Annotated in this window: 44 protein-coding genes (1 of these 44 only partly in view); 33 read left to right on the top strand and 11 right to left on the bottom strand. The window is 56.1% G+C overall.

Going from position 1 to position 57,671, the window contains the following annotated elements:
• Nucleotides 1-65: 65 nt before the first annotated feature.
• The 32 genes from LLY24_RS07340 (at nt 66) to cysQ (ending at nt 37,793) form a co-directional block, all read left to right on the top strand.
• On the top strand, nt 66-1,244 hold the full coding sequence (locus tag LLY24_RS07340) for a response regulator (RefSeq protein ID WP_259035632.1): 1,179 nt from the start codon (nt 66-68) through the stop codon (nt 1,242-1,244).
• Nucleotides 1,245-1,321: 77 nt separating this feature from the next.
• Nucleotides 1,322-2,122: a prolipoprotein diacylglyceryl transferase gene (lgt, locus tag LLY24_RS07345; RefSeq protein WP_259035633.1), complete on the top strand. Its 801-nt coding sequence runs from the start codon at nt 1,322-1,324 to the stop codon at nt 2,120-2,122.
• A 641-nt stretch (nt 2,123-2,763) separates the two neighbouring features.
• Entirely contained in the window at nt 2,764-3,537 is a 774-nt protein-coding gene (locus tag LLY24_RS07350; RefSeq protein WP_259035964.1) for a thymidylate synthase, read from the top strand.
• Entirely contained in the window at nt 3,534-4,070 is a 537-nt protein-coding gene (locus tag LLY24_RS07355) for a dihydrofolate reductase (RefSeq protein WP_259035634.1), read from the top strand. The genes LLY24_RS07350 and LLY24_RS07355 overlap by 4 nt, the downstream gene beginning before the upstream one ends.
• Before the next feature lie 44 nt (nt 4,071-4,114).
• Complete coding sequence (locus LLY24_RS07360) at nt 4,115-4,915, top strand: ProQ/FINO family protein (RefSeq protein WP_259035635.1); 801 nt, start codon at nt 4,115-4,117, stop codon at nt 4,913-4,915.
• Between the two features lie 295 nt (nt 4,916-5,210).
• Entirely contained in the window at nt 5,211-6,272 is a 1,062-nt protein-coding gene (locus LLY24_RS07365) for a porin (protein ID WP_259035636.1), read from the top strand.
• Between the two features lie 322 nt (nt 6,273-6,594).
• On the top strand, nt 6,595-7,002 hold the full coding sequence (locus tag LLY24_RS07370; RefSeq protein WP_259035637.1) for a DVU3141 family protein: 408 nt from the start codon (nt 6,595-6,597) through the stop codon (nt 7,000-7,002).
• The gene (locus LLY24_RS07375; protein ID WP_259035638.1) at nt 7,002-8,780 is read left to right on the top strand and encodes a polysaccharide biosynthesis/export family protein; all 1,779 of its coding nucleotides are present in this window, start codon (nt 7,002-7,004) and stop codon (nt 8,778-8,780) included. The genes LLY24_RS07370 and LLY24_RS07375 overlap by 1 nt, the downstream gene beginning before the upstream one ends.
• A 111-nt stretch (nt 8,781-8,891) precedes the next feature.
• Nucleotides 8,892-9,701 (top strand): ABC transporter permease, encoded by an 810-nt coding sequence (locus LLY24_RS07380; RefSeq protein ID WP_259035639.1) that lies wholly within the window; start codon nt 8,892-8,894, stop codon nt 9,699-9,701.
• A 3-nt stretch (nt 9,702-9,704) separates the two neighbouring features.
• Nucleotides 9,705-10,805 carry a KpsE/RkpR family capsule polysaccharide export protein gene (locus LLY24_RS07385; RefSeq protein ID WP_259035640.1) on the top strand — a complete coding sequence of 367 codons (1,101 nt, stop codon included), beginning with the start codon at nt 9,705-9,707 and terminating at the stop codon, nt 10,803-10,805.
• Between the two features lie 162 nt (nt 10,806-10,967).
• Nucleotides 10,968-11,225 carry a DUF4258 domain-containing protein gene (locus LLY24_RS07390; RefSeq protein WP_259035641.1) on the top strand — a complete coding sequence of 86 codons (258 nt, stop codon included), beginning with the start codon at nt 10,968-10,970 and terminating at the stop codon, nt 11,223-11,225.
• Nucleotides 11,225-11,416 carry a DUF2283 domain-containing protein gene (locus LLY24_RS07395; RefSeq protein WP_259035642.1) on the top strand — a complete coding sequence of 64 codons (192 nt, stop codon included), beginning with the start codon at nt 11,225-11,227 and terminating at the stop codon, nt 11,414-11,416. Before LLY24_RS07390 ends, LLY24_RS07395 begins: the two co-directional genes overlap by 1 nt.
• Before the next feature lie 526 nt (nt 11,417-11,942).
• Nucleotides 11,943-13,337 (top strand): MBL fold metallo-hydrolase RNA specificity domain-containing protein, encoded by a 1,395-nt coding sequence (locus LLY24_RS07400; protein ID WP_259035643.1) that lies wholly within the window; start codon nt 11,943-11,945, stop codon nt 13,335-13,337.
• A 42-nt stretch (nt 13,338-13,379) separates the two neighbouring features.
• A complete protein-coding gene (locus tag LLY24_RS07405; RefSeq protein ID WP_259035644.1) occupies nt 13,380-13,730 on the top strand; it encodes a four helix bundle protein in 351 nt (116 codons plus the stop codon).
• 61 nt (nt 13,731-13,791) lie between these two features.
• Complete coding sequence (locus LLY24_RS07410) at nt 13,792-14,706, top strand: ABC transporter ATP-binding protein (protein ID WP_259035645.1); 915 nt, start codon at nt 13,792-13,794, stop codon at nt 14,704-14,706.
• Nucleotides 14,707-14,726: 20 nt separating this feature from the next.
• A complete protein-coding gene (gene rfbB, locus LLY24_RS07415) occupies nt 14,727-15,860 on the top strand; it encodes a dTDP-glucose 4,6-dehydratase (RefSeq protein ID WP_259035965.1) in 1,134 nt (377 codons plus the stop codon).
• A 151-nt stretch (nt 15,861-16,011) separates the two neighbouring features.
• Nucleotides 16,012-17,052, top strand: a complete 1,041-nt coding sequence (locus tag LLY24_RS07420; protein ID WP_259035646.1) for an SDR family oxidoreductase — start codon at nt 16,012-16,014, stop codon at nt 17,050-17,052.
• 88 nt (nt 17,053-17,140) lie between these two features.
• On the top strand, nt 17,141-18,049 hold the full coding sequence (gene rfbA, locus LLY24_RS07425) for a glucose-1-phosphate thymidylyltransferase RfbA (protein ID WP_259035647.1): 909 nt from the start codon (nt 17,141-17,143) through the stop codon (nt 18,047-18,049).
• A gap of 85 nt (nt 18,050-18,134) precedes the next feature.
• A complete protein-coding gene (rfbC, locus tag LLY24_RS07430) occupies nt 18,135-18,680 on the top strand; it encodes a dTDP-4-dehydrorhamnose 3,5-epimerase (RefSeq protein ID WP_259035648.1) in 546 nt (181 codons plus the stop codon).
• A 196-nt stretch (nt 18,681-18,876) separates the two neighbouring features.
• Nucleotides 18,877-19,473: a hypothetical protein gene (locus LLY24_RS07435; protein ID WP_259035649.1), complete on the top strand. Its 597-nt coding sequence runs from the start codon at nt 18,877-18,879 to the stop codon at nt 19,471-19,473.
• Between the two features lie 32 nt (nt 19,474-19,505).
• Nucleotides 19,506-21,335, top strand: coding sequence for a glycosyltransferase family 8 protein (locus LLY24_RS07440; protein ID WP_259035650.1), 1,830 nt, complete (start codon nt 19,506-19,508; stop codon nt 21,333-21,335).
• Nucleotides 21,335-22,048, top strand: a complete 714-nt coding sequence (locus LLY24_RS07445; protein WP_259035651.1) for an acyltransferase — start codon at nt 21,335-21,337, stop codon at nt 22,046-22,048. The genes LLY24_RS07440 and LLY24_RS07445 overlap by 1 nt, the downstream gene beginning before the upstream one ends.
• 18 nt (nt 22,049-22,066) lie before the next feature.
• A complete protein-coding gene (locus LLY24_RS07450) occupies nt 22,067-22,813 on the top strand; it encodes a class I SAM-dependent methyltransferase (RefSeq protein WP_259035652.1) in 747 nt (248 codons plus the stop codon).
• Nucleotides 22,814-22,832: 19 nt separating this feature from the next.
• Complete coding sequence (locus LLY24_RS07455; RefSeq protein ID WP_259035653.1) at nt 22,833-23,999, top strand: nucleotide sugar dehydrogenase; 1,167 nt, start codon at nt 22,833-22,835, stop codon at nt 23,997-23,999.
• Between the two features lie 86 nt (nt 24,000-24,085).
• The gene (locus tag LLY24_RS07460) at nt 24,086-27,037 is read left to right on the top strand and encodes a glycosyltransferase (protein ID WP_259035654.1); all 2,952 of its coding nucleotides are present in this window, start codon (nt 24,086-24,088) and stop codon (nt 27,035-27,037) included.
• Between the two features lie 74 nt (nt 27,038-27,111).
• Nucleotides 27,112-28,512: an alginate O-acetyltransferase AlgX-related protein gene (locus LLY24_RS07465; protein ID WP_259035655.1), complete on the top strand. Its 1,401-nt coding sequence runs from the start codon at nt 27,112-27,114 to the stop codon at nt 28,510-28,512.
• A gap of 532 nt (nt 28,513-29,044) precedes the next feature.
• The gene (locus tag LLY24_RS07470) at nt 29,045-30,859 is read left to right on the top strand and encodes a glycosyltransferase family 2 protein (protein ID WP_259035656.1); all 1,815 of its coding nucleotides are present in this window, start codon (nt 29,045-29,047) and stop codon (nt 30,857-30,859) included.
• A gap of 1,013 nt (nt 30,860-31,872) precedes the next feature.
• Nucleotides 31,873-32,466: a glycosyltransferase family protein gene (locus LLY24_RS07475; protein ID WP_259035657.1), complete on the top strand. Its 594-nt coding sequence runs from the start codon at nt 31,873-31,875 to the stop codon at nt 32,464-32,466.
• Between the two features lie 33 nt (nt 32,467-32,499).
• Nucleotides 32,500-34,089: a phosphoglucomutase (alpha-D-glucose-1,6-bisphosphate-dependent) gene (gene pgm, locus LLY24_RS07480; protein WP_259035658.1), complete on the top strand. Its 1,590-nt coding sequence runs from the start codon at nt 32,500-32,502 to the stop codon at nt 34,087-34,089.
• A 153-nt stretch (nt 34,090-34,242) separates the two neighbouring features.
• The gene (gene pgi / locus LLY24_RS07485) at nt 34,243-35,940 is read left to right on the top strand and encodes a glucose-6-phosphate isomerase (protein ID WP_259035659.1); all 1,698 of its coding nucleotides are present in this window, start codon (nt 34,243-34,245) and stop codon (nt 35,938-35,940) included.
• 109 nt (nt 35,941-36,049) lie between these two features.
• Nucleotides 36,050-36,904, top strand: coding sequence for a UTP--glucose-1-phosphate uridylyltransferase GalU (gene galU, locus LLY24_RS07490; protein WP_259035660.1), 855 nt, complete (start codon nt 36,050-36,052; stop codon nt 36,902-36,904).
• A 106-nt stretch (nt 36,905-37,010) separates the two neighbouring features.
• Nucleotides 37,011-37,793 (top strand): 3'(2'),5'-bisphosphate nucleotidase CysQ, encoded by a 783-nt coding sequence (cysQ, locus tag LLY24_RS07495; protein ID WP_259035661.1) that lies wholly within the window; start codon nt 37,011-37,013, stop codon nt 37,791-37,793.
• Between the two features lie 954 nt (nt 37,794-38,747).
• On the opposite strand, the gene rnk is transcribed toward cysQ, so the two are convergent.
• The 6 genes from rnk to LLY24_RS07525 all read right to left on the bottom strand — a co-directional run bounded on the left by rnk (nt 38,748) and on the right by LLY24_RS07525 (nt 45,563).
• Nucleotides 38,748-39,161 (bottom strand): nucleoside diphosphate kinase regulator, encoded by a 414-nt coding sequence (gene rnk / locus LLY24_RS07500; RefSeq protein ID WP_259035662.1) that lies wholly within the window; start codon nt 39,159-39,161, stop codon nt 38,748-38,750.
• 150 nt (nt 39,162-39,311) lie between these two features.
• Nucleotides 39,312-40,664 (bottom strand): NADP-specific glutamate dehydrogenase, encoded by a 1,353-nt coding sequence (gdhA, locus tag LLY24_RS07505; RefSeq protein ID WP_259035663.1) that lies wholly within the window; start codon nt 40,662-40,664, stop codon nt 39,312-39,314.
• Nucleotides 40,665-40,983: 319 nt separating this feature from the next.
• Nucleotides 40,984-42,591: a gamma-glutamyltransferase family protein gene (locus LLY24_RS07510; RefSeq protein ID WP_259035664.1), complete on the bottom strand. Its 1,608-nt coding sequence runs from the start codon at nt 42,589-42,591 to the stop codon at nt 40,984-40,986.
• Nucleotides 42,592-42,600: 9 nt separating this feature from the next.
• Nucleotides 42,601-44,154: a tripartite tricarboxylate transporter permease gene (locus tag LLY24_RS07515; protein WP_259035665.1), complete on the bottom strand. Its 1,554-nt coding sequence runs from the start codon at nt 44,152-44,154 to the stop codon at nt 42,601-42,603.
• Between the two features lie 12 nt (nt 44,155-44,166).
• Nucleotides 44,167-44,664: a tripartite tricarboxylate transporter TctB family protein gene (locus LLY24_RS07520; protein ID WP_259035666.1), complete on the bottom strand. Its 498-nt coding sequence runs from the start codon at nt 44,662-44,664 to the stop codon at nt 44,167-44,169.
• A 32-nt stretch (nt 44,665-44,696) separates the two neighbouring features.
• The gene (locus tag LLY24_RS07525) at nt 44,697-45,563 is read right to left on the bottom strand and encodes a tripartite tricarboxylate transporter substrate binding protein (protein ID WP_259035667.1); all 867 of its coding nucleotides are present in this window, start codon (nt 45,561-45,563) and stop codon (nt 44,697-44,699) included.
• 335 nt (nt 45,564-45,898) lie between these two features.
• Between LLY24_RS07525 and LLY24_RS07530 the strand changes: the two genes are divergently transcribed.
• Nucleotides 45,899-46,954 carry a phytanoyl-CoA dioxygenase family protein gene (locus LLY24_RS07530; RefSeq protein WP_259035668.1) on the top strand — a complete coding sequence of 352 codons (1,056 nt, stop codon included), beginning with the start codon at nt 45,899-45,901 and terminating at the stop codon, nt 46,952-46,954.
• Between the two features lie 555 nt (nt 46,955-47,509).
• Here the strand turns inward: LLY24_RS07530 and LLY24_RS18350 are convergent.
• From LLY24_RS18350 to LLY24_RS07550, 5 genes are all read right to left on the bottom strand, one after another.
• Nucleotides 47,510-48,022, bottom strand: coding sequence for an REP-associated tyrosine transposase (locus tag LLY24_RS18350; protein ID WP_427854545.1), 513 nt, complete (start codon nt 48,020-48,022; stop codon nt 47,510-47,512).
• A 253-nt stretch (nt 48,023-48,275) separates the two neighbouring features.
• The gene (rfaH, locus tag LLY24_RS07535; protein WP_259035669.1) at nt 48,276-48,833 is read right to left on the bottom strand and encodes a transcription/translation regulatory transformer protein RfaH; all 558 of its coding nucleotides are present in this window, start codon (nt 48,831-48,833) and stop codon (nt 48,276-48,278) included.
• On the bottom strand, nt 48,830-50,167 hold the full coding sequence (locus LLY24_RS07540; RefSeq protein WP_259035670.1) for an aminotransferase class I/II-fold pyridoxal phosphate-dependent enzyme: 1,338 nt from the start codon (nt 50,165-50,167) through the stop codon (nt 48,830-48,832). The genes rfaH and LLY24_RS07540 overlap by 4 nt, the downstream gene beginning before the upstream one ends.
• A complete protein-coding gene (locus LLY24_RS07545; RefSeq protein WP_259035671.1) occupies nt 50,164-57,564 on the bottom strand; it encodes a type I polyketide synthase in 7,401 nt (2,466 codons plus the stop codon). Before LLY24_RS07545 ends, LLY24_RS07540 begins: the two co-directional genes overlap by 4 nt.
• Nucleotides 57,561-57,671, bottom strand: partial view of an LTA synthase family protein gene (locus LLY24_RS07550; RefSeq protein WP_259035672.1) — the end only. 1,611 nt of this gene lie beyond the right edge of the window; 111 of the gene's 1,722 nt are visible here — the last part of the coding sequence; its start codon lies off the right edge, out of view; it ends in the stop codon at nt 57,561-57,563. Before LLY24_RS07550 ends, LLY24_RS07545 begins: the two co-directional genes overlap by 4 nt.

Here is a 57,671-nt window from a genome sequence, read left to right on the forward strand (position 1 = left end):
TGGAGCCGGGCATCGAGGTCCGGCGCGCTCTGCGCTGAGTTAACGAGATTCAGGGAAGCCCGCTCATGCCGCTGCAGAAAAAGGAGCATTTCTGGAATGCTGTCGTCTGGCCGATTCTTTGGCCGCTTTTGCTGCTTCAACTGGCGCTGATTACGCTGGTGCTGGCGGTGGGCTGGGCGCTGTGGTGGCTCTCGCCCGATGCTCTGGCCTGGGGCAGCGCCGTATGGTTGACTCTGGCGCTGATGGTGGGCAGCGGGATGAACGTAGGTGTCTTTCTCATGCTGGTGAAAGGCAAGGCGCGCTATAAAGACACGCTCTTCGTCATGGAGCTGACCGAGCTCGAGCGGCATATCACGGCGCTCAGTACGGCGACCTCACTCTCTGGCGTTTCCTATAGCCTCAAGACCGATGAGACCCGTCATCCGTTGGATCATCTGCATGCGCTGAACGTACTGCTGGCGAAGCTCGTTCAGCGCATGCAGGGCAGCCGCGCAGGGGCGGAGCGCTTCGATGAGCACGCCAGCGCCGAAAGCGAGCAGGCACTGCTCGATGGCTTGCACCACCAGCAACAACAGCTCAAACATTTGATGGCCGGGCGTGATCGTGCACGCGAGGAGTCACGCTTGAAGTCGGGCTATCTCACCGTGTTGCAAAACGAGATCGATAGCCTGAGTGGCCACCTAGACGATCTGGCGAACGGCGAAGGCGCCAATACATACTGCCGTGAGCGCGTCTCCGGCGTGCAGGGGCGCATTAGCGATATCCGTACTTTGCTTGCGCAGGTGGTGCAAGAAAGTGGCCTAGCGAGTGATGATGCCACCATCGAGTCGCGCGCGCTCAAGGTGCTCATTGTCGACGATGGTCCGGTCAACCTCATGCTGGCGCGGCAGATGCTGGAAGGGTACGGCTTCGATGTCGATGGTGCCAGCAGCGGCGAACAGGCGCTCGAAAGGCAGCAGGCCAGCCACTACGATTTAGTCCTGATGGACATCTTCATGTCGCAGCTCGATGGCTTACAGACGAGCCAGCGCTGGCGTGAGTTCGAGACGCTTAGTGGCAGTCCGCCAAGCGTCATGGTGGCGCTTACCGCCAATATCGATAACGCCGGGCGCGACGCCTGCATCGCTGCCGGTATGAACGATCTGCTGGAAAAACCCTATCAGCCCGAAACCCTCGCGCGCATGGTCAATACTTGGTTCCCCAATACGATCAAACCCACGGTGACTAAGCCTGGGGCACGTTGAGTCGTGGCCGCTTTGCCGTTTACGTGTACGGTTTATACGTGCGATTTTTTAATAGTCCTGCCCCATAGAGAATCGGAATGATCAATTATCCCACCATAGACCCTATCGCCATCTCCCTAGGGCCGCTGCAAGTGCATTGGTACGGCTTGATGTACGTCGTCGGTTTTGTTGCCGCTTGGTGGCTGGGGTGCCGTCGCGCCTGGCGGATCGGCCTCACCAAAGATGATATAAGCGACCTGCTGTTCTACTGCGCTGTGGGCGTGGTGGCCGGTGGAAGGCTCGGGTATGCGCTGTTTTATGGATTGGGACAGTGGTCCCAGGACATTCTATGGATCTTCCGTGTGTGGGATGGCGGCATGAGCTTCCACGGTGGCCTGATCGGCGTGCTCTTGGCCGCCCTCTGGTTCGCTCGGCGCAAGCAGCTAGCGTTTTTCACCCTCACCGATTTCATCGCGCCGCTGGTGCCGATCGGCTTGGGAGCAGGGCGTATTGGTAACTTCATCAATCACGAACTGCCAGGGCGAATCACCTCTGCCCCCTGGGGCATGCCGTTTCCCGGTATGGGCCCCGAGCCGCGCCACCCTTCGGCCCTTTATGAAGCGCTGCTCGAAGGTGTCGTGCTTTTTGCCATTCTGTGGTGGGTTTCCAGCAAGCCACGTCAACGTGGATTGGTCTCCGGGTTTTTCCTGCTGGGTTACGGCGCCTTCCGCTTCTTGGTCGAGTTCGTCCGCCTGCCGGATGCCCACATCGGCTTCATCGCCCTCGGCTGGGTCACTATGGGCATGCTCCTCACCCTACCCATGATCGCCTTCGGCCTGCTGCTCATGGCCTGGTCTCGTAGCCAGCCAGTGGATGCCCGTACGAAAAGCACCGCGTAGCGGTGCCAGTGTTTATTACCGTGGCTTGATGGGGCGGCCTACCGGCCGCTTCGCGGGTGCCTCGCTGCGCTCGTTACGCCACGCTACGGTTGGGACTGGGTTTGTAGCGTGGGTAAGCGACAGCGCACCCGCGAAAGCACCGCGACTGCGGTGCCGGTGTTTATTACCGTGGCTTGATGGGGCGGCCTGTCGGCCGCTTCGCGGGTGCCTCGCTGCGCTCGTTACGCCACCCTACAGGGAGCGGTAGTGCATATCGTAGCGTGGGTAAGCGACAGCGCACCCGCGAAAGCACCGCGACAGCGGTGCCAGTGTTTATTACCGTGGCTTGATGGGGTGGCCTACCGGCCGCTTCGCGGGTGCCTCGCTGCGCTCGTTACGCCACGCTACGGTTGGGACTGGGTTTGTAGCGTGGGTAAGCGATAGCGCACCCGCGAAAGCGCCGCGCAGCGGTGCCGGTATCTGCACCGGTGGTTTGATAGGAGGCCGGCGCAAAAAATACCGCGTAGCGGTGCTAGTCGGCACTAAGCTAGACCCGCTCCACATGGCGCCCTAAAATACAGGCTTACTTTACACGTGACTCTGGAAAATCTGTGACTGCACCCACGACCGCGCCTGCGTTGGAACAGCCCTATCTCGATCTCATGCGCACCGTGCTGGAGCAGGGTGTCGACCGGGGGGACCGCACCGGCGTTGGCACTCGCTCCATTTTTGGCCATCAGATGCGCTTCGATCTCTCTCGGGGCTTTCCGCTGCTGACGACCAAAAAGCTCCACCTGCGCTCGATCATTCATGAATTGCTGTGGTTTTTGAAAGGCGATACTAATATCGCCTATCTCAAAGAGAACGGCGTGCGCATTTGGGACGAATGGGCGGACGAAAACGGCGACCTTGGCCCGGTCTACGGCTACCAATGGCGCAGCTGGCCTAATCCCAAGGGCGGAAGCGTCGACCAAGTCGCCAACGTGTTGGAGCAAATTCGCCATAATCCCCAATCGCGGCGGCTGATCGTGTCGGCGTGGAACCCGGCGCAGGTCGATGAGATGAAGCTGCCTCCCTGTCACTGTCTGTTCCAGTTCTACGTTGCTAACGGTAAGCTCTCTTGCCAGCTCTACCAGCGCAGCGCGGATATCTTTCTCGGGGTACCATTCAATATCGCAAGCTACGCCTTGCTGCTTGCGATGGTGGCGCAAGTAACCGGGCTCGAGCCTGGTGAGTTCGTCCATACGCTGGGCGATGCGCACCTTTATAGTAACCACTTCGACCAAGCTCAGGAGCAGTTGACGCGGACGCCGCTTGCGCCGCCCACTCTTGCGTTGAACCCCGAAGTGACCTCGCTGTTCGATTTTAGCTTCGAGGATATCGCCATCGAAGCCTATGACTCTCATCCGCATATCAAAGCGGAGGTCGCCGTATGAGCTCGTCTCCCGTGCGTGAACCGCTAGTGCCCGTGGCGATGATCGTTGCTATGGCGCGTAATGGCGTTATCGGTGTGGAAGGGAGGCTGCCTTGGTATCTGCCCGAGGATCTCAAGTTCTTCAAGCGTATGACCCAGGCAAAGCCGTTGGTCATGGGGCGTAAGACCTTTGCCTCCATTGGCAAGCCGCTGCCCAATCGCTTGAATATCGTGATCACGCGAGACGAGAGCTTCGATGCTCCCGGTACTCGCGTCTGCTTCGATCTCGAATCTGCGCTGGCGCTGGCCGATCAGCATGCCACCATCGAAGCCGCCGAAGAGATCATGGTCATGGGCGGCGGCGAGATCTACCGCCAGGCGATGCCAGTAGCGCAGCGTCTTTACGTCACCGAAGTCGATGTCGACGTCGAAGGCGATACCACCTTCCCGGAAATCGACAAGGCGCAGTGGCAAGAGACGCAGCGCGTTCCTGGCAAGCCTTCTGCGGGGCAGCCGGACTACGACTTCGTCGTCTACGAGCGCCGCGACGATTGATCACGCAAAACAATACCGATCTACAAGTATAAGGACGAGCAACGATGGCGATGGCTGCTGACATGCTGCACTTACTCGACGACCTCGAAGCCCAATTGGCGCGCTCCCAAGCCGAGCTCAAAACGCTACGCGAAGAAAATCAACGCTTAGAGCGGGCACTTGACGAGGTTCGAAAAACCGCTGGAGCGGTCAAGAGCGAGCAGGTGAATAAGCCGACAGTGGCGCCGATGACAGCAGTCACGTTGCCTATAGAAGAAGAGAGTTGGTCCCAAGCCGAGGCCGGTGATGCAACAGACGCCGGTTCTGTTGACTCCTTAACGCCGCACGCCTTGTTAGAGTCCTGGTATGAGCGCTACCCCAATGCCTTTTTCAAGGGGCATACCAAGCCCCTAAAAGTTGGGATACACCAAGATTTGATTCAGCGCGAGCAATGTTCAAGCAAACTGATTCGGCGGGCACTGGCTAACTACATCAATCTACCGCGCTACGCCAAAGCGGTTCGCTCGGGTGCCGAACGTGTCGATCTCGATGGTAATTTAGCCGGGGTGGTAGACGCAGAAGCAGCGCGGCATGCAGCCGAAAAGCGCAAAACGCTGAAAAATAGCCAAGCTCAGAGAGCCGGTAAGGGAGTGCACGAAGGTGGCGCTGCACCTTCCGAGTCCAAGCCCGAAAAAAAACGCGATTCTAAGCGAACCTGCCAAGCTGAAAACAGCTCGTCGACTGCCCGCAAAGCCACGCCAGCCAAGAAGGGCGCTCCATTGAAAGAGCAAGCGGCCAAGCCGTCAGCGCCTTTGAGCTTTGAAGAAAAGCTCAAAGGGCTTCAAGCAAAATACAAAGCGCACTGAGACCTGTTGGGCGCTCAAGGGTTCCAAAAAAACGACCAAATAGTAAAAAAACACTGTTTTTTTCTATTGCGTTCCCTAGAATCCCGGTATAGAGTTTGTCGTGCGAGCATTGGACTATAACAAGGCTTGATCGAGGACATGCCGCGAACTGCTACAAGCTGCCGAGAGGGTTAGCTTAAGTATGGCAGGGGAAGAAAAGAGCATGGCCCGTAAGCCAACTGCTTAGACCTAACGTCTTTAGGCCTAACGTCAAGCAGAAACGATCGAAACAGTAAGCTAGTTAAGGAACCTCATCATGAAAAAGACACTGTTAGCGACTGCTATCGCTGCTGCACTGGGCGCCTCTGCTGCCCAAGCCGCTACTGTTTATGACCAGGACGGTACTCGTCTTGATGTTTACGGCCGTATCGGCGTTGGTATCGCTGGTGGCGGTCCTGAGTACGACAGCCAAGAGCGTGAGATCAACAACGACGCAGACGTTGTTAACGTTGGTTCACGTCTGGGGCTGCGTATGAGCCACGACGTAACTTCCGACCTGACCGCTTTCGGTCGTCTGGAATGGCGTTTCAATGGCGCTAGCCGTGAAGACGCTGGCAATGGTTTCAACGAGCTGCGTCAGAGCTACCTCGGTCTGCAAAGCCAGCAGTACGGTACTTTCCAAGCCGGTAACTTCGACAGCTTCTACCTGCAGTTCGTTTCTCTGCCGTTCGATGTATACATCGACCAGGGCCTGCAGTTCGTCGGTAACGCCAAGCAGTCTCGTGGTGACTCCATCGGTTACTACACGCCTGACCTGAACGGCTTCACTGCCTTCTTGCAGGCTAAGCAGTACAGCGAGCGTGGAGAGCTGGAAGGCGTTGGTACTACTGACGAAGGTAGTGTGACTGCCGCGCAAGGTGGTGTTCGTTACGCACAAGGCCCGGTCACCGTTGGTCTCGGTTTCGTAGACGACGTAGTTCGTGGCGGCGGTAACGGCGAAATGCTGTACGGTTTGGTCGGTTCTTACGACTTCACCGATCAGTTCTCTGCACGTCTGGGTTACGAAGGTCGTGACAACAGCGGCGATGTCGTTGGTCCGGCTAACGAAACTCGCGGCGGCGGCTACGACTCCGTAGGTATCGGTGGTACTTTCACTACTGGTCCTTGGGCATTCAACGTCGATTACTACAACATCGAGCGTGACGATGCCGAAACTAGCCGCTCTTGGGCAGCTGGTGGCTACTACAAAGTCTCTAACAACTTCGACGTTTTCGTTGAAGTGGCTGACGCTGACGCACCGCGTGTAGATCGCGACACCAGCCTGGGCGACCTGACCGATGACGTATACTGGCTGACAGGCGCTCGTTACCACTTCTAAGCTTGGTATTTGCCAACGCTTGAGTGAAACAGCCTAGTAAGCTCAAAGAACCGACCTCTTCTTGAGGTCGGTTTTTTTGTACCCATTGAAAAATGGGCGGTCAAATTCGATTTTGCCACGTGTGGTTTTTTTAAGTCATTGTTTTGTAAGTTTTTGAAAGTGGTTTGTGCCAGTGGAGCATTGGCTCCAAATCCCCTACAATGACATGCTGATTTTACACTTGATAATTCGCCATACTTTCTACATCGCCAAAAGGATAGGGCAAGGGAAAGCGCCCGAAGGGATCCCGGGGCGGTAGCGTGCCTTTTTTTCGGAAAATTCTATGTCATATTCTCCTCGTATCAACAGGATGTCGGTGCGCTGCTTGCTGACTGCCCTGAGTTTCACCGTTATCAGTGGCTGTGCCACGCATTACCCTTCCGGCAGCGCATCTCAGCAGCCACGCTACTCGCTCAGCAACGATGGCGCCAAACCCATTCAAGACGAAAGCATCAATGGCTTTTTAGACCAGTCGCCTACCGGCGGAGTAGTGAGCGCTGCCAAAAGCCCCTGGGGTGACAACGTCGAAGTCATCACCGATGAGTCATACCTCGCCGCCAGCGGCCGCGAATGCCGCCGACTGCAAATCATTGGCACTGGCGGGGATGCGCGTCGGGCGCTGGTCTGCAAAACGGATAACGGTTGGGTCAATCAACGCGTGGTAACGCAAACGGCAGAAGGGCGCCTGTAATGACTGGTTTTTTCTTATGCACGCGCTTAACCAAGGCGCTGGTGCTTAAAAGCGCTGCTAAAAAAAAGGTGCTTGTTGCAGCGCTTGCGAGCCTCATTGGATTCACTACGGCTGCTCAAGCGCAGCTGCTTAGTTTGCCCGATGATCCGCTTGCATCGCAGAGCTCGTCGTCAGCGCAGGGTCAATCTCAAAACCAAGTCCAGCAGCAGGGCGGTCTAGTCGATGACACCCCTCGTGCGGATTGGCGCAGTGGCACCTATGGCCCCATTGCCACGCCGCCACGTAACCCGGACATGCTGCCACCGTTTGGCTATAACCTCTTTACCGGTGGTTTTCGTGGCGCAATTGGCGATGGTTTGAATGCCGACTATCGTATCAAGCCTGGGGATCAGGTCACCGTGCGCGCCTGGGGCGCATTCGAATTAGATCGCACCCTACCCGTCGATGCGCAAGGTAATATCTTCATCCCTGGCTCCGGCCCGCTGAATGTAGAAGGCCAAAGCAGCCAGCAGGTGGATAACAGCGTCCGTAACGCCATTACCTCAGTCTATCCAGATAACGTCGAGGTCTACACTAACCTTCAAGGCGTGCAGCCGGTCGCCATCTACGTTACCGGCTACGTTGAAAACCCCGGCCGCTATGCGGGCACGCCTGATGACTCACTGCTTTATTTTCTCGATCAAGCAGGCGGTATCGACCAAGACCTGGGTAGCTACCGCCAGGTACGTGTCATGCGCGATGGTCAGAACATCGCCACTGTCGATCTCTATGATTTCCTCATCAACGGCACCATCGCTCGCCCGCAGTTTCAAGATGGCGACACTATCGTCGTAGAAGAGCGCGGCCCTGCCATTGCGGTAGTGGGCGACGTACACCGCGAACTGCGTTATGAGCTGACCAGCAATACCTTGAGCGGCGCCGAGCTCGTCAACTTGGCGCGTTTGAGAAGCGGCGTTTCCCATGTGTTGCTACGCGGCGACCGGCCGGACGGCCCCATCGCCCAGTACTTCCCCTTGGCAGTGTTCTCCGGGCAAACCATTCGCAGCGGAGACGAAGTTACCTTCAGTGCGGATTCGCGCAGCGAAACCATCGTGGTTCAAGTGGAAGGCAGCTACTACGGCCCATCACGCTACGCCTTGCCGCGCAATGCGCGTTTAAGCGAGCTGCTCGATGCCATTGCCGTGCCGGAAAACCTTACCGCCGTGGAAAGCGTTTCGCTGCGCCGTGAAAGCGTGCGCCGCCAACAAGAGCAAGCGCTCGAAGATAGCCTGCGCCGACTGGAAACCACTTACTTCGGCGCCACCTCGCGCACCGATGAAGAGGCCCAGATCCGCCTGCGTGAAGCCGAGCTCATCGAACGCTTCATCGAACGTGCCCGCGAGCTGGAGCCCAGCGGTACTCTAGTGGTCGCGCAAAACGGCCAAATCTCCGATATCCGTCTGCAAGATGGTGATGTGGTGACTATCCCCGAAATCAGTGACTCCGTTCTGATTAGCGGCGAAGTGCTCGTGCCCCAAGCGGTGGTTTATCGCCCGGGTATGAGCGTCATCGATTACATCAACGGCGCAGGCGGGTTCACCGTGCGTGCCAACGAAGATCAGATATTGCTGGTTCGCCAAAATGGTGCCGTTGAACACGCCAGCAGCTCACCGCTGCGCCCGGGCGACGAAATTCTCGTACTGCCTAAGGTGCCGACTCATAATCTCCAATTCGCCTCCACCATCATGCAGATGCTGTTCCAGATCGCGGTTACCACACGAGTCGTGCTGGATCTATGATTTGTCTGTGATGCGTGCGTGATATATCGAGCGTAGCGTGGGTAAGCGCAGCGCACCCGCGAAAGGCGGCGAAAGCCGCCCAACACAAGCGGCGCGAAAAGGAATATTCGAATGGCAAATGACTCGACCGCCCCTCGGGGCGCTCGTACCCCGTGGCAAGTCACCCGCAGCGTGTGGTACGCCATGTTCATGCGTGAGGCCATCTCGCGCACCATGGCCGACCGCATGGGCTGGTTTTGGATGATTTTCGAGCCGGTTGCATTTGTTGCCATCATGATCGGAGTACGCAGTTTCGTACGGGGTGATCGGCTTATCATGAATGCCGAGTTCATCCCCTGGCTCATTGCGGGGCTAATGGGCTTCACGCTGGTACGCGAGGGAATGATGCGCGGCATGGGGGCAGTGGATTCCAACAAGGCGCTGTTTGCCTATCGTCAGGTACAGCCGGTAGACCCGGTCTTGGTGCGTAACTTTCTCGAAGGCATGCTGCGAAGCTTGGTATTTTTGATCTTGATTGTCGGCGCGCTGATGCTGGGCCAGGATATGTACCCAGACAATGCCCTCCGCGTTTTCGCTGCATGGTTTTCACTTTGGAGCCTGGGGCTCGGCCTAGGGCTTTTTACTTCCGTAGCTGCTTCGTTGGTGCCGGAGGTGGGTAAAGTCATCCGTATGCTGTCGTTGCCTCTCATGCTGTTATCAGGGGTCATTCTTCCGCTCAATAGCTTGCCGCATTGGTTGCTCGAGTACCTGATGCTCAACCCCATTCCCCATGGCTTGGAAACCCTGCGTTTAGGTTTCTTCGAGAACTACCACGTCGTGCCAGGTACTAGCATGCTCTACTTCTGGTTGTTTACGTTCACGCTAATTGTTCTGGGGCTTTTGATGCACCTGCGCTTTATCGATCGTTTGAAGGCAAGTTAATCCATGCAAAAGTCTGTTCGTTCTTTCGTGAAGCAATCCCCTCATTGGGCAGTGGCGATACTGGCAATCTTACTGGTCTCGTTCTATTGGTTCATATGGGCTCAAGACCGTTATGTCTCGCGTGCAACGGTAGTGCTGGAAACACCTCAAGTCGCCACCCCCGAAATTAGCTTCGCATCGCTCATGGGGAGCGGGGGTGGTGGCAATACACATGATCTGCTTCTGTTACGCGAGCATCTGCTCTCCGTAGACATGCTTCGGCGTATCGATGAAGCACTGGATTTTAGAAGCCACTTCACACAGCACGGTGATATCTTCGCACGCCTAAGTAGCCAAGATGCCCCTATCGAAGACCTACACAAGTACTACTTGCGTCGCGTCGAAATAGAGATGGACGATTACGCGGGCGTATTGAACATAAGCGTGCAGGCCTATACGCCCGAATTTGCCCAGCAAGTGACACAAATGCTGCTCGACGCAGGCGAAGAGCACATGAATCAAATGGGCCACCGCTTGGCTCAAGAGCAGGTGCGCTTTCTGGAAGAGCAAATGGTGCGCCTGAATGAGCGCTTCGAAGAAGCACGCTCTGCCTTGTTAGAATTTCAGAATGAGAACGGCCTCGTATCGCCTACTGCAACGGTGGAAAGCCTCAATCAGGTCGTGTCTACGCTTGAAGGCGACCTGGCGCGCATGCAGGCACGTCGTACCGCCCTAGCCAGTTACCAAAGCGAACAATCTGCCGAGCTTCGTCAGGTAGAGCGTGAAATCGCCGCACTTCGGGATCAAATCGCGCAGCAAAGCGAACGTCTCGCTCAGGCTACGGGAGATTCTCTCAACCGCGTTTCAGCGGAATACCAAATCCTCGAACTTCAGGCACAATTTGCGCAGGAAACGTACTCAAGCGCTCTGGCCGCACTAGAAAATACCCGTCTCGAGGCCGCCCGCCAGCTCAAGCAAGTAAGCGTATTGCAAAGCCCGTTACTACCTGAATACCCTGTAGAACCCAATCGCCTTTATAACACCACGGTATTTGCCATCATCACCATCTTCCTCACCTTCATCCTCAGCATGCTGATCATGATCGTGAAAGACCACCGGGATTAGGATAGTGAAGGGTGAGGGGTGAGGGGTGAGGGGTGAGGGGTGAAGAGAGCCGCCACCCCGTAGCGAGGCACCCGCGAAGGCGGGCGTCAGCCGCCCTGGTTCGTATCATCACACAGCATAGTTTCGTTAGGCACGCCTAGTTAGCTGAGCGCTCGATTCAAAATGTATAGCCCCCGCTTCGAAAAATATATTCATGTGACACGTCATGCTAGAGAGCGGATGGCGAGTAGGAATGTTTCTGAAGATGAGCTGGCAATTCTCATCGAAAAAGGAGCATTGAAGTACAAAGATGCTACCAGGCTCTGGGCAGCTCACCATTTTGGCAATAGGAGCGATAACTTGGTATCGGTAGCAGCCATTATAGAAGACAAGCTAGTGGTCAAAACAGTTATGCATTATTTTCACTGGGAGGGCGAGTAATGCGCACAACCTATGATGAAGCCGATGATATTCTAGTATTGCATCTCTCTGAAAAAAAAGCGGTAAAAGAGCTTTCTCAAGATTGGAATACTCACATCAGCTATGCAGAAGACGGAACGATCACTGAAATCGTCATACTCGAGGCATCAAAACAAGGCGCATGGCCACTACTAAAAAGTCATGTGGCGTAAGCAAGGCGGCGACAGCTGCCCTGAGTTAAGTCTCCGCACCTATCGCCGCGCTACGCACGGCATTCGCGGGTGCGCCTATCGGCTTACCCACGCTACAAACCCAGGTGATGCGCCCCGTAGCGTGGCGTAACGAGCGCAGCGAGGCACCCGCGGCGGCGGCGCCAGCCGCCCTGAGTTAAGCCTCTGCACGGTATGGCCGCGCTACGCACGGCATTCGCGGGTGCGCCTATCGGCTTACCCACGCTACAAAACCCCAGGCGATGATGCGCCCGTAGCGTGGCGTAACGAGCGCAGCGAGGCACCCGCGGCGGCGGCGTCAGCCGCCCTGAGTTAAGCCTCTGCACGGTATGGCCGCGCTAAGCACGGCATTCGCGGGTGCGCCTATCGGCTTACCCACGCTACAAACCCAGGTTGATGATATGCCCGTAGCGTGGCGTAACGAGCGCAGCGAGGCACCCGCGGCGGCGGCGTCAGCCGCCCAGCAGTATGTACCATCACCTGGAATAACCACTGAACCCGAGCCACTATGCTCAACATTCTCCACCACGGCGGTGCTACGGGCGTTACCGGCAGCTGCCATCAGCTACTGCTAAATAGCGAGAATTCGCTACTTATCGACTGCGGCCTGTTTCAAGGTGAGGATGCCCATGAAGATAGCTTCGAGCAGCTACAAATTGAATTCGACATTAGCACCGTAAAGGCCCTGGTCATTACGCACGTACACATCGACCACGTGGGCCGCTTACCGTACTTATTGGCAGCGGGCTTCAAAGGCCCCATTTTGTGTTCGGAGCCTTCGGCCAAGTTACTGCCGCTGGTAATCGAAGACGCCCTCAAGATTGGCTTCACGCGAAATGCAGAGCTCATCGAACGCTTTCAAGCGCAGCTAACCTCACAGATTACTGCCGCCCCCTACGGAAAGCGGCACACCGTGGTGAGCAATAGTGATGTCACCACCCGTATCAAGCTAAAACGGGCGGGGCACATTCTAGGTTCGTGTTACATCGAGGTAAGCCATCAAGACCATGCGACCCAGCAAAAGGAGCGCATAATATTTTCCGGCGACTTGGGCGCTTCGCACGCGCCTTTGCTACCAGCGCCGAAATCGCCTCACGGCTGTGATCAGCTAGTATTAGAAAGCACTTACGGCAATCGCACACATCCCGACCGCAAGAACCGCAGGGCAGTGCTTAAGAACGCCATTGAAAATGCGCTAACCAACGGTGGCACGGTCATGGTGCCAGCCTTCAGCATCGGCAGAACCCAAGAGCTTCTTTACGAGCTTGAAGGCATCATCTTCGAGGCCAAAAATGCATCTTGGAAATCCCTGGAGGTTATTGTCGATTCACCTCTAGCTGCGCGCTTCACGCGCGTCTACCGTGAGCTAAAACCCTACTGGGATGACGAAGCCCAAAAGCGTCTGAAAAGTGGCCGCCACCCGCTAAACTTCGCCAATCTCTACACGGTGGATTCCCACCAGGAGCACGAGCAGACGGTCGAATATCTCGCCAAAACCGGCAGGCCCGCCGTTGTCATTGCTGCCAGTGGTATGTGCGCCGGTGGGCGCATCATGAATTACTTAAAAGCGATGCTGGGGGATGTGCGGCACCAAGTGCTGTTCGTGGGTTACCAGGGTGCAGGCACCCCAGGCCGCGCCATTCAGCAATACGGCCCGCAAGGCGGCTGGGTCGAGATAGACGGTGAGCGTATCGATATCAAAGCCGGTATCACCTCCATCAGTGGCTACTCCGCTCACGCTGATCAGCAGAACCTGCTCGATTTCGTCAAGCGCATGCGCCGCTGGCCAAGCACCATTCATCTAGTACACGGTGAACGAGCAGCCCGGCAAGTGCTAAAGACAAAGCTCGAAGCGATGTATGGGCGGAAGGGAAAGGACGTGAGGGTGGTGAATGGTGAGTAGTTATTGGTGAGTGGTGAATGGTGAGCGGAGTTGGGAGGGGTGATGAGGAAGCATCAAGAGTTAAGGGTTTGGCAGCAGACGATGGACCTTGTCGAACATGTATACACACTCATCAAAACCTTCCCAGATGATGAAAAATACGGCCTCACCAGCCAAATGCGAAGATGTGCTGTCTCAGTTCCGAGCAATATTGCAGAAGGGGCTGCAAGAGGAAGCACCCAAGAATTCATTCGCTTTTTGTATATATCTCAAGGTTCTTTAAGCGAACTGGAGACCCAAGTGCTTATTTTCCAGCGTCTTAAATATTTACAAGATATATCAGCCACCATAGCATCCATTACCCAAGCATCTGCCCAGCTAGGTGGACTCATTAAACATTTAAAGAATCGGTGAAATCAATGTCGCCCACGAACGCCCCATTCACCATTCACTTCTCACATTTCACCAACCCAAAATGATCGAAATCAAGAACCTCTACAAGCGCTACCACAACCATCACGGCAGTGATTGGGTGCTGAAAGACATCAACGTCACCATTCCTGCTGGCGTGAGCGTAGGCTTGATCGGCGCCAATGGAGCGGGTAAATCGACGCTGCTTCGTCTCATCGCTGGTATGGACAAGCCTGAGCGTGGCGAAGTAGTACGGCATAGCCGTGTCTCTTGGCCAGTAGGGCTTGCAGGTGGCATGGCGGGGAGTATGACGGGACGGCAAAACGCCAAGTTCGTCGCGCGTGTACAAGGCAGTAGCCCCGAAGAAGTGCAACGCGTCATCGATTTCGTCGAGGACTTTGCTGAGATCGGCGGTGCTTTCGATGAGCCCATTCGCACCTACTCCTCTGGTATGCGCTCGCGTATCTCCTTCGGCCTTTCACTCGCGTTCGATTTCGATGTGTACATCTCGGATGAAGCCACGGCGGTGGGGGATAGAGCCTTTAAAGCAAAAGCCAAGGCGCTATTCGAATCCAAAGTGGGTAAAGCGTCGCTCATCATGGTGTCGCATTCCGAGGGCATTCTCAAAGATCTCTGCCAAGCGGGGCTGTACCTCAAACGTGGTCAGGCACATTGGTACGATGATATTAACGAGGCCATTGCGGCTTACCATGCCGATGTGGATGCCAAGAAAGCCGTGGGCGAAAATGACTTGCCGCAAGACGTGCCGGGGGCACGCCGTTATCTGGCCGATTGCCATCAGGTTCTAAAAGGCGCTCAGGAAACCCTTAAAGACCTGGAAGAAGACGACGCGGCCGCAGAGCAAATCAAGGCCGCTAAGCAAGAAGTCAATGCGGCAGGCAAAGCAGCCCGTGAAGCACGCCTACATTTGGAAGCGGTAGAAGAAAAGCAGCGCAATGCCAAAAAGAAATCGGCATGATGACGACTCTACAAAGTGATATGAACGCAAAAACATTCCTCATTACTGGCGGGGCAGGGTTCATTGGCTCGGCTGTTGTGCGTGAACTCATCCGCAATACATCGCACCGCGTCATCAATGTCGATAAGCTCACCTATGCTGGCAATCTCGAATCACTGGCAAGCGTCGATGCTTCCGAGCGCTATACGTTCGAGAAAGCCGATATATGCGACAGCGCAGCGTTGCAGCGTATATTTACTGCGCACCAGCCGGATGTAGTGATGCATTTGGCAGCAGAAAGCCACGTGGACCGCTCCATCGATGGCCCCGCTGATTTCATCCAGACGAATATCGTCGGCACGGCGGTTTTATTGGAAGCTGCACGAAGCTACTGGAAAGCACTTCAAGCGCAAAATGCCACTAAGGCAAAGGCGTTTCGGTTTCACCATATCTCTACAGATGAAGTCTACGGAGATCTAGAAGGTACTAGTGATCTCTTCACGGAAGAGACGCCCTATGCACCGAGCTCGCCCTATTCGGCCAGTAAAGCGAGTTCGGATCACCTAGTGCGCGCTTGGCAGCGTACCTACGCGCTGCCCACACTGGTTACAAACTGCTCCAATAACTACGGCCCGTATCATTTCCCCGAGAAGCTGATTCCGCTGATGATTCTCAACGCTCTGGCAGGCAAACCCCTGCCGGTATACGGCGATGGTCAGCAAATCCGTGATTGGCTTTATGTAGAAGACCACGCCCGTGCACTGATCAAGGTCGCCACCGAAGGTAGCGTAGGGGAAACCTACAACATCGGCGGGCATAACGAGCAAACGAATTTACACGTGGTAGAAGCCATCTGTGAAATCCTGGATGAACTGGTGCCAAGTGAGACGTTAGGAGTGAGGGGTGAGGGGAACACCTCTAACCCCTCACAAGCGCAGCGCTCACCACTCACTACTTACAAAGATTTAATTACCTTCGTCACCGACCGCCCCGGCCACGATGTACGCTATGCGATCGACGCCAGTAAGATCGAGCGCGAACTAGGTTGGGTACCACAAGAAACGTTCGAGACCGGCCTACGTAAAACCATTCAGTGGTATCTCGACAACGAAACCTGGTGGAAACGCGTACAAGACGGAAGCTACCAGGGCGAGCGCCTAGGCGTTCATGTATAAGTCGGGCACTCCTGTTGCCACCTCGTAGCGTGGGTAAGCCGCTAGGCGCACCCGCAGCGGCGGCCCGGCGCGAAAGCCGAGCGTAGCGCGGCTATGAGCCAACGAAAGCTAACCAGGCTCTAGCATGGCAGCCCGCAAGAAAAGGATTTCCATGAGTATTCTCGTTACAGGCGGCAATGGCCAAGTAGGCTTCGAGCTGCGTCGCCAATTCGCACTCTTCGGTAGCGTCCTTGCCCCTACGCGCCAAGAGCTCGATCTGGCAGATATCCACGCCGTTGAGGCTTATCTTGCCAAGCACAAGCCTGCGCTTATTCTGAACGCCGCCGCCTACACCGCCGTAGATAAAGCAGAATGCGAGCCAGAACAGGCAAAACGCTTGAACGCCGATCTACCTGCGCAACTCGCCCGCTACGCCGCGCAAAATGGTATTACCCTGGTGCATTACTCGAGCGATTACGTTTACCCCGGTAAGGGTGTTGAACCCTGGCGAGAAGATAGCCCCACCAATCCACTGAGCACGTATGGCCAAACCAAGTTAGAAGGCGATGAAGCAATTCTTCGAAGCGGTTGTGATCACCTTATCTTTCGTACTAGCTGGGTATACGCCGCACGGGGCAATAACTTCATGAAAACCATGCTACGTCTGGGCCGCGAGCGCGAAGCGCTAAGCATCGTCAACGACCAGATAGGCGCGCCCACCCCCGCACGCCTAATCGCCCAGATAAGCGCTTTAGCATTTACGCCTCACGATTCACCATCTACGATGCACCACTCACGGTTCACACCTCACGATTCACCATCTACGATGCACCACTCACGGTTCACACCTCACGATTCACCATCTACGATGCACCACTCACGGTTCACACCTCACGATTCACCATCTACGATTCACCACTCACGATTCACCCCTCATATTCCCTTAGGCGTTTACCATCTGGCCCCACGCGGCAACACTAGCTGGCACGGCTTTGCTTGCGAAATCTTCCACCAAGCCAAAGCGCTGGGAAAAACACTGGCAATAGACGCGTCAGGCCTGAAGGCGATACCCACTGCGGCCTACCCAACACAGGCAGTGCGTCCTAGTAATTCGCGTATGGCACTCGATAAGCTAGAAGCGGTCATAGGTTTGCACATGCCAGAATGGCAAGATCAGCTAGCGCTCACGTTGCAAGAATATTGTGAAAGGTAAGGCATGCGCGAAGTAAGTGGTTTCTGCGCTTAGGCCATTTTCAGCCGTGCCATAGCCCGGCATGGTATACGACTCACGGACGATTTGAATGCTCACCTCAGCACTTCCCACAAACCCTTCGCAAAGAAAGGGCATCATCCTAGCCGGTGGGTCAGGCTCGCGGCTGCACCCTATCACCCGCGGTGTCTCCAAGCAGCTCCTACCCATCTACGATAAACCGATGATCTACTATCCAATCTCGGTGCTCATGTTGGCGGGTATTCGCAATATTCTGATCATCTCCACGCCAGAAGATTTACCGCAATACCAGAACCTATTAGGCAATGGCGAAGACTTCGGCTTGCACTTCGATTACGCCGAGCAGCCAAATCCAGATGGCTTGGCCCAGGCATTCATCATCGGTGAACGCTTCATCGGCGACAGCCCCGTTTGCCTGGTTCTGGGCGACAACATCTTCCACGGCCAGCACTTTTCCGACCAGCTCAAGCGCGCGAGTAGCCAGGTAAACGGCGCTACCGTATTCGGTTATTTGGTGAAAGACCCCGAGCGTTTCGGTGTAGTAGAGTTCGACGAGACGGGTAAGGCCATTTCCATTGAAGAAAAACCTAAAAAGCCCAAATCGGCCTATGCCGTTACCGGTCTTTATTTTTTCGATAACGACGTCGTCAGCATCGCAAAGGCGGTACAACCCTCCGAACGCGGTGAGCTCGAGATCACCAGCGTCAACAATGCGTATCTCGAACGTGGCGATTTGAACGTAGAGCGCCTGGGAAGGGGCTTTGCCTGGCTGGACACCGGCACCCATGACAGCCTGCTAGAAGCCAGTCAATACGTACAAACCATCGAGCACCGGCAAGGCCTAAAAATTGCCTGCCTGGAAGAGATCGCCTGGCAAAATGGCTGGATCAGTGATGAACGACTGGCAGAACTCGCCAAACCGCTTTCCAAAACCCAATACGGCCAATACTTACAGCGCCTGTTGAAAGGTAAACAGTAAGTGGTGAAGAGAGTGGTAAGCCAATGGCTATCATCACTCGACTCCCACAATTCACCACTCACTATTCACCACTGACGGTTTAATCATGCACTACGAAAAGCTCTCCATCCCCGATGTAGTACTGTTAACCCCCAATGTTTTCGGTGATGAGCGGGGGTTCTTCATGGAAACCTTTCGACAGAGCGAATTCGAAAACCACTGTGGTCCTTATCAGTTTGTGCAAGATAACCACAGTAAGTCCAAACAAGGCATTTTGCGAGGATTGCACTATCAGCATCAACATCCACAAGGCAAGTTGGTACGCGTCACCCGTGGAGAAGTATTCGATGTCGCTGTAGACATGCGCCAACACTCACCCACCTTCAAACAGTGGGTCGGCGTGCGACTAAGTGAAAAAAATCAACATATGCTGTGGGTGCCGCCAGGATTTGCTCATGGCTTCTATGTGACTGGCAAAGAGGCCGAATTCCAGTATAAATGCACCGATTACTATGCACCAGCCGATGAGGTGTGCCTGCGTTGGAACGATCTCACCATCGGTATCGAATGGCCCTTGAAGGATGGAGCCCAACCGCAGGTTTCCGCAAAGGATGCCAAAGGGCTAACGTTCGAGCGCGCGCCAACATTTTGATCTGAGGTTGCGAAGTGGAGACTACTTTAAGATAGTTTAATATTTTAGCGATGAGGAGTAGGCGGCGGGAAGTGGCTTAACCTATTCTAATTGAAAGATGGCACTACGCATTTTTCTTTTTTATGCATTGTTTTATTGAGCGAAAGAATTAAATTATTATCAATGGCTAAATATTTTACAAAAGAGGAGATGTCAGTTGAAGATTAATGATGTTGAGAAAAGTGAGATAAATAAGAAAATAATAGAAAATAAAGATCTAAGAGAGAAGCTGGATAAGCTTCAAATAGAGCTTAATAGAGAAAAGAGAGAGAGAGAAAAAGTATTAGGTTTCCTTTTTTTATCACAAGAATTGCTCGAGAAAGAGAGAAATAAAAATACATCAAATGTTTTTTCTGAAAGTATGGATGAACAACATCATTCATCTTCTCCAGCCATCAACATTTGGTTGAGAGCTAATATTTTTCGGCAGTCAAATTATTTTTATAAAAGCAGAAAGTTTAAAAAAGGGTTGTCAAGAAAAATAAATTTATTGAAAAATAGTGTTTTATTTAATTCTGATTGGTACATAGAAAGCTATAATATTTTTAATTTTTATGGAATGAAACCTGAAGAGCATTACATTAAGATAGGGGCGTTAGAGGGATATGATCCAAGTCCTGATTTTAGCACCAACGAATATATTAGAACGCATGCTGATGTAGCTGAGTCTGGCCAAAATCCATTGGTTCACTATTTGTCATTTGGTATTAATGAAAATAGATCAATTTCTAATTCCAAACTAGTTAAAAAATAGAGCGTATTATTTTTTATTTAAAGGAGATTATCTTGAAAACTAAGTTAGAAGAAGCAAATAAGCTATTTAAAGAGGGTAAATATGAACAGGCATTATCAAGATATCAAAAACTTCCTAATGCCGCACATAATTATATATATGATATTAATATAGACATTTGCAAAAGAGAAATTATAGAAAAAGAAAAGATTAAGGTAGACCATGCTAAATTATCAGGTGTAAACATTGCCTTTATAACTGACGCTAACTATTTGATGGCAACATATATTGCTATGCATTCAATCGTTAGCAAAAGAAACACAGATTATAATTATAATATTTACTTGTTTCTAGTTGATTTAGATAAAGCTGAAGCAGAAGCTTTTAATAAGCTCAAAAGAAAAAATTTAAAAATTTTCATTATGGAATATTCAGAGTGCACCAAAGAGTTTGCAATTAAAAAAGAAGGGTTTCATGTTTCTACAGCCGCGGTTGTTAAATTTCAGCTATCAGAAATACTTAAAGACTGTGATAGAGTTTTATATTTAGACGGCGATATAATAGTCCAAGGAGATTTAGTTGATTTTTATAATAAATCTCTTGAAAATGTCTACGGTGCAGTAGTCGAGGATATAAAGCCTAAGCTTAAGTATAAGCCTAGTATATTGAAAAAGCTTGATATAGAAAAGCACGATGCATATTTTAATTCAGGAGTAATGCTTCTGAATCTGAGCAAGCTTAGAGAGGAAAAAGTAGCAGATAAACTATTTGAATATAGGCGGAGTGGTATTAACTTTTTCATGGATCAAGACGCATTGAATGTAGTCTTTCGATCTAAATTGAATTTTCTTCCTATCAGGTATAATTTCCTAACAACACTGAGTTCCGTATTCGATATTAGGGAAATTAATAGAGAGTATGGTATAAGATATCATTATAATTCATTCGATGAGGCTTTAAATGATGCGGAAGTAATTCATTACGCATCTAAAAATAAACCATGGAAAGGTGCTAAAGATATATATACTGAAACTTGGTTGAAGCACTTTATTGCATCTAAAGCTTATGAAAGGTTTCCGGCTATTCATCAAGTGCAGCATGATTTTTTGTCTAGTGAATATATTGTTTCATTAACCTCATACCCAGCGAGAATAAAGAGTGTTCATTTTACTATTGAAAGTATTTTAAGCCAAAGCTTTAAAGCGGATAAAGTGGTGCTTTGGCTGGCTAGTGAACAGTTCCCAAACAAAGAGAATGATTTGCCAAGTAATTTGGTTTGTTTAAAGGAAAAGGGGCTTTACATTAAATGGTGTGAAGATATTAGATCGTATAAAAAATTGATTCCAGCTTTGAGAGATTACCCTGATGCGGTAATAGTCACGGCAGATGATGATCTAATTTATGAGAAAAATTGGTTGTCAAATATAGTAGCTTCGTACTTGCAAGAGCCTAAATCAATTCATTGCTATAGGGCTCACGAAGTAACATTCGATAGCTTTGGGAGAATTGTTAAATATAATAGTTGGAGAAAGAACATACAAAATAAAATTTCTAGCCCCACTAACTTTTTTACCGGTTGTGGCGGTGTTCTTTATCCTCCTCGCATTTTGCACAAGGATGTTTTTAAAAAAGAAGCTTATTATGAGCTGTGCCAACATGGCGATGATATTTGGTTTTGGGGTATGGCAGTTATTAACGATGTGAAAATTAAAATTGTTAAAGGCAAAAAGTTTAAATTAAATTTCGTTCCTGAGTCTCAGGATGTAGCGCTTTGGCATGAAAATGATGTGAATGGTAGGAATGATGTTATGATTAATAACTTGCTTTTAACATACCCTGATATTGTTAGTAAAATAAAGGGTGACGAAAGAGAGGTGATCTAGTGAAGCTAAATGTTTTAGATAAGGCTGATAATGAAAGAGAAATTATTGATGGCGATCTAAGAAATATTTTTGTCAAGGGTATTTTTGAAAACACCTGTATTAACATAAGCGAAGAAGCATGGGGGTTGTTAAAGGAAGGAAAAATTAAAATTTTTTTAAATCATATTGGTGGTGTACGCTGCATCGATGGCTTTGTCTTTAACATAAATTCAGGTGCTGGAGTATTTAGGGTCAATGTTGGGGGGGGGGCTCCATGCTATTTGAGCCTTGGGAATAAGGTTTCTGGCAAGTTCGATATCACTATGTATCGAGGGAGTAGAGTCTCAATTGGTGACAATACTACTAGTAATGGATGCCGAATATTTTGTGATAACTCCCATTTTACTACAGGTGAGGATTGTATGATTTCCGATGAGGTTTTATTTCAAACCTCTGACCAGCATCAAATATTTAATCTGGATAATGGTTTGGTAATAAATGAAAAAAAGGGGGGCATTGATTTGTGCAAGCATGTTTGGATTGGAAGAAGAAGCACTTTAATAGGGAAGTTTAGTGTTAATGCCGGAGCTATCGTGGCAGCTGGCTCGATTGTTACTCGCGAAGTGGATGAAAATAGCATAGTAGCCGGCAATCCAGCAAAAAAGATTAAATCAAATGTGTCTTGGTCAAGGAATTTCGGAAAAATTGATCGATATATACAAGATTTAATTTAAATTTATGAGGAGGGTTTTATGGATAGTGATAAAGATAATATAAAAAGGATTATTGATGGTTTGAGAAGCATTGAGAAAATGATTGATCACCAAAATAAAAAAATGCCTGATTTAGTTGTTAATAAATTATACTCTAGAATAGAAAGTTTGTTATGGCTACAAAAAAAAATGTCGCTGATTAATCCGCTTCCACCTTTAGCAGGTTGGCCTGCCGCTCCTGATTTTCTCTTAAAGCTACACGGTTGGATAATCAAAAATAAACCTAATTGCGTAGTTGAAATGGGGAGCGGTATATCCACTATAGTTATTTCAGATGCTTTAAGACAAAATGGATTTGGTAAGGTGGTTAGTTTTGAGCATCTGGAGGAGTTTCGAGATAAAACTCAAGGTTATATAAGAGAAGAAAACTTGAGTTGTTTCTCAGATGTTATTCTTTCACCTATTGTTAAATATGATAAAAAACACTTAAGTGAACAGGCTGAAAGTTATTGGTATAGCTTGGATGTAAATGAAATCATAGCCCATAATATCGATCTCTTAATTGTGGATGGGCCGCCCGGAAAAATATGTAAGTACTCTCGCTATCCTGCCTTAGGTGCTTTCTACTCGAAGTTAGCATTTGAAGCAGAGGTTTGGATGGATGATGCTGATCGCTACGAGGAGAAGATAATTAACGAGCAGTGGGTTGATGAATTTGACATGCATAGTGAGTATTACCCTCTTGAAAAGGGGTTGTTTATACTTAAGAGAAGAAAATCTGAATAATTTTTTTAGGTGTTTATAAATGAAAATTGCGATAGCTGGCACTGGTTACGTTGGTTTATCAAATTCAATGCTGTTAGCTCAGCATCATGAAGTCGTGGCGGTCGATATCGTTCCTGAAAAAGTCGAGATGCTGAACAAAAGCGTATCGCCCATCGAGGATGCGGAAATATCCGCCTTCCTGGCGCGGGAAGACCTGCGTTTTACGGCTACATTGGATGCCGACGCCGCCTATCGCGATGCTCAGTATGTGATCATCGCCACCCCAACTGACTATGACCCGAAATCCAATTACTTCAATACACGTAGCGTAGAAGCCGTCATTCAAAAAGTGATGGAGGTGAACCCGGAAGCGGTCATGGTCATCAAATCGACCGTTCCTGTGGGCTATACACAAGAAACCGCCGAGCGTTTCAATACACCCAACTTGATTTTCTCACCTGAATTTTTACGTGAAGGCAAGGCGCTTCACGATAACCTGTATCCTTCACGCATCATCGTAGGTGAGTGCTCAACGCGCGCTGAAACTTTCGCTGAGCTCTTGAAGCAGGGCGCTCTCAAGCAAGATGTCGAGGTGCTGCTTACCAACAGCACCGAAGCCGAAGCCATCAAGCTGTTTGCCAACACCTACCTTGCCATGCGGGTTGCCTACTTCAACGAGCTGGATACCTACGCCCAGACCCATGGCCTGGATGCCCGTCAGATCATTCAAGGGGTAGGGCTCGACCCACGTATCGGCAAGCACTATAACAACCCAAGCTTCGGTTATGGTGGTTACTGCTTGCCCAAGGATACCAAGCAACTGCTTGCCAACTACGAAGACGTGCCTAATAACATGATTCAGGCCATCGTCGAGGCAAACCGTACGCGTAAGGACTTCATTGCTGAATCCGTACTCGAGCGTAACCCGAAAGTAGTCGGCGTCTACCGTTTGATCATGAAGTCCGGTTCTGACAACTTTCGCGCGAGCGCCATGCAGGGTGTGATGAAGCGGCTGAAAGGCAAGGGCGTAGAGGTCATCGTTTACGAGCCCACGCTTAAGGATGAAGAGTTTTTCCACTCCAAGGTGATCAAGGACCTCGCATCCTTCAAGGCACAAGCCGATGTCATTCTGACCAATCGCATGGCCAAGGATCTCGAAGACGTGAGTGATAAGGTTTACACTCGTGACCTTTTCGGAAATGACTAAGTTTTCTGGTAGCTGTTTTCAGCTACCCTGAACTCGTCAAGGGCCTTCACGGAGGCCCTTTTTTCTTGCTTACGGCACCTACTTGTATGTTGGCATCTTTGACTCGCGCTTGGCGGCGCTGGCGACATAAAAGCGCTTCCGGCACGAACCCCGAAGAGCGTGCGGTTCATGCCAGATTCGATCCCGAGTGGTATTTGACCAAATACCCGGATGTGGCCGCCGCCGGACTAGACCCCTGGCAGCACTACTGGCACCACGGTAGGTTTGAGAACCGCTTGCCAAGGCGTAACCGCGCGCTAGAGTGGGACCACGCGCTATGGCGCGGCGCGGAAAACGTTGTGCTATCTCGGCTGGGTGTGCTGGTGAATGACCAGGAGGCCAGCGAAGAAGAGCGCTTTACGGCACGGCTCGCTTTTGCGCGTTGGTACCGCTGGAAAGAGCAGTGGGAAGATGTCATCAAGATACTTGCGCCCCAAGGCGTACTCATTGAAGGTGGGGCGCCGCTCACGCCTAACCCTGCCTTACTGCTCGTGGAAGCGTGTTGTCGGTTATCGCTGGATGACTGCGAGTCGGCCCACCAGGGCTTGCTCGATCAAGCGCTGACGTTTTTGGAGCGTGCCTTCCCAGATACAGCAGATACCGCGCTTGCAAAAGCCAATGCTCAGCATCCGCAAGGTGATGTGCTGCAGGCGCTGAACCGTTTTTACGCACGCCGGGGCTTGCAAACGCTTACACCGTTCGAGCCTGCGCTTGCACCAAGTTTGGATAACCTTACCGCGAACGCTACTGAAACGGACGATACATCGGTTACGGGAGCGCTAGTATCGGTCATCGTGCCGGTCTACAACGCACAAGCCGCGCTAGATACCGTACTGCGTGGCTTGTGTGCTCAGCGGGGCGTTCGGCTCGAGATTTTGGCGGTAGACGATGCCAGCGAAGACGAGTCGGTTGCCGTGCTCGAGCGTTGGCAAGCGTGCTGCCCATCACACGTTAGCTTGGTGGTGCTCCGGCATGAGTCGAATCAGGGCGCCTATGCAGTACGTAATACAGGCGCGGCGCACGCTTCTGGCGCTTTCATCACCGTTCACGATAGCGACGATTGGTCTCACCCGGAAAAACTGTGCCAGCAACTGGTTGTACTAAAAGAGAACGCCAGCGCCAAGGCATCGCTCTCTCACTGGGTGCGTGCCACTCCCGAGCTTTTGTTTCATCGCTGGCGCCTGGATGAGTATGGCTGGGTATATCCGAATATCTCGTCGTTGATGATCCGCCGTGAGGTTCTCGAGACGCTGGGCTTTTGGGATGAAGTGAAGGTAAATGCCGATACGGAATACCGAGAACGTATCGAAGCTGCGTACGGGGCAGGTAGCGTTGTAGAAGTGCTTCCAGGAGTGCCATTGTCTTTTGGGCGTTCTAGCCTGAATTCGCTAAGCCAGCAAAGCGCTTCACACGTGGTTTCTCAGTTTGGAGGCATGCGCTATCACTACATGGAAGCGGCTCGCCAGTGGCACCGCCAAGCGCAAGCGCCCTCGGATCTCTATCTGCCAAGAAATCCCAGCGCAAGGTCCTTTCAAGCGCCGGTTGCCATGTTGCGCACCTTATCTGAAGCGTTAAACGCTTCGCTCAGCGATGAGCAGCGACTGCGTGCTTCCTCGCTGTTCGATCCTGGCTGGTATTTAGAGCGCTACATCGATTTGCAGTCGGCGATGATTGAACCGTTTGACCACTTTTGTACAGTGGGGGCAGGGGAGGGGCGTGATCCCGGGCCTGATTTTTCCACGACGGGATACGCACGCCGCTTTCAGCAAGCATTGTCTGAAAGTGGCCTGGCGGCCTGGGCGCATTATCTGCGTGCAGTAGAAGATGACCGAGCCAGGCTAGACGACGCTTTGCCCATATGGGAAGGCGAGCGTGCTCATGTAGGCAGGCCAACTGTAATGCTATGTGCCCATCAAGTAGGCGCAACACTTTTTGGCGCCGAGCGCAGTCTGCTCGATGTGCTCGACGCTCTGAATACTCTGGCATATAACGTTGTGGTACTGCTGCCTGAAGCAGGTAATGCGGCATACGAAGCCATGCTGCTAGCGCGGTGTAAGGCGCTGGCCGTAGTGCCTTATGGTTGGTGGCAACAAGGTAAGCACCCTCATCCCAAAACGGTGGCGCACATTGGCCGTTTGTTGGCGCGTTTCGCTATCGATGTCGTACACGTCAATACGCTGGTGTTGGACGAGCCATTGGCTGCCGCGCGAGAAGCGAATATACCCACTGTGGTGCATGTGCGTGAACTGCCTGCTTTCGATCGAGCGCTATGCCAAACGCTAGGTGCCACACCCGAGCAGATCGTCGAGCGTACTCATGCGGTGAGCGACATGATCATCGCCAACTCGGAGGCCGTCGCGCAAGCGTTTCAGGGGCGGGGGTCGACGCCTGTTCGTATCGTACCCAACACCATCACCATGGCGCCGCTGCTGGCACTCCTGCCACCGAAAATGGATGCGGAAGAGCCATTTCGGGTCGGCATGCTGAGTAGCAACCTGCCCAAGAAGGGGCTCGATGATATCGTGCGCGTAGCGCGTGGGCTGGAGAATGATGCTCCTCATATACGGCTAGAACTTTTTGGCCCACTCAGCCCGGCGCTGACGTATATATTGCACCACTCGCCCCCCGCTAACCTTCATTATGGGGGCTACATAGCCGACCCATCCGAGGCACTCAAACTAGTGCACGCCGTGGTGAACCTCTCGCATTTTCAAGAGTCTTTTGGGCGCACGGTGCTAGAGGCAATGGCGGCTTCGCGTCCTGTGGTGGCTTATGCGTGGGGAGCCTTGCCTGAGTTGATCATTGAGGGCGAAAACGGCTATCTCGTACCCTTCGGTGATACGGAAGCAGTGGCTGAGTGCCTTCTGCGATTAAGCTTGTCGCACGATTTATGCTGTCGTTTGGGGAACGCAGGTAGGCAGCGAGCTACTGAGCATTATAGTGCCGCACGGCTTGCGCAGGCACTGCGTAAGAGCTACGACGTGTTAGATGCGGTATGAAAACAGTGAACCTGCGATGCTGTTAGCAACATGTAGGGCGTTACACATGGCCGAATTTTGAAAGGATGCGCTGTTTGGGTACGACAAGTGAATTGAAGAGTTGGTTGAAGCGATATCTATCCGACAGCAATGAAGCGTCATGGGATGAGTCTCCGATCTTGCGTTGGGAGCTCGATTATCCCTCGTCTCTACGTGAACCTCGCTTTACCGGCGCGGGGCGTATTGTGCAGGGTTGGGTGCTGCTACAGCATACGCAAGCGCATTTGCTATCCAATATTCGTATCGTGGCGGCTTGGACGACGAACTTCGAACTTTGCCATCCACTTGAGATCGAGCGCCCCGATGTAATTGAGCGAGTGCTTAAGGCAAAGTCCGATGTGCATCCACAGCGATTTTGTGGATTTCGTTTTACCATTCCTCGTCACATCAGTGATTTTGCATTGTGGCTCGAGTGTGGAAAACAGCGCTGGCTTCTCCAGGAGGTAAGCGTGGATGGTGTTGCTACGTTGGAGAGCCCGGCGATACTCAAAGTGCTAGAAGGTAAGTCGGGTTGGCTATTTTTGGATAACGATACCAATGGTAGCGTCGATCAGTACCGTGGGCGATTACGCTTGACCACTGCGGGGCTAGCCACCTGGCAGGCGTACCTCGCAAGGTTCCACGCTATTGCCGAGCGTGTTGGTGCCCGCTCGGCAATGTTGGTAGCACCTTCCAAGGAGAGCGTAATGGGACCACATTACCACCCTTGTGACGAAGGCAGCGGGGGGCCAATAAGCCAGCTATTGGGATTGCCTGAAGCCAATCAGCTCGTGTACCCGGTTCGCGAACTAAACGCCCTTGGTGATTCCGCGTTCATTCAGAATGATAGCCACTGGGCACAACGCGGTGCCATGCAGGCTACTTGTGCGCTAGCAAGTGCGCTTGGGTTGGATGACGAAGCAGTGAAGGCGGTGTTTGCAAAAGACACCTATCAGCCGCGCACACTGGTAGGCGATCTAGGTAATAAATTTTCTCCGCAGCGCACCTGCGAAATCCAGGCATTACGCTCGTTCAACTACAACCGGTATCGGCATTTCGATAACGGCTTACCCAATTTTGGGCGCCTGCTAGTGCTCGTTTATCCCAAGGCATTGCTGACTAGCACTTGCTTGATTTTTGGTTCCTCATCCAGCTATTCGATGTTCAATTATTTAAGCCGCTTGTTCCAGCGGGTAGTGTTCGTGCATAGCGCCGGTAGCCTCGATCCCGAGCTTGTCGAGGCTGTACGCCCAGAGTTTCTAGTCGTGCAGACCAATGCACGTTTCGTGGTTCAGATTCCAAAGGTGAAGCAGCCGCTCGAAGCGCTAGTCGCTGATAAGCGTGCTCGGCTAACCCCAGAAGAGCAAGCGTTGGTGGCAGAGCGCAGAGTAGACGTCGATAAGGAAGACGCTACGATAACGAGCCTGGGGCTGGTGCCCTGGGTAGTAAGTAAGTGACGATGCGCCTAGCATGGCGCTGGTTTTCAAGGATGTTGATTAGCATGGAGGCTGTTACTATGCCCGATTTCTGTTGGTTGGGTGGCCCACGAGTTTCATGACTAAGTTCTCTTCCGTACGTGATCGCATTCGGTTGCCCCATCATCGAAGCCCCAAAATGTGGGTGCCTCTACAGCAGCTGAGGAAGGCTGAAACGCCAGAGAGCTGGGCATCATTAGGAGCTGAGCCACTGTTTCAGCTAAAAGGCCACTTACCTTGGCCTGGCTGGAATATGATCGAGATTGATAGTGCCTGTGGCACTGGGCGTGCTGTCGCGACGTTGACGCTCGAATCCGCCCGACGTGAAATTACCTATACGTTTCCTTTGCGACATGGTAAGTCCACGAAGCGCTTGGTATTCGTGCCTTGGGGAGTCAAGCGAGCTACGTTTTCGCCCATGAGCTCTATAGGCCAGTTCTCACTTCGATCAATACGATTCATTTGGCTAACTCCGACGTTTGCCTATAGTCGCATCGTTCAGCGATTAGCGAGCATGCATCGTCATTATCGTGATATGACGCAAAAACAGGTGATGCTGAGTCTCAAGCAGCAAGGCCGTACGCAGAGCCGATCTTGGCAGGCTATCGCGCTCGAGGACTATGACAGCACCTTCTTGAGTATGTCGATCAAGCGGCATTACCAGAAGTGGATTCGATTGATCGAGCAGCGCCGGGTTCCCAGCGAGCATGATATTCGCAGCCAGAGTCGTTTCGCTTGTAGCATTTTGCTTGCGGCTGGGCCTTCCATCAACAATGAAGAGGTGCTCAAGGCGCAACTCAACCAGAGCCTGGCGAGCTTGGCGGAACAATCGTTGGCACCCACGCAAGCCGTACTATTACTACCTTCCGAAGCTAACGTGGGCTTACAGGAATGGCTCGCTGAGTGGCAGCGTGAACTTACGTGTCTTCAAGTAGTGGCGTCTGATGCCGCTAGCATTGCAGCGCTGCGTGTGGAAGCACTTTCTCAGGCAGAGTGGGATTGGGTGTGGTTCTTACAGCCAGGTGATCGCTTGGCTAATCATGCGCTCTACCACGCCGCCAACATCGCCAAAGACCATCCAGAAGCCCAGGCCTTGGTAGCAGATGAGGATAGTCTGGACGCGCAAGGCATACGCCATTCGCCGCTGTTCAAGCCGGATTACAATGCTGATCTGCTGCTGTCGATGCCCTACATGGGGCGCGCCGTATGTTATCGGAGAGAGTGTTTAACCCGATTGAGCTTCGAGGTGGTTGACCAGCGGGCTGATGATGCTAACTGGCTGGACTATGCCCAGGCGCTGGAGCTCACCCGCCAGGATGCTTTTTCCTCTAGCTGGTATGCGCACGTACCCCATATTGCATATCACGGCATGCAAAGGGAGGCTTTGGATAATTACGTCTCGTTGGTTCAGCACCACCTCGATCAGGTTCAGGCAGGTGTGTGGGTGGGAGATGGGCTTTTACCTGGCACACAGCGCGTACGCTGGCCGATGCCCGACCCGCAGCCGCTAGTCAGCTTGCTCGTACCTACCCGCGATGGTGTCGATATTCTGCGCCCCTGCGTCGATGCGCTCTTGGAGCGTACGGACTATACCCATTTCGAGCTGTTGATTCTGGATAATCAAAGTACCTGCGTTGAAACCCTGGCCTACCTGCGAGAGGTAGAAGCACGGGATGGCCGGGTGAAAGTGCTGCGTTGGGATCATCCGTTCAACTATTCGGCCATCAATAACTTTGGCGCTGCACAGGCGAAGGGCAGCATCATCGGTTTGATTAACAACGACATCGAGCCAATGGAGGGAACGTGGCTCACCGAGATGGTCGAACAAGTGTCTAGGCCGGAGATTGGCTGTGTTGGTGCCAAGCTCTACTACCCGAATGAGACAGTGCAGCACGGTGGCGTAATCTTGGGGCTGGGTGGCATGGCGGGGCATGCACACCGCTTCTTTCAGCGCGAAGAAGACGGCTACATGGGCCGCTTGAAGGTCACCCAGAATCTCTCTGCCGTAACCGCAGCATGCTTGCTGGTGCGCAAGTCCGTTTTCGATGAAGTAGGCGGTTTGAACGAAGCCAGTTTGGCCGTGGCCTATAATGACGTCGACCTTTGCATCAAGGTACGCGAAGCGGGCTACCGTAATCTCTGGACGCCCTATGCCGTGCTTTACCATCACGAATCCATCTCACGCGGAGCCGATGATACCCCCGAGAAGCGAGCCCGCTGGCTAAGCGAATACGCCTACATGCGCAAGACCTGGGGCGAATTGCTCGACAGCGACCCCGCGTATAACCCGAATTTGACGCTGGTGCACGAGGATTTTTCGTTGCGTTAGGGGCGTAAGTAGTTGAGCGTGAATGGTAAGTAGTGAATTGTGAGTGGTATTTCAAGTAGCGTGGGTAAGCGCAGCGCACCCGCAGCGGCGGCCCGGCGCGAAAGCAGCGCGCAGCGGTGCTGGTGTTTATTACCGTGGCTTAATGGGGCGGCCTGTCGGCCGCTTCGCGGGTGCCTCGCTGCGCTCGTTACGCCACGCTACGGGTGGGGTTGGGTTTGTAGCGTGGGTAAGCGCAGCGCACCCGCGAAAGCAGCGCGCAGCGGTGCCGGTATTTGTGGCGGTGGCTCGGGGCGGCCTACCGGCCGCTTCGCGGGTGCCTCGCTGGCGCTCGTTACGCCACGCTACGGTGGGATTGGGTTTGTAGCGTGGGTAAGCGCAGCGCACCCGTGGAAGCAGCGCGATAGCGGTGCCAGTATTTGTTGCGGTGGCTTGAGTGCGGCCTATCGGCCGCTTCGCGGGTGCCTCGCTGCGCTCGTTACGCCACGCTACGGGGCGTATGTGATATGCATCGTTCAACGGAAGGTTATGTGCTCGGTATTTCTTATTTAATCGAAAGGAAGTGGTGATTGGTTAACCAGTGGACGGTATTGAGCGATGGTGCGCAGCCGACAGAGGATATTTATTTTCTGGCGTCGGCAGCTCCCGTACTTGAGGCAAGTGGGGCGAGAGTTCAGCGTATTACCGCATCGCGCTCGGCGCCATTGGCCTGGTGGCAGCAGCTTCGTTATGGGGCGGAGCTACGGGGCCATCATCTCATTGTGTGCCGTTCGTTACCGCTTCATTGGATACAGTGGCTAGAGCGTCATCGGCACCGCTTCGTCGCTCTCACCTATTTGATTGATGACGACTTGGGCGCGGCCGCAGATGATACATCGCTGCCTACAGCGTATCGCGAAAGGATGGCCCGAGTAGCTGCGTTGCAGCCCCGCTTATTGGCGCTTGCCGATAGAGTGGTAGCCTGTAGTGATCAGTTGGCAGAGCGACTGCGCCTTTACCACGGGAATGTACAGGTATTGACGCCCCCGTTGCTGGCACCACTTCCCTCCCGCGAACATTTGGTGACAGGCCCTGGTGCCGAGTCCCCTTGGCGGCTAGGTTTTCATGGCACCCGAGCGCATATCGGCGATCTTCAGCATATCGCCCCGGCCCTTGCCGCACTGCAAACCGAGCGAGACGATACCCATCTCGAGATCATGTTGGGCGCATATACGCCCGCTAATCTAGCTGTACTACCTAGAACCAGCACGCCTAAGCCACTACCGTGGAATGAATTTCAGGCTTACCAGCAGCAACAGCGAGTGCATATCGGCTTGGCGCCTCTATGGGATTCGCCGTTCAATCGCGGTAAGTCTTTCATCAAGTTTTTGGATATTGCGGCCATGGGGGGCGTGGGTATCTATTCACGGCGCTACCCATATACCGAGGTCGTACAGCACGGTGTGAACGGGTTACTGGCCGATGATGCGCCTTCGGCCTGGGCCGAGTGCCTGGTAAGGTTGCTCGATCATCCAACTGATGCTGCGCGAATGGCTGCCCAGGCTGCCGAAGATGCTAAACACATCGGGGCGTGCGACAAGGCAATCGCCATTTGGCAAGGGCGGCAATAATTAATGATTCAGATTCAAAGAGCGGAGAGCGCTATGGATGCGATGTTGAACGCCTTTTACGATCAAGTACCCAATGCTGAGGTCGCGTCTGAGCGCGTCACCTTCGGCACCTCAGGCCACCGCGGTCGCGCGACTGAGCGCACCTTCAACGCCGCCCATATCTGGGCCATTACTCAGGCGGTGGTGGATTACCGTCAGGCACAAGGATATGAAGGACCGCTGTTTTTGGGGCTAGATACCCATGCGCTCTCTCGCCCCGCCTGGGAGTGCGCTTTGCAAGTCTTGGTGGCCAATGGTGTCAAGGTGCATATCGAGAAAGACCGGGGATATACGGCAACGCCTTTGGTGAGCCATGCCATTTTGCAGCACAACGCTGATAAGAGTGCGCCGCGTGCCGATGGCTTGATCATCACGCCTTCGCACAATCCGCCGGAAGATGGTGGTATCAAGTACAACCCGCATCATGGCGGCCCGGCGGATACCGATGCTACGTCCTGGATAGAAGAGCGCGCCAATGAGTATCTTTCGCGCTTCGATGACGTCCCTCGCGTCTCGCTCGAAGAGGCGCTGGCGCACGCTACCGAGTACGATTTCACTACCCTTTATGTCGAGAACTTGGCGCAGGTGGTGGATATTGAAGCCATCGAGAAAGCGGGCTTGAAGCTAGGGGCTGACCCCATGGGCGGCACGGCCTTGCCCGTATGGCAGGCGATCACCCAGCATTTTGCTCTGGATCTCAAGGTGGTCAACACCCGCGTAGACATGAGTTTTGCCTTCATGCCGCCGGATCATGATGGCAAGATCCGCATGGACTGTTCGAGCAGTGCGGCCATGGCCAACCTGCTTACCATCAAAGATCGTTTCGATGTGGCCTTTGGTAATGACCCCGATGCTGATCGCCATGGCATTGTGGATGCGGCGGGTTTGATGAACCCCAACCATTTCTTGGCGGTCTGTATCGATTACTTGATTACACATCGCCCCGCCTGGACTCAGCAGGGCGTGTCGCAGCTCAAGATTGGCAAGACCCTGGTCTCTTCCTCCATGATCGATCGCGTCGTGGCTTCTCACGGCGCAACGCTCTACGAGGTGCCGGTAGGCTTTAAATGGTTCGTCGATGGGCTACACGAGGGCTGGTTGGCCTTTGGCGGAGAGGAAAGCGCTGGTGCGAGCCTGCTGACACGAGACGGGCGCGCTTGGTCTACCGATAAGGATGGCGTTGCGCTTTGCCTGCTGGCCGCCGAAATCATGGCGGTAACGGGTAAAACACCGAGTGCTTACTACCGTGAACTGACCGAGCGCTTCGGCGAGCCATTCTACAAACGCGTAGATACGCCCTGCAGCGCAGAAGAGAAAGCCGCGTTCAAACGCCTGAACGCCAAAAGCGTCACCACCGACACCCTGGCGGGAGATCCCATTGAGGCGGTATTGGTGCAGGCGCCCGGTAATGGCGCAAATATCGGTGGAATCAAAGTGACGACGGCTAATGGCTGGTTCGCGGCGCGCCCGAGTGGCACTGAGTCGCTCTATAAGATCTATGCCGAGAGTTTCAAAGGGGCAGCGCATTTGGATGTACTACTCGAAAGTGCACACGAATTGCTCGTTAACGTGCTCAATCAGTAGGCGTAATATTTTTTAACAGAAATAGGGCGGTGGGTTGCGCCGTTTTATCCTACTGTAAGCTGAATGTTTTAAGGTGGCGCTGTTATACTTGGCGCAACACTTGCTTTAAATGAGATGGAGGACTCGTCTCTCATATGACTCAAGGATGACATCATGAACGTCACTACGTTTTCCAGATCACCGCGTGTCTATACCCCAGCCAATGCGCTTGACGCTCACGCTGAGCAGCTTCAAGCGCAGACGCTTGGCGATTTGCTCAACGGCGACCCCCAAGCCTCTCAGCAGCGTGCCGAGGAGCTTCGGTTTACGCTTGATGCGCACCACGTCGATCTTCACGTTGATTTCAGCAAGCAAAGGGTCAACGAGCATACGCTTGCACTACTACTGGATTGGGTGCGCAGCTGCAACCTAGTTGAAAAGCGTCAGGCGTTCTTCGATGGCGCCAAGGTGAACCCTTCCGAACAGCGTGCGGCGCTGCACATGGCGGCGCGTTGGCCTGAAGGGGAAACGCCCCCCGGCGGCATGCAGGATGCTGTTAATTTCTGCCTCGCGCAGCGTCAAAAGCTTGCCGACTTGGTCGAGCGGTTACATGCGCGCGAGTGGTTTGGCGCGACGGGGCAGTCAATCACCGATGTGGTGCATATCGGCGTGGGTGGTTCCGACCTGGGGCCTAAACTGATCAGCGAAGCCTTAGGCAGCCGCCCGAGCCAAACCCATGTGGCAGTGCATTACGTGTCCACCATGGATGGCGCGCAGCTCTTACCGCTCATGGAGCGGCTCGACCCTGCCACCACCCTGGTCGTGCTGGCCTCCAAGTCGTTTACTACCGCCGATACTCGCTTTAACGTACACACGACCCTTACGTGGTTGAGTGAAGCGCTGGAGATCGATGTCCCCACGCTTTGCCGCCATCAGCTTATCGGCGTTTCGTCCCGGCCGGACAAGATGACCGAGTTCGGCATACCCGAAGCGCATCAGCTGGTTTTCGAGGAGTGGATTGGCGGGCGTTTTTCGATTTGGTCACCGATTGGCGTTAGCGTGGCGATGCAGTTGGGTATGGCGACGTTCGACACGCTTTTGGCCGGTGCCCACGCAGTAGATCGTCACTTTCTGGAAACGCCGTTAGAAGCCAACATTCCCGTATTGATGGCGGCCATCGGTGCATGGAACACCCAGTTTCTACATATTCCTACCCACGCCATTCTGCCCTACGATGGTCGTTTGAGCAGCGTACCTGCCTATTTGCAGCAACTGGAAATGGAGTCTAACGGCAAGAGTGTGGGCCTGGACAAGCGTGCAGTTACTCATGCTACCTGTCCCATCATTTGGGGTGACGTTGGCCCTAACGGCCAGCATGCCTTCTATCAGCTTTTGCACCAGGGAAGCCATACCGTAAGTGCGGATTTCATCGCCGTGGCAGGGCGAGAGGAGATGGCCGAAGGCGAGCTTGGCGAGGCGCTGCACGCGCAGGAGCAACTGACGCTGGCTAACTGTTTGGCCCAGTCTCAACTGTTCGCTTTGGGTGATGATGCCATTCCTGCCGTCGCGCGCGGTGCGATGGCGCAGGGGTATCGCGGTAACCAGCCCAACAGCGTGATTTTGATGAAGCGTTTGGATGGGTTCAATATCGGCGCCTTGCTCGCGCTTTATGAACACAAGGTGTTCGTGCAGTCGGTGCTCTGGAACGTCAATCCCTTCGATCAACCAGGGGTGGAGCTGGGTAAGCAACTGGCAACCCAGCTTTATCAGCAGATGACAAGCGATGCAGAGAACGGCGCCGATGCGTGTGATGCAGTGACTGACCCCAGCACCCAGGCGCTACTCGAACGAATCGGCGCGTGGCGGCAATAACACTCAACGCTCAACCTAGGAACGTTTAGGGTTTACTATACGTACCTAGAATATAAGTACCCAAAACATAAGCACCTGGAACGAGACGCAAGCCAAAAGGATGTCAATGATGACTCAGGTCCGTAAGGCCATTATTCCCGTAGCGGGTTTCGGTACCCGCCTGCTGCCGATCAGCAAGGCGATACCCAAGGAGATGGTGCCCGTGGTGGATCGCCCACTCATTCAGCACGTGGTGGAGGAGGCGCTGGCTGCCGGTATTAACGAGATCATTCTGGTGACGCGTCAGGGCAAATCGGCCATCGAAGATCACTTCGACGCCCACTACGAACTCGAAGAGACGCTGGAGAAAAAGGGCAAAGATGCGCTGCTCAAGACCCTGAGCGAGATCGCACCGCCCGAGCTGACCATCACCAGCGTGCGCCAGGCCAATGCCAAGGGGCTGGGGCATGCGGTTTACTGCGCCGCGCATCTGCTGGCTGCCGACGAGCCCTTTGCCGTCATCCTACCGGACGTACTGGTCAAGCCGCAGGTGGGTGGAGATACGTGTGATCTTGGGCGCATGGTCGAGCGCTGGAGCTCGACGCAAGCGTCACAGATCATGGTCGAAGCCGTTCCTCAAGACGAAGTGTATCGCTACGGTATCGTTGACTGCGACGAGCCAAGCGCTGGCGAGAGCGCCGACATGCGCGGCGTGGTGGAAAAGCCCAAGCCGGAAGAGGCGCCTTCGCGTCTGTCCGTCATCGGCCGCTACGTGCTGCCTTACCGCATCATGGAGCTGCTGCGTGACCAGCCGCCGGGCGCGGGCAACGAGATCCAACTGACCGATGCCATCGACCGTTTGATGCAGGAAGGCAAGACCGTGCAGGCGTTTCGCATGCAGGGCCGCACCTTCGACTGCGGTCACGTGGAAGGCTGGCTGCAAGCCAACACCACGCTTGCCCGCGAAGCAGGTTACGATATTTGAAGCGGTATCCATGGCACCATCGTGCTTGACCGTTTGAAGCCGCCTTCTGGGCGGCTTTTTATTTGGTTTGCGCTTGTGCTTTCATTCAGAAGCAGAGGAGGGCGTCATGAATGACGTATGGCTAAAAGATACGCTGCCGCAGATTCTGGATATTGCCTACGAGGCGGCAAGCGCCATCATGCAGGTGTACGCGGTGGGATTCGAGATCGAAACCAAAGCGGATGCTAGTCCCGTTACCGATGCCGATAAAGCTGCCAACGCCGTAATCTTGAAGCGGCTACAAGCGCTGCCTGTGCGTATGCCCATACTCTCCGAAGAGGGCGGTGAAACGTTTACAGGTCCTGATAGCGCAGGCCGCTACTGGCTCATTGATCCGTTGGATGGCACCAAGGAGTTCATCAAGCGTAACGGCGAGTTCAGCGTCAACATCGCCTTGATCGAGCAGGGCAGGCCAGTGCTCGGCGTGATCGTCGCTCCGGTTACCCAACTCGCCTATGTGGGCGCAAGCGGTGTCGGCGCGTTCAAAATCGAACCGGGCAGGCCTTGGGAGCCACTGCACACGACGGGTAAGCCTTCGCCCGATGCCGTATGGCGCGTAATGGGAAGCCGCTCCCACGCCAATCCCCAGCTTGAAAGTTGGCTGGCCGCCCTCGGCCCCCACGAAACCACACGCATGGGGAGCTCGCTCAAGTTCGGCGTCATCGCCGAAGGCCACGCCGATGCCTACCCGCGCCTAGGCCCCACCAGCCTCTGGGACACCGCCGCCGCCCAAGCCATCCTCGAACAAGCCGACGGCTGCATCCTCACCCTAGACGGCACCCCCCTGAGCTACGCCGCGCCCACCCAAACCCTCAACCCAAGTTTCGTTGCCTGGGGATTTAGACCGTGAGGCAAAGAGCCTGTTTGGAGACTGAAATTTGTAGCGTGGGTAAGCGACAGCGCACCCGCGAAAGCAGCGCGTTAGCGCTGCTGGGGTTTGTCGAGGTGGCTTGATGGGGCGGCCTACCGGCCGCTTCGCGGGTGCCTCGCTGCTGCTCGTTACGCCACGCTACAGGGAGCAGTATTGCATATCGTAGCGTGGGTAAGCGACAGCGCACCCGCGAAAGCAGCGCGTTAGCGGTGCCTATGTTTATTACCGTGGCTTGATGGGGTGGCCTGTCGGCCGCCTTCGCGGGTGCCTCGCTGCGCTCGTTACGCCACGCTACGGTAATGCTTGTGCTGGTAAAAGGTTTTGTAGCGTGGGTAAGCGCAGCGCACCCGCGAAAGCAGCGCGTTAGCGGTGCTGGTGTTTGTCGCGGTGGCTTGATGTGGCGGCCTATCGGCCGCCATCGCGGGTGCCTCGCTGCCGCTCGTTACGCCACGCTACAGGGAGCGGTATTGCATATCGTAGCGCGGGTAAGCGACAGCGCACCCGCGAGAGCAGCGCGTTGGCGTTTCTGGGGTTTGTCGAGGTGGCTTGATGTGGCGGCCTATCGGCCGGCCATCGCGGGTGCCTCGCTGTCGCTCGTTACGCCACGCTACAGGGAGCGGTATTGCATATCGTAGCGTGGGTAAGCGACAGCGCACCCGCGAGAGCAGCGCGTTAGCGGTGCCTGTGTTTATTACCGTGGCTTGATGGGGTGGCCTGTCGGCCGCCATCGCGGGTGCCTCGCTGCGCTCGTTACGCCACGCTACGGTAATGCTTGTGCTGGTAAAAGGTTTTGTAGCGTGGGTAAGCGCAGCGCACCCGCGAGAGCAGCGCGTTAGCGGTGCTGGTGTTTGTCGCGGTGGCTTGATGTGGCGGCCTATCGGCCGCCATCGCGGGTGCCTCGCTGCGCTCGTTACGCCTCGCTACGTGTAAATCTTATCTATGAAACTGCTTTTCGCGCTCTGGTTGCCAGAGGATGGCGTCGATGCGTAGCTGCACGGTGGCGCTGTTGGGGATTGGCCAGGTGATGACATCGCCGACTTTGAGGCCGATCAAGCCTGCGCCGATAGGGGCCATGACGGAGATGGCATCTTCGACCGTTTCCAGGGCGTGCGGGTAGACCAGGGTGCGGATCATCTGGCGGCCGCGGGTGAGGTCGGTGAAGCGGATGCGGCTATTCATGCTGACGACGTTATCAGGGATCAGCTCCGGGTCCAGTACTTCGCCACGGCTGAGTTCCTCGTCTAGCAGATCGGCGACGGCCTGCTCTTTATCGGTGGCGTTATCGATGAGCCGCTGCAGGCGTTCGGCATCGAGGCGGTTGATGATGATGGGCGGACGTTGCTCCATTTTGCTCTCCATACAAAGCAACAAAAACAAATAGATAGTTTGATTAAACGAAGAAAACACGCTTTTAGTGGCTATCAATAAAAACAGCCCTTCCCCGAAGGGAAGGACTGTCGACGCATTCACTCTACCCAATCGCTAGGTAAAAAGCGATTACATAACGCCCTGGTCGATCATCGCATCCGCGACTTTTCGGAAACCGGCAATGTTGGCGCCGAGTACGAGATTGCCCGGGTCGTTGAACTCCTCGGCTGTCGTCGCGCACTGATGGTAGATATTGGCCATGATTTGCTGGAGCTTGGCATCGACTTTCTCGAGCGGCCACTGTTCCATACTGCTGTTCTGTGCCATCTCTAGCTGGCTAGTCGCCACACCGCCAGCGTTGGCAGCTTTGCCGGGGCCGTAGGCGATCTTCGCTTCGAGGAAGAGATCGACCGCAGCCGTCGTGGAGGGCATGTTGGCGCCTTCGCTGATACAGCGCACGCCCTGGGCCAGCAGTACTTCGGCGTCGGCTTCGGTCAGTTCGTTTTGGGTAGCGCTGGGGAAGGCGGCATCGGCTTTGATACGCCATACGGCGTGGCCATCCTGCGGGTAGTCGCGTACCGAGATATAGCGCGCGTCAGGGCGCTGGTTCACATACTCTTCCAGCGAGCCACGGCGCACCTCTTTAAGCTCTTTGAGCAGCGCCAGGTCGATGCCTGCAGGATCATGTAGGGTTCCGCGTGAGTCGCTGCAGGTAATCGGCAGCGCGCCCAGTGCATAGAGCTTTTCGATGGTGTAGATGGCAACGTTGCCCGCACCGGACACCAAGCACGTTTTGCCTTCCAGCGTTTCACCTCGATCAGCGAGCATGTTCTGAGCAAAGTAGACGGCGCCGTAGCCGGTCGCCTCTTTACGGCCGAGAGAGCCGCCCCAGTTGAGCCCTTTGCCGGTCAATACGCCTTCGTAGCGGCCACTCAGGCGCTTGTACTGACCGAAAAGGTAACCGATCTCACGCCCACCGACGCCGATATCCCCTGCGGGCACGTCGCAGGTGGGGCCGATATGCCGATGCAGCTCGGTCATGAAGGCTTGGCAGAAGCGCATGATCTCGCTATCCGATTTGCCTTTGGGGTCGAAGTCGGCACCGCCTTTGCCGCCGCCAATGGAGAGGCCGGTCAAGGCATTCTTGAAAATCTGCTCGAAGCCAAGAAACTTGATCGTGCCCGCCGTCACGCTGGGGTGAAAGCGTAGGCCGCCTTTATAGGGGCCGAGCGCTGAGTTGAACTGTATACGGTAGCCTTTGTTGACGTGTACGCGACCGTTGTCGTCGGTCCAACAAACGCGGAAGAAAACCTGACGCTCGGGTTCGACGATACGCTCGATGATGCAGTGATCGTGGTAGTGCGGGTAGCGCTCGAAAAGCGGGCGCAGGCACTCCAGTACCTCTTCGGCAGCTTGGTAAAACTCGGCCTGGGCGGGGCTGCTGCGCTGTAAGCGTGTCAGGGTATCGTGAACGTAGGGCATGAGATCGTATACCGTGCAATGAGAATGAACAGGGGATCGGCTGGCCAGGCCATTGCGTTATTTAACGGTTGATACGTTTTCCTGCATACCCTATGCCGGTTTGTAATGGACTAAAAAGGCGCATAAATTAGACTAACGTCTAATAATTTGAGGAGATAATGCTCCTTGTTGGGAATTTTTATTTAACGATATTTTAACGAAGAGGTGATGGCGTAGAGACTAGGTAAAATAAGAGGCGGCCCGGGGGCCGCCTCTAAGAGGTCTTCAATAGTCTTTGATGAGTAAAAGCTAACGTGGCCAGTGAGCTTCTACCACCTTATCAGACGGGCAGTACGGCGCCGTCAGCGCGAGGCTCGGTACCGCCTTGCAGCACGCCGGTAGCGTTATTGCGCACAATGATTTGTCCTCGGCCAAAGGTAAGGCTATCGGTGCACTTGACGATGTGATGCCCACGTCGCTCCAGCGCCTGAATATAGTGGTCGGGAAAGCCCGGCTCTACTTCCACCGTTTTGCCTTCGACCCATTTCCAGCGCGGCAGATCGAGCGATGCTTGGGGGTTGAGGTGATCTTCGAGCATGTTGGCGACCATCTGTACGTGGCCCTGAGGCTGCATGTAGCCGCCCATTACGCCGAAGGGCCCCACGGCTTGGTCATCCTTGGTAATGAAGCCTGGAATGATGGTGTGGTAAGTGAGCTTGCCCGGGCGCAGTACGTTGACATGCTCTTCATCGAGCGAGAACGACCAGCCGCGGTTTTGCAGGCTGATACCAGTGCCCGGCACGACGATGCCCGAACCAAAGCCTTCGTAGTTGCTCTGGATGAACGACACCATGTTGCCTTCGTCATCTGCGGTGGAGAGATACACCGTGCCGCCCATCAGCGGGTTACCGTGGGTGGGGTCGATGGCCGCGTGCTGAATCAATTCGCTGCGCGCTTTGAGGTAGGCGGGCGAGAGCAACTGCTCGACGCTGTGCGTCATGTGCTCGCCTTCGGTAATGTAGCGCAATCCATCCACGTAGCCGAGCTTGGTCGCCTCGATACGCCGATGCAGCGACTCCACCGGGTCGCGATGATCATCCCCCAGTGCTTCCAGAATGCCCAGCGCTTGTAGGGCGATCAAACCCGCGCCATTGGGCGGAATTTCCCAAATGTCGTGGTCACGGTAGCGCACGCTAATGGGATCGACCCATTCAGGCGTAAAGGCGGCGAGGTCCTCCTTGCGCAAGAAGCCGCCATGCTGGTGCGAGAATGCGTCCATGGCATCGGCAAGCTCGCCTTGGTAGAACGCTTTGGCGCGCGTATCGCCAATGGCGCGTAGAGTCTTGGCCATCTCCGGTGAGCGCCATACGTCACCGGGTGCTGGGGCATGGCCCTCCGGAGTGAAGTGATCGAACCAGGGGGCGAACTCGGGGCGGTCGTACTGGCGATAGCGAACGCGCGCCTTTTCCCACAGCTGGCTCGCGACCGGCAGCACGGCGTAGCCCTCTTCAGCCAAAGCGACGGCTGGCGCCATGAGCGCTTCGAAAGGCAGCTTGCCGAAACGCTCGGAAAGCGCCGCCCAGGCGCCTGGCGCGCCGGGCACGGTTACCGGTACCAGACCGTGAGCCGGCATGCTCTCGTGGCCCAGCGCTTTGACGGCCTCGCAGGAGATCGACCGCGGCGAGCGGCCGCTAGCATTCAAGCCGTGCAGTTTGCCGTCGACCCATACGAGAGCAAAGGCGTCGCCGCCAATCCCGTTGGCGGTGGGTTCGACCACGGTGAGCGCGGCGGCTGTGGCAATCGCGGCATCGATGGCGTTGCCGCCTTCACGCAGGATGTTGGCGCCCACTTGAGCTGCCAGGGTCTGCGACGTAGCCACCATGCCGTGCTTGCCGAAGGTGACGGTACGGCGCGAGGCTGAAGGGTAGTAGTGCGGATCGAGCTTCATGGAAGTTCCTTATTCTTGCGAGGCGCCGTCTTGAAAAGCGCGTGCTTGTGCCTGCGTGCGCTCGGCGACCAGGCGGCGATGACGAATGTAGCCGTAGATGCTGTATGCCACCGAGAGCACCGCCAAGGCGAGCAGCAGCGCTGAAATCGGGCGGGTGAAAAAGAGCGTCCAGTCGGCGCTGGTTTGGAAGGCGCGGCGCAGGTTGGTTTCGGCAATGGGGCCGAGTACGACGCCCAGCACAAGCGGCGCGAGAGGGTAGTCCAACTTCTTCATCAAATACCCGAAGGTGCCGATGGCGGCCAATAGGTATAGATCAGAAACGCGGTTGTTGAGTGTATAGGTACCAATGGCACAGCACGCCAGTACCACCGGTACGACGATGTACTTGGGTACGTTCAACAGACGCATGAAAGCGCGCATCATGATCACGCCGATCACCAGCATGAAAACCGATGCCACGGCCATGGCGATGAACATGCTGTAGACCAGGTCCGGGTGATCGAGAATCAAGCGTGGGCCCACGCTGATACCGTGAACCATGATCGCTGCCATCAATACCGCATCCGCCGGGGAGCCGGGAATACCAAGTGAAATCAGCGGGATCAAACTACCGCCCACGGTCGAGGAGTTGCCTGCCTCGGACGCGACCACGCCCTGGGGCTCGCCCTGGCCGAAGGTTTCGGGGTGTTTGGAGGCGCGCTTGGCTTGATCATATGCCACCAAGTTGGAGATCGAGCTTCCCGCCCCAGGGACGGCGCCGATGAAAACGCCGAGCAGCGATGAGCGTACGATATTGAACGGCTTCATCATCGTGCTCTTGACTACTTCCCACAGGTGCGGGCGCATATCGCCACTCACCAGCGCGCTCGACGCCGCCTTTTCGCTGGAAGCCGACGGTTCGAGCTCGGAGAGTAGTTGGCTCATGGCGTACATGCCGATCAGCACCACCAGAAACGGAATTCCGGCGGTCAGAAGGTCGTAGCCGAAGGTGAAACGCTCGCGCGCCATCAACGGGTCGGGGCCGATGGTGGCAATGGCAATGCCCACTAACCCTGCGATCAAGCCGCGAATTATGGAATCGCCCACAAGGCTTGCAATGATCGTCAGCGCAAACACGATCAGGGCGAAATACTCCCAGGGGCCGAGCTTGACTGCCAAAAGCGCTAGCGGCGGAGCTGCGACGATCAGAATCACGATAGAAATCAGTGAGCCGACAAAGGAGGCGAAAAGCCCAAGCGATAGCGCTCGCCCTGGTTGCCCTTTACGCGCCATGGGAAAGGCATCGAAGGTCGTCGCTACCGCCGACGGCGTGCCCGGAATGCCCAATAGCGCCGCGCTGAAGAGACCGCCGCTGAGCCCACCGACGTACACCGATAGCATCACCGCGATGCCCTGCATGGGCGGCATGGCAAAGGTCAGCGGCAGCGTGAGCACGATCGCCATGGTGATGGTGAAGCCGGGGATGGCCGCCGCTACGATACCGGCAAAGGTCGCCAACGCCATGAGCGCTAACGTATAGGGCTCGGTGACGCCCCCCAGCGCAATGAGAAATGCATCTGTCATGAGATCACCTGTTTACCAGCGCGGGCGGGGGAGATAGATACTGAACACGTCAGCGAAAAGATAGTAAGGCCCGAACGAGAACAGCAGGGCCACACCCAGCGCAATCAAAAGCGAAAGCGGCTTTCGAGGTGCCAAGTAGAGCTGGGCGGCGAGCAAATAGCCGAAGGTCGCGGCAATGAAACCCGCCCAGGGCATGAGTACCATGTAAAAAACGAACAGCCCCAGGTTCACCAGGACGCGCTTGAGCGACATCAAACGCTGCCATGCGGTTTTGAGCGTGGTAACAGGAAGGCCGTGCTTGGCCAGCTCGAAGATGATGGCAACCACGCATAGAACGGCAATGGATGAAAAAATCAGCTGCGGAAAGGTACCAGCACTCATGGGTTCCCAGCGAGAGGCCGGCAGTGCGCCGGCCCTGATGGCCATGAATACCGCTCCCATCGCAAGCACCACGTACGACACTAGCTGCAAGGTGGGTAGCAGCGCAGCGTCTGGGGTCTTACGCTTCATAACGGCTTCCTATGAAGAGGTGATTCCGACGCTTAGTCGAGAAGGCCAGCGTTTTCTTCGATGAACTGGTCGTTGCGCTCGAGGTAGTCGATGTAGTCGGCGCGATCGAGAAAGCGCACGGTACCGCCTGCATTGGCAACGTCAGTCTGGAAGTCTTCGCTCTCGGCCACCGCTTCAAGCGCGCTTTCCAGGCGCTCGATGATGGGCTCGGGAGTTCCCTTGGGTACGACGATGCCACGCGTAACCAGAAACTCCAGGTCGTAGCCCAGTTCGTGGAGGGTGGGGATCTCTGGGATCTCGTCGAGCCGTTCGGGGGTAGCGGCGGCGAGTATGGTCACGTCGCCGTTTTCGACGAAGGCTTCTGCCGACTGGTAATCCTCGATGGAGACGGTGATATGTCCGCCCGCCAGTGCGCGCAGACGCTCGCCCGTGCCTTCATAGCCAACGTAGCCGAACTGGGTATCGGTAGCCTGTTCGAACTGCACCGCCCATAGGTGCGGAATGCCGCCTAGGGTAACGCCCATGCGGTACTCGCCAGGACTTGCCTGTACCGCTTCGAGCATGTCATCGAGGGTTTCCCAGCCGGTATCGGCATTGACCATGACGACCGAGTTATCCGTGGTCATCATGGCAATGGGCTCGAAAGAGTCCCAGTTTTGCTCGGTGATGCCTGCATGATGAGCCATCAGCAAGCCTTCATGAATCTGCGTGATGGTGTAGCCATCGGCATCGCGTCGCGCTGCCTCGCGAAGCCCCACGGTGCCGCTGGCACCCGGCATGTTGATGATGGGCACGGCAGTGTCGAGTTCACGCTCCAGGTGGCGACCGACCAGGCGCATCAGCAAGTCGCTAGCGCCACCTGGCCCCCAGGGCACGATGAACAGCGTCTTGAATTTCATTGTGTTTCCTTGCAGGAGCAGGTGTTATCGTTGCACACAGACCCTACCGCGTCAGTGAACGGGCATCACTGATCAAGCGGCGTGGCCGCATGCTGGCTTGGGAAAATGCGTGAGGGTTGACGCGAGAACATTACCGTAAGGAAGTAGTGGTTCTGGTGAATGTTCCTATATCCCTCTGTTGTCGGTTGTTAAATGAAAAATCGATTATTTTTCGACATTCGACTATAGGCGAAGGGGGAAAGCAGCGTCAATAGCAGGCTAGCTTGCAGTGGTTTACCAATGCAGAGCGCTGTGCCCTAATACGTCTTTTACGGGCAGTAGCAAGGAAGCAGGCAATGAAGGGATTAGCGCGATATTTGGTTTGGGGCGGAGAGCTATTTACCGGTACTAAGTCGTTCAAAGCCAATCCGATACTCGGCAGCCGACGGCTCAATCGCTACGGCCTTCACGCCGCGCGGGTTTGGTTAGCCTATGCCATGACGCGCCTGCGCATGGCCATGCTGGCGCCGGGCGTGCCCAAGGCGGATCGCAAGCAGTTCACTACTCAGGGCTATGTGCTCAAAGAGAATTACCTGCCGCAAGCGCAGTTTGCGGCGCTGGTGCAGGCCATCGAGCGCTTCGATGGAGAAATCCGCGAGTGCTGCCAAGGGGATGCGCGAACGCACCGGGTATTGCTCAGTCCCGAGGTCATGCAGGCACTGCCGGAAGTGAAGGCGGTGCTGGAAGCCCCCGAGCTCAAGCGCCTTTTTCGCTACTGTGCCGGTCATGCGCGTTTGCCTATCTGCCATATCGAGAACGTGCTCAACGATGCGGCTCCCGCCAATGTGCGCCGTGACCCCCAGAAGAACCTGCATATCGATACCTTCCAGCCGACCATGAAGTTCTGGCTCTATCTCGAAGAGGTCTCGGAGATTAATGGTCCCTTCATTTATGTGCCGGGCTCCAATCGCCCACATCGCGAGCGGCTGAAATGGGAGTACGCCATGAGCCTGCAAGCGCGCGCTCACGCCGATCACTACACCGCCAGCGGCTCGTTCCGGGTAGGGGAAGAGGAAGCGTTGATGCTTGGCAATGCCCCACCGCGCGCCTTCAAAGTTAAAGCCAATACGCTGCTCATCGCCAACACCTTCGGCATTCACGCCCGCGGCCAAGCCACTCCCGGCAGCTCGCGCTTGGCGCTCTGGGGCATGAGCCGCACCAACCCCTTTCTACCCCTGCCAGGGCTCGGCTTTGGCTATTTCAACCGCCTGCAGTACCGCGTACTCCAAAACATGCGTAAGCGCGACGACGAAAAAGCAGCTGCCCGCGGCACCCTCTCTTCCTGGCACCGCATCGAACAAACGCGCATCACCGCCCAGCGCGCCAAGCCCGCCGACGATACTCTCAAGTAGCCTAGAGGGAAGCCTCCGTGCGCTGGGGGATGGTTTTGTAGCGTGGGTAAGCGCAGCGCACCCGCGAGAGCAGCGCGCAGCGGTGCCGGTTTTATTGCGGCGGCTTGATCGGGCGGCCGTTGGCCGCCATCGCGGGTGCCTCGCTGCGCTCGTTACGCCACGCTACGAGTGCGGTTATTGGGGTTGTAGCGTGGGTAAGCGCAGCGCACCCGCGAGAGCAGCGCGTAGCGGTGCCGGTTTTGTAACCGTGGCTTGATCGGGCGGCCGTTGGCCGCCTTCGCGGGTGCCTCGCTGTCGCTCGTTTCGCCACGCTACGAGTGCAAGGACAAAAGTTGTAGCGTGGGTAAGCGAAGCGCACCCGCGGGAGCAGCGCGAAGCGGTGCCGGTTTTATTGCGGCGGCTTGATCGGGCGGCCGTTGGCCGCCTTCGCGGGTGCCTCGCTGTCGCTCGTTACGCCACGCTACGTGTGTGGGACAGGGTTCGTAGCGTGGGTAAGCGCAGCGCACCCGCGAGAGTAGCGCGCAGCGGTGCCAATCGACAAGCAAGCCATTACGCTCATTCACAATCAAGGTCGATGATGGACGATGGAGGCTTTGATATCCCCCAATTTTCTTCGTACCAGCCTCTTCGAACGCATTGGGGAAAGCTTGACCACGGCCAATTTGAAGGGTCCGTGGTATAGCCATGCTTTACGGGGTTGAAGTGAATGTAATCCATATGGCGCCGCCAATCTGTTTCATTACGGATAACGTGCTCCCAGAAACCAGGCTGCCAAACCTGGGTAACACCAACAGGCCGATCAAATTCGCGCGAGGCGAACTTTTTGATATCGCGCCAACGAGAGGAGTAATCGGCATCCTCTTTGGGTAATGTCCAAATGCAATGTAAATGGTCTGGCAGAATGACAAAAGCGTCCATGCTGAAAGGGCGCGTTGATCGTACTCGACGAAGCGCGCGTCCTAGTGCGTGGACATTGGGGGCATGAGCTAGAAAAGGAAGCCGCTGATGAGTGACGACCGTAAAGAAATAGGTGCCACCAGGTATCAACGCCCGCCGATACGTTGCCATCTCGTTAGTCTCGATTTTTATGAATTATTCTTCAGTGTAAACATAGGGTGCGGTACGAAAAAAGCCTAGCGGATTGGCATGCTGCACCTGGGGGCGGCCATTGGCCGCCTTCGCGCCGGGCCGTCGCTACGGGTGCCTCGCTGCGCTCGTTACGCCACGCTACGGGTGCAAGGACTGAAGTTGTAGCGTGGGTAAGCGCAGCGCACCCGCAGCCCGGCGCGAAAGCAGCGCGTAGCGGTGCTGGTGGTGAGTGTCAGCGCTTTTCTAACTGCTCTATCGGCATTTCCAGGTGCTGGGGGCGTTGGAGTACGTTGAGGAGGACGATGGCGCGTTCTTCGCCTTTGGTGCGGCTGAAGATGGCTTCCAGGTCTTTGAAAGGGCCGTCGGTGATGATGACTTTCTCGCCGACACAAAAGTGGGTGTGGCTGCCTTCTTGACGATGGGGTTGGGCGCGCAGGGTGTCGATCAGGGCATCGGGGACGGCGATGGGGTGATCACCAAAGGTGAGTAGCCTAAGCACGCCGCGAGTCGAGCGGATGGGGCGCCAGTTACTGGCAATGGTGTCCAGGCGAATGAACAGGTAGTAGGGAAACAGCGGTTCGAGCACCAAGACCCGTTTGCCCTGACGCTTACGCTGGGCGTTGAGTATGGGGTGGAAGATCTCGTACTCCTGATTGGCTAGGTGCTCGGCGGCGCGAAATGACTCGCCGCCCTTGCACTGAATGACGTACCAACGCGCTTGCCCGCTACCTCCTTCGTTACCCCCTTCATCCAAAGCAGCGCTCTCATCCAAAGACGATACCGTGCTCATGACGCCTCGGCCATGAGCGCTGCCAACGTATCCAGAGTTTGGTCGATCTGCGCTTGGGTATGCTCGCAGGAGAGGAAAAAGCGCAGCCGCGCACTCTTCTCGGGCACTGCCGGGTAAAGGATCGGCTGCACGTTGATGCCCTGCTCGTAAAGCGCATGTGAAAGGTGCGCGGCGCGCGGCGAGCTGCCGACGATTACCGGTACTACGGCCGCGCCGATGCTGTGCCCGGTATCCATGCCCAGCGCCTGGGCACGCTCGAGAAAGTAGCGCGAAATGGCGTGCAAATGCTCGACCCGCTGAGGCTCTTGTCCCATCAGTTCCAGCACTTTGAGCGAAGGGGCGGCAACCTGAGCAGGCATGCCCACGCTATAAAGAAACCCAGGAGCGAAGTAGCGCAGCGTCTCCACCAGCGGTGTGCAGCCTGCGATGTAGCCGCCGCAGCCGGAGAGCGTTTTGCTCATGGTGCCCATCCAGATATCCACGTCGCTAGCGGCAATGTCGAAGTGTTCGCGCAGGCCCAAGCCGCGCTGGCCCATGACGCCGAACGAGTGCGCTTCATCGACCATAAGCCACGTCTGATGGCGCTTTTTGAGCGCAATCAGCGCGGGCAGGTCGGGAATGTCGCCGTCCATGCTGTAGAGGCCTTCGACCACGATCAGTACGCGCTCGAACTGAAGGCGGTGCCGGGTGAGCAGGTCGTCGAGCGACGCTAGGTCGTTATGGGCGAACGACATGCGCTTGGCGCCGGAGAGCTGAGCCCCGACCATCGCGCTGTTATGGATGTATTCGTCGTGAAGAATCAGGTCTTTGGGGCCAAGCAGATACCCAAGCGTCGAGACATTGGTGGCATGGCCGCTGACGAAGACGACGGCATCCTCTACGCCGTAGGTGCAAGCGAGGGCGCCTTCGAGTTCACGGTGAAGCGCACGCTCGCCCGAGACGACGCGACTGGCCGACACCGAGGTGCCGTAGTGCGCGGCTGCCGTGCAGGCGGCCTCGATGACGCGGGGGTCGCCCGAGTAGCCTAGGTAGTTGTAGCTGGCGAAATTGAGGCACTCGCGGCCCTCGATCACGCTGGTTGCCCCCGCCATACCGTCGTGAACCTTGAAGAAAGGATCTTTCAGGCCCAACTGCTCGGCACCTTGGCGCAGCATGATTAGCTGTTGGTAGCCGGGGTGAGCATCGAAGCGCGTAAAGCGCTCGGGTACGCTGCCCGCATGCGCTAGCGCAGCGGACGTGTCCGGCGCTGGGCTGTTGGAGGGCGCGCGGGTGGCCGGGCGTTTGCGCGCCTGTTCCAGCAGTTGGCGTTTCAGTTCGGAGCGCGTCAGGGTCATGGTGTCTCGGTCGCGGATGAAGAGGGAGCAGCGGCGCCATCGATGAGTCCTTCGACGCCGTGGCGAGCGGCGAGAGAGGCTAACGCATCCTGCGGCGCCTCTTCAACGTCGTCGTGCTGGTGCAGCTTCTGAATCAGCACGCCTGCGAGCTTATCCAGCGTCGAGGCTTCGCTAAGAATCATTACCGGGACGTTGACGCCGAGGCGGTTCTCGATCGCCGTCATCAGCTCGACACCCATGAGCGAGTCGAAGCCCATGTCGTAGACCGAACGGTGTACGTCGATCTTCTCCTCTTCGATCAGCAAAATGCTGGCGAGCTCGGCGCGCAGGAGCTCGGTGACCGTAACGTGGAGCTCCTCGGGCGATAGCTCGGTGAGCAGCGCTCGAAGATCGTTGCTATCGTGTTCGCTGGCGCCATCGTCGTCACTGGCGCGGGCGATCTCGTCGAAGCGCGGTGTCTCGGCGGTGGGTAAAAAGCGCGCCAGTGCCCCCCACTCGAGCTCGAGCACGCCGAGGCTCGGGCTATCGGTGAGCAGCATCTGCTCCAGGACCTTCAAAGCATCGTCCGAGCGTAGCGCCGAGCCGCCCAAGCGCTCTTGCAGAGCGTCGCGGGTGCGCGTATTGCGGGCCAAAAAGCCGACGTCTTCGATGGCGCCCCAGCGTACGCAGGTGGCCGGTCGGCCGTTGGCGCGGCGCGTAGCGGCGAAGGCTTCGAGCCAGTGGTTGGCGGCAACGTAGTTGGCCTGGCCGGGGTTACCAAAGAGGGTGGTAGCCGAGGAGTAGAGGATGAAGAAATCCAGCGGCAGTTCCTGGGTCAGGGCATCCAGGTGACGAGCTCCCTCGATCTTCGGCGCCAGCACCTTCTCGATGCGTTCGGCGTCGAGGTTACGGATCAGGCCATCGTCGATCACCGTGGCCGCATGGACGATCCCCTTCAGCGGGGGCAGCTCCTGAGACGCGTGGCCCAAAACGTTGGCGAGCGCATCCCGGTCGGTGATGTCGCAGGCGGCGGCCACCACCGTGACGCCGCGCGCCTCGAAGTCCGCAATGGCGGCTTTGGCTTCGTCGCTTTGCGGCCCGCTGCGGCTTAGCAGAATCAACGCGCGTGCGCCCTTATCGACCAGCCACTGAGCGGTCTTCAAACCAAAGCCGCCAAGCCCGCCGGTGACCAGATAGCTCCCGCTAGCCGAAAGCGTCAGCGTGCCCTGGCCGAGGGTATCGTGCTGTGGTTCGGCGATGGGCGTTTCGTAGCTCACCACCACCTTGCCGATCTGACGCGCTTGCTGCATGTAGCGGAAGGCGTCGATCACTTGGCTGTGGCCGAAAGCGGTAAACGGCAGTGGGCTTAGCGTGCCGTCGTTGAACAGGGCCATCATTTCACCGAACAGACGCTGAGTGAGGGCGGGTTGTACCTTCATCAACTGGTCGGAATCGATGCCGAAGTAGCTTAGGTTGTTGCGGAACGGGCGCAGGCCAATATGCGTGTTTTCATAGAAGTCGCGTTTGCCCAACTCCAGGAAGCGGCCGAAGGGGCGCAGCGCACGTAGGTTCTGGTTGATCGCCTCGCCTGCAAGCGAATTGAGCACCACATCGACACCCTCACCTTGGGTATCCTCGAGAATCTCCTCGGCGAAGGTCAGCGAGCGTGAGTCGTAGAGGCGCTCGATGCCCATCAGGCGCAAGAAGTCACGCTTCTCTTCGGTGCCCACGGTGGCGTAGATTTCGGCGCCCATCCAGCTTGCGATCTGAAGTGCCGCGATACCTACGCCACCTGCGGCGCCGTGGATCAGCACTTTCTCACCGGGCTCGACCCGCGCTAAGTGCTTGAGCGCGTAGTAAACGGTAAAGAAGGTCGTCGGGATGGTGGCCGCGGCGGCGTAATCGACGCCCTCGGGCAGCGGCGCCAGGGCGTGTTGGCTGGCGATCAAGCGGTCGCTGAAGCTGGCAGGACCAAAGCCCACCACGGCTTGACCGGGCGTGAAACGTGTCACTTCGCTGCCGACTGCAACGATCTCACCGGAGAACTCGAGCCCGAGCGTGGGGCCAGCAAAGCCGTTTTCGATGGCCTCGTCGGAGAGCAGCCCCAGCGTGTACATGACGTCGCGGAAATTGAGTCCCGTGGCTTTGACGCGTACTTCGACCGCATCGGCGGCAAGCTCGGGCAGGGCACGCGGGCGCCAGCGCAGCTGGCGTAATTGGCCAGGCAGGGCAAATCCTAGCGTCATCGCATGGCGCGCGGGAAGCGATACGTCCTCAGCGCAGTGCGGTGCAGGCAAGGTGCGCAGGCGCGTAGCGAGCCGAGCGCCGCTGGTCGCGATGACCACCTCGTTCTCGGTGTCTGGGCAGGCAAGCGACGCGGCAACACTCTCCAGCGCCGTCGCATCGGGATCCACTGGCAGGTCGAGCAAGACGACATCGTGGCCGACCGCTTCGTTGGCCAAGGAGCGACCAAAGCCCCAGAGGGCGGCATCGGCGGCGGGAGCGAGAGCACTTGCGCCATCGGGCTTCCACAGCCGCTGCACGCCCTGGGTGGTTAGCCACAGTGTGGCCGTCACATCCTGTGCTTCCAGCGCCAAGGCCCACTGCTGGGCCAGGTGGCAGCGCAGGGTTTGCGTAGCAACGGTGTCGGTCGTCTCACTTGCTGCCAGGCCACGCAGATCAACGACGTTGAGCGGTAGCTGCGCCGCATCAAAGAGGGGTGGGGCGGCAAGCGCATCGACGAGCAGATCGGCCGGTGCGGCACTGGAGCGACTAAGCAAAACGGCGTCGCCGCGCTGCTCAAGCGTTTCAGCCAAGCGCGTGGCAAACGCTTCGTTGCGATCATCGCTGATCAACAAGTGGCGCCGCGTGCTGTGCGGGCGTAGCGCAGCCGGGTCGGCGGCGTAGTGCGCATGCAGTAAATAAGCGCCCGTTGCTTCCTCTTCGAGCACGATGGGGGCGGATACGATCATGCCCTGGGCCGTGAGCCACTCGCTTAAGGTGTCCCGCTCGAGCGCTTGGCGCTCGATACCGGGAGTGGCCAGCACGTCGTCGAGCCAGCGGCTGGGCGAGGTGCCCACGACGATGAGCTGCGCGCCCGGCGCAAGCCAGGCGGGTAGCGCCGCGATCAAGCGCTGGGTGGCGTCAGGATGAGTAACGTCGGCGCTGATGACGGCCAACTGGGCTTTGCGCGCAGGGGCAAGCGCAGAGGGAGCGTCATCGAGGCTTGCCACATCGATTAGCGGAAAGCGCTCTTGAAGCTGTTCGGCTTGATGGCGTGCGCCGTCGTGCGTGGTCAAGGCGCGGTAGTGGCTGCGTGCCAGCAGCGGCTGCTCACCGCTTGCCATGCGCTCGAGCAGGCGCTCACCGAGCACCGGCGCGCAGGGCCCCGCTTCTAGCAGGGATAAGCGTTGGCCGCTCGGAAGCTCAGTGAGCGTGGCGTCGATCAGGGCGCCGAGCTCGTTGGCGAGCGCCTGCCAGCCGTTTTCGCCGATCAGTACGCGATTGAGGCGAGCAAGCTGGCCATCGTCGATGCCGAGTGTGGCGAGATCGGTCGTTTCCGCTCGCAGGGCGTCGCGGTGTAGTCCCAACCGCCCGACCAGATGTATAGGAGCGAAGTAGTCCGGGTACTCCTGAACCAGCAACTGCCAGATGGTCGCCGGGGTGTGCTCTTCGCTGGCATCAGCGCCATTCTCAGCACTGGCGAAGAACGCTTCACTGAGACTGTCGAGCAGCGGCGCCACTTCGCTCGAGTAGCGCTTGCCTGTGTGCGAGGCAAATGCCTCGGGCAGGTTGGCGATACGGCCCAGCGCCTCGGCGGGTAGCGCCAGCGGCGGGTTGGTCAAGGGCGCTGCGGTCAAGGCAACATCGAGATAGCTTAGCTGCTGCTGATGGGCGCGGTTGAGGCGAATGGCCTTGAAGCGCGTTTCACTGAGCACGGCCACGGCACGACCGTCGGCATCGAAGAGCTCGAAGTCGGCCGTGAAGGAGTGAGGGGCGCGCTTACGCATGATGGCGCGTGCCACCACGGGCTTACCCGCCTGCGTATCGAGCTGGATGCGCCCAACGCGCACCGGCACGAAAGCGAGCCGGTCGTCGCGCTCGCGCTGGTGGGCGAGCAGCGGAATGAACATCTGGAAGGCACTATCCAAGATGCCCGGATGCAGGTGCAGGCTATCGAGCTGGGCGTTAACGGCCTCGCTCAGTTCGATCTCGCCAATCACGCTGTCGCCCTCGACCCAGCCTCGGGCAATGGCCTGGAAGGCGCCGCTGTAGTGCAGGCCAATGCGCTCGGCCATCTGCAGGTGCTCATCCAGGGTGTAGTCCGGCGCACGGCTGGGCAGTGTCGGGGCCTGGCGCTTGAGCAAGAAACCACGGGTTTCACGGCGCATACGCGCCACCGCGTTGACCTGCCACTCGGTGCCGGTAGCGGGCTCGCGCGAGCGGATTTCCATGCGGCCATCGCCACCCAGCAGCGACAAACGCATGGTGCGCCCGTTGGGGCCGTCGAGTAGCAGCGGTGCGCGAATTTCGAGCTCCTCGATATCGAGCACCGGGGCGTCTTGAAGCTGTACGCTGGCGGCTAGGGTCAGCTCGACGAAGCCAGCACCAGGGAAGACCGCGCCTTCACCCACCACGTGCCCGGCAAGCCACGCTTGGCGCTGGGTATCGAGCTGACTCTCCCAGGTATTGTCGTGCTGAGCCAGCGGGTAGCCCAACAGCGGGTGCTGGTAGTAGCGTCCCAGAAGCTTTTGGCTATCGCTGGTGGGGTCGACCCACAGATGCGTGCGCTGCCAGGCATAGCGCGGAAGAGGTGCTCGCAGACCTTCGACCGGGAAGAAGCGGCGGGCATCGACTGCGAGTCCGCTGAGCAGGTACTGCGCTAAGCAGCGCTTAAGCAGCTCCAAGCCCGGCTTATGACGTTCGAGTGTGGCCAGCGTAAGGCCGCGAACGTCTGCTTCGCGTAGGGCTTCGTTGAGGTAGCGGCGCAGGATGGGGTGAGCGCCGATCTCGATGAAGACGTTATACCCCTGGGCGACGAGCTGGCGGGCAGCGCTATCGAACAGCACCGGCTCGCGAATATTGCGCCACCAGTAGGTCGCATCCAGATAAGTACCTTCACTAACGGTACCGGTCACCGTCGAAACGAAGGGAAGGGTGGTGGCGCGCGGTTTTATCTCGGCAAGGGCGCTGATCACGCCCTGCTCGATGCTATCCATGGCCGGGCTATGGAAGGCGTAGTCGAGCGGTAAACGCTTGGCCATCACGCCTAAGCCACTAAGCTCGGCTTCGAGCGCAGTCAACTGGTCGACATCACCTGCCAGGGTGATGCCCTTGGGGCTGTTGATCCCGGCCAGGTGCACTTTGACGTATTCGGGGCGGGCCAGATAGGTCGCGATATCGTCAGCGCTCATTGAGACCGCCGTCATGGCGCCGAGGCCGCGGGTCTTGCCCTGGAAATCGCTGCGGAAATAGATGACCTTGACGGCATCTTCCAAGGTCAGCGCACCTGCTGCCCAGGCGGCGGCCACTTCGCCTACGCTGTGGCCGAACACGGCAGTGGGTGTGATGCCTTGGTCGGCCAGCCACTCGGTCAGCGCGACTTGAAGGGCAAAAAGCGCTGGTTGAGCGATTTCGGTGCGTTCAAGGCGCTGATCACCGTTGTGCCCTTCGAGTTCGGCGCGTAGCGAAAAATCGCCCAGACGTTGGAAGAGCGCGTCGACGCGGTCGATGGCGGCGGCGAATACCGGGGCGGTGTCGAGCAAGTCGCGCCCCATGGTTTCCCACTGGCAGCCGTTGCCATCGTAGACGAACACCGGACCCTGGGCGTCGCTTAGTCGGCTAAGGCGGGTGGCGGACGTTTTATCGTCCTCAACGAGCCCTTCGAGGCGTGCGATGGCCTCGGCGTGGTTGGCCGCAAAGAGTAGGGCGCCGTGTTCGTGGTGTTCGCGATGATAAAAGAGCGTATGGGCGACATCGTAGAGAGCCGTTTCCCCGTCGCGTAGCGCGCCGCTCTTGAGCTCGGCGGCAAGCGTGTGCGCGCCTTCGATCAGCGCCGCTTCGCTACGCGCACTTAGGCGCAGCGGTAGCGCTTGTGGCGTCGTTTCATCGTCGATACGCGCTGGCGTGCTCGTCGCGGCATGTTGCGGCGGGCTTTCGAGAATGACGTGGGCATTGGCGCCGCCAAAACCGAAGGAGTTGACGCCGATGACGATGCGCCCGCTTTTCTTCAACGCCTGCGCTTGGGTGACGACCGCGATGTTCCACTCGTCGAACTTGATACGCGGGTTGAGCGTGCGAATACCGATGGTGGCAGGCACTTCGCGATGCTGAATGCTGTAGAGCGCCTTGGCCAGACCCGCCACACCCGAGGCGGTTTCCAGATGGCCCATGTTGCTCTTCACCGAACCGATGGGCAGAGGCGTGGCGCGATGCTTGCCCAGCGCTTCACCAATGGCGCGCGTCTCGATGGGGTCTCCCACCGAGGTACCCGTGCCGTGGGCTTCGAGGTAATCGATGTCGTCGGGGGCGATACCCGCTTGAGCGTAAGCGCGGCGCATCAGGTCGATCTGAGCGTCCGCATTGGGCACGGTGATTCCTGATTTATGCCCATCGGTATTGACCGCCGAGCCTGCCACCACGGCCAGAATACGGTCGCCATCGGCGATGGCATCGTCGTAATCCTTGAGCAGGAATAGGCCAGCGCCTTCGGAGCGTACGTAGCCGTTGCCCGCTTCGTCGAATACCTGGCAGCGACCGGTAGGCGAGAGCATGCTCGCCTTGGAGAAAATGATGAAACCATAAGGGTGCAGATGAAGGCTGATACCCCCGGCCAGCGCCATGTTGGTTTCACCACTTCTGATTGCCTGACACGCCTGATGAAAGGCGACCATGGAGGAGGAGCAGGCAGTATCCAGCGACATGCTCGGACCGTGGAGGTCGAAGACGTAAGAGAGGCGGTTGGAGGCGATGCTCGAGGTATTGCCAGTGGCGGTGGAAGCGTCGATCGCTGCCATGTCATCGGCCATGCGGTAGGAGTAATCGAGACTAGCAACGCCGAGGAACACGCCGCACTGACTGCCGCGTAGCGTGCTGGGCGCAATGCCGGCATCGTCGAAGGTTTCCCAAGCAAGCTCCAGCAGCATGCGCTGCTGCGGGTCCATATGCGTTGCTTCACGCGGCGAAATACCAAAGAAGTCGGCGTCGAAGCCGCCGATCTCGCCCAGGCTACCGGCGGCAAAGGTCACGCTGGTGCCGGGGTGGCGCTTGTCGGGATGCCAGAAGGCCTCTTGGCTCCAGCGATCGGGAGCGACCTGCGAGACCAAATCCTTTTCGGCCTTGAGATCCTGCCAGAACGTTTCAGGGGTGGTGCCGGGGAAACGGTGGGCGGCGCCGATGATGGCAACGCGTCTAGTCATTCTTGCTCCTGAAATTCTGGTTCTGCCTTGAATGCATCGTTCGTTATCGCATTGCTCTTTATAACACCGCTCTTCATAAGATCGCTCGCTGGTGCATCGCGCATCAT

It is taken from the genome of Halomonas dongshanensis (assembly GCF_024790395.1).
Classification (GTDB): Bacteria; Pseudomonadota; Gammaproteobacteria; order Pseudomonadales; family Halomonadaceae; genus Vreelandella; species Vreelandella dongshanensis.

Bases quoted from the DNA above. Each gene is read 5' to 3' on its own strand.
- LLY24_RS07340 (WP_259035632.1), top strand. From the start codon at position 66: ATGCCGCTGCAGAAAAAGGAGCATTTCTGGAATGCTGTCGTCTGGCCG.
- lgt (WP_259035633.1), top strand. From the start codon at position 1,322: ATGATCAATTATCCCACCATAGACCCTATCGCCATCTCCCTAGGGCCG.
- LLY24_RS07350 (WP_259035964.1), top strand. From the start codon at position 2,764: ATGCGCACCGTGCTGGAGCAGGGTGTCGACCGGGGGGACCGCACCGGC.
- LLY24_RS07355 (WP_259035634.1), top strand. From the start codon at position 3,534: ATGAGCTCGTCTCCCGTGCGTGAACCGCTAGTGCCCGTGGCGATGATC.
- LLY24_RS07360 (WP_259035635.1), top strand. From the start codon at position 4,115: ATGGCGATGGCTGCTGACATGCTGCACTTACTCGACGACCTCGAAGCC.
- LLY24_RS07365 (WP_259035636.1), top strand. From the start codon at position 5,211: ATGAAAAAGACACTGTTAGCGACTGCTATCGCTGCTGCACTGGGCGCC.
- LLY24_RS07370 (WP_259035637.1), top strand. From the start codon at position 6,595: ATGTCATATTCTCCTCGTATCAACAGGATGTCGGTGCGCTGCTTGCTG.
- LLY24_RS07375 (WP_259035638.1), top strand. From the start codon at position 7,002: ATGACTGGTTTTTTCTTATGCACGCGCTTAACCAAGGCGCTGGTGCTT.
- LLY24_RS07380 (WP_259035639.1), top strand. From the start codon at position 8,892: ATGGCAAATGACTCGACCGCCCCTCGGGGCGCTCGTACCCCGTGGCAA.
- LLY24_RS07385 (WP_259035640.1), top strand. From the start codon at position 9,705: ATGCAAAAGTCTGTTCGTTCTTTCGTGAAGCAATCCCCTCATTGGGCA.
- LLY24_RS07390 (WP_259035641.1), top strand. From the start codon at position 10,968: ATGTATAGCCCCCGCTTCGAAAAATATATTCATGTGACACGTCATGCT.
- LLY24_RS07395 (WP_259035642.1), top strand. From the start codon at position 11,225: ATGCGCACAACCTATGATGAAGCCGATGATATTCTAGTATTGCATCTC.
- LLY24_RS07400 (WP_259035643.1), top strand. From the start codon at position 11,943: ATGCTCAACATTCTCCACCACGGCGGTGCTACGGGCGTTACCGGCAGC.
- LLY24_RS07405 (WP_259035644.1), top strand. From the start codon at position 13,380: ATGAGGAAGCATCAAGAGTTAAGGGTTTGGCAGCAGACGATGGACCTT.
- LLY24_RS07410 (WP_259035645.1), top strand. From the start codon at position 13,792: ATGATCGAAATCAAGAACCTCTACAAGCGCTACCACAACCATCACGGC.
- rfbB (WP_259035965.1), top strand. From the start codon at position 14,727: ATGAACGCAAAAACATTCCTCATTACTGGCGGGGCAGGGTTCATTGGC.
- LLY24_RS07420 (WP_259035646.1), top strand. From the start codon at position 16,012: ATGAGTATTCTCGTTACAGGCGGCAATGGCCAAGTAGGCTTCGAGCTG.
- rfbA (WP_259035647.1), top strand. From the start codon at position 17,141: ATGCTCACCTCAGCACTTCCCACAAACCCTTCGCAAAGAAAGGGCATC.
- rfbC (WP_259035648.1), top strand. From the start codon at position 18,135: ATGCACTACGAAAAGCTCTCCATCCCCGATGTAGTACTGTTAACCCCC.
- LLY24_RS07450 (WP_259035652.1), top strand. From the start codon at position 22,067: ATGGATAGTGATAAAGATAATATAAAAAGGATTATTGATGGTTTGAGA.
- LLY24_RS07455 (WP_259035653.1), top strand. From the start codon at position 22,833: ATGAAAATTGCGATAGCTGGCACTGGTTACGTTGGTTTATCAAATTCA.
- LLY24_RS07460 (WP_259035654.1), top strand. From the start codon at position 24,086: ATGTTGGCATCTTTGACTCGCGCTTGGCGGCGCTGGCGACATAAAAGC.
- LLY24_RS07470 (WP_259035656.1), top strand. From the start codon at position 29,045: ATGCATCGTCATTATCGTGATATGACGCAAAAACAGGTGATGCTGAGT.
- pgm (WP_259035658.1), top strand. From the start codon at position 32,500: ATGGATGCGATGTTGAACGCCTTTTACGATCAAGTACCCAATGCTGAG.
- pgi (WP_259035659.1), top strand. From the start codon at position 34,243: ATGAACGTCACTACGTTTTCCAGATCACCGCGTGTCTATACCCCAGCC.
- galU (WP_259035660.1), top strand. From the start codon at position 36,050: ATGACTCAGGTCCGTAAGGCCATTATTCCCGTAGCGGGTTTCGGTACC.
- cysQ (WP_259035661.1), top strand. From the start codon at position 37,011: ATGAATGACGTATGGCTAAAAGATACGCTGCCGCAGATTCTGGATATT.
- rnk (WP_259035662.1), bottom strand. From the start codon at position 39,161: ATGGAGCAACGTCCGCCCATCATCATCAACCGCCTCGATGCCGAACGC.
- gdhA (WP_259035663.1), bottom strand. From the start codon at position 40,664: ATGCCCTACGTTCACGATACCCTGACACGCTTACAGCGCAGCAGCCCC.
- LLY24_RS07510 (WP_259035664.1), bottom strand. From the start codon at position 42,591: ATGAAGCTCGATCCGCACTACTACCCTTCAGCCTCGCGCCGTACCGTC.
- LLY24_RS07515 (WP_259035665.1), bottom strand. From the start codon at position 44,154: ATGACAGATGCATTTCTCATTGCGCTGGGGGGCGTCACCGAGCCCTAT.
- LLY24_RS07520 (WP_259035666.1), bottom strand. From the start codon at position 44,664: ATGAAGCGTAAGACCCCAGACGCTGCGCTGCTACCCACCTTGCAGCTA.
- LLY24_RS07525 (WP_259035667.1), bottom strand. From the start codon at position 45,563: ATGAAATTCAAGACGCTGTTCATCGTGCCCTGGGGGCCAGGTGGCGCT.
- LLY24_RS07530 (WP_259035668.1), top strand. From the start codon at position 45,899: ATGAAGGGATTAGCGCGATATTTGGTTTGGGGCGGAGAGCTATTTACC.
- LLY24_RS18350 (WP_427854545.1), bottom strand. From the start codon at position 48,022: ATGGCAACGTATCGGCGGGCGTTGATACCTGGTGGCACCTATTTCTTT.
- rfaH (WP_259035669.1), bottom strand. From the start codon at position 48,833: ATGAGCACGGTATCGTCTTTGGATGAGAGCGCTGCTTTGGATGAAGGG.
- LLY24_RS07540 (WP_259035670.1), bottom strand. From the start codon at position 50,167: ATGACCCTGACGCGCTCCGAACTGAAACGCCAACTGCTGGAACAGGCG.
- LLY24_RS07545 (WP_259035671.1), bottom strand. From the start codon at position 57,564: ATGACTAGACGCGTTGCCATCATCGGCGCCGCCCACCGTTTCCCCGGC.